Origin of the sequence: Duganella sp. Root198D2, from assembly GCF_001428585.1 — a bacterium.
In the GTDB taxonomy this organism is placed as follows: Bacteria; Pseudomonadota; Gammaproteobacteria; order Burkholderiales; family Burkholderiaceae_D; genus Rugamonas.
Map to the genome: position 1 here is coordinate 168,702 of NZ_LMIC01000004.1, position 53,588 is coordinate 222,289.

Genomic DNA, 53,588 nt, shown 5'->3' on the forward strand with positions numbered 1-53,588 from the left:
ACATCGCGTCGATCGCCATATCGCTGGCTTCCAGCGAGCCTTCGCTGCGCAGGTCCAGGCACAGGTTGCGCGCCACCTTGATCTTGTGGGCCAGCAGTTCCTTGAATTCCAGCTCCAGCTTGCGATTGCGCGACAGCAGGTCGTTCAGGTCGCGGTAGAAGAAGCGGTAGCGCCAGATCAGCTCAAACATCAGGTGCAGGTACAGCCACACGTCCTCGACATTCGAGCGGCGCCCGCTCGGCACCTGCAGCATGCGTTCCGCTTCGGCCTTGAACTGGACGAAGATGGAATTGACGATGTCGTCCTTGTTCCTGAAATGGTAATAGAGGTTCCCCGGGGAGATATTCATCTCCTCGGCGATAACGGTGGTCGTGATGTTTGGCTCGCCGAACTCGTTAAACAAGCGCAGCGAGAGTTCCAGGATGCGTTCGCGGGTTCGTCTTGGCGCTTTTTGTAGCATAACAGGGGGGGTCTATTGTTTCCCCTGCAAGGATATCACTATTAGAAGTTTTCCAGAAGTTACGCTTTTTTCGTTGTCGCCTTTTTGACTGGCTTTTTCACCAACGCTTTCAATTCTTCGACCTGCCGGCTTAGTTCCTCCATCCGCTCGATCAAAGCGTTGATGTCCTGCCGCATCGGCACGCCGATCGAGTCCAGCGCCCGGGTTACCCGCTCTTCGAACACTTTTTCCAGTGAATTGACCGTTTCACGCACATGGCCGGCGCGGTCGCCTTCGACAGCCCGGGCCCGTTTTTGCAGGTCGGTAAATGCCCCCAGGCCGGCTTTCCAGATTTCCTGCGCCGATTCGCGTACTGCCTTGGTCAGCCGTTCTTCGCTTTCTTCAAACGATTTCGTCTTCTTCCCCATGGCGGCGGCTCCTGTAATAATTCTGGGGCCATTGTACGGCGCGCACTCTAGAAAGGGGCTTCTAATACGGACTGCAATGCCCGCATGGAACGCATCGCTCGGCTACCGCACGGCCTTGCTGGAAGCGGGTTTGATGGGTGAAACGGATGCCCGGGCGCACGGGCAGGCCTGGCCGGCTAATTGAGATATTGCGGCGCCCGGAACTGCGAATGCAGCCGGAAGCCTTCGCGTATATTCTCCCGCAACACCGCCCCCTTCCACGGCTTGGTATAGAAGCGGTCAATCGCCCCGTGATTGATGGCCGCCATGATCGGCGTCAGGTCGGCATACGCCGACAGCATGATCCTGAAGGTATCCGGCGCCAGGTTCTTGACCCGCTCCATGAACTCCGTACCGGTCATCATCGGCATGCACTGGTCGCACAGGATCACCTGCACCCGGTGGCGCGCCAGCACATCGAAGCCTTCCGCCGCCGTCTGCGCGGTCAGGATCCGGTAGCCGTCCTGCGCCAGGAAGTCGCTCAGCACATCGAGCATGAAGGCGTCGTCATCGACAATCAGCAGGGTTTGCTGGTCGACGATGCTCTCTTCGCTCGGCGTTTGCAGGTGGCGCCCTTCGCGCAGCATCTGCACGAAGTCGGGCTCCGGCAAGGGGCGGCTGAAATAATAGCCCTGCATCTCATCGCAGTCGTGGCGCCGCAGGTAGGACAGCTGCGCGTCCTTTTCCACGCCCTCCGCAATCACCTTCAGCTTCAGGCTGTGCGCCATGTTGATAATCGCCAGCACGATCGCCGCATCATCCGGATTGCTGGTCACCTCGCGCACGAAGGCGATATCGATTTTCAGCTTGTCGATCGGGAAGCGCTTCAGGTAAGCCAGCGAAGAATAGCCGGTGCCGAAATCGTCAATCGAAATCTTCACCCCGAGCGCCTTCAGGTTCTGCAGCACGGTGATGGTTTCTTCTGCATTGGACATCAGCGAGCTTTCGGTCAGCTCCAGTTCCAGCAGTTCCGGCGAGATGTCGTTCTCCTTGATGGCGCGCATCACTTCCTCTTCCAGCCCGCCAACGAAGAACTGGATGCCCGACACGTTGACCGACAGGTGCACCGATCCCACATCGCCCTTGGCCCATTCCGCAATCTTGCGGCAGGACTCATGGATCACCCAGCTGCCAACCCGCACAATCAGCCCCGTTTCTTCCAGCAAGGGGATGAACAGCGCCGGCGACACCATGCCGTGGCCGGGGCGCTCCCAGCGCAGCAGCACCTCGGCGCCGCTAATGCGGCCGGAAGCGATATGCACTTTGGGCTGGTAGAACAGGCGGAATTCACTGTTGTCGATCGCGCGGCGCAGCGCGTTCTCCATGTCCAGCCGCGCCAGCGATTGCGCATTCATCTCCGCCGTGAAGAAGCGGAAGGCATCGCGTCCGGCTTCCTTGGCGCGGTACATTGCCGTATCGGCATACTGGATCAGGGTATCGGGATCGCTGCCATCCTCCGGGAACACGGAAATGCCGATGCTGGCCGTCACCGTCACCTCATGCCCCTTCAAGTCAAAGGGCTGGCGCATCGCGTCGCGGATCTTGTCGACCACCGCAATGGCGTTCTGTGCGCCTTCCGGCAGCATCAGGATCGCGGCGAATTCGTCGCCGCCGAAGCGCCCGATGGTATCGCGCACGCGCAGGCACTCCACCAGCCGGCTGGAAAACTGCCGCAGCAGCTCGTCGCCAATGGTATGGCCCAGCGTGTCGTTGATATTCTTGAAGCGGTCCATGTCGAGGAACAGCACCGCCAGCGCCCAGTTATGCTCGGCCGCCTGCTTCAGCGACAGCGTCAGCGAATCATAGAACTGGCTGCGGTTCGGCAACCCGGTCAGGGTGTCGAAGTGGGCCAGCTTGAGCAGGCGGCGCTCAGCCTCCTTGCGCTCCGTGATATCGCGCGCGACCGCCACCAGGATCCAGTTCTGGCCCGAACGCAGCGTGCGGCGCTGCACTTCCACCGACAGCGGCGAGCCGTCCTTGCACTCTAGCAGCAGCTCGGCCATCGCCCCGCTCTGGTCGCCCGCCAGCAGCTTGTCGTACAGGTCCTGCAACGGCTGCAGGCCAGGCTCGCGCTCCGGCCCCACTTTCAGGAATTCCTCGCGCGCGAAACCCAGCATGCGGCAGGCCGTGACGTTGACGTCGATGAAGCAGGAATTGGCGCGGTCGACCAGGAAGATCGCGTCTGCCGTTGCATCCATCGCCAGCCGGAAGCGGCGCAAATCTTCGTCGAGCCGGATGCGCGCATTCATGTCCAGCTGCAGCTGGGCGTGGTGGCGGCTGATTTCCTCGTACAGCAGCAGGTTTTCGTAGGCGACCGAAATCTGCGCCGCCACCGTCACCGCCACCCGCTCATCGACTTCATTGAATTCCTCGGCGCCCAGTTTGTCCACCAGGTACAGCCAGCCGTGCACGCGCTCGCGCGAAGCGATCGGCACGCCCAGGAAGGAATGCACCGGCGGGTGCCCGACCGGCAGGCCGATTTCGCGCGGGTCGCCGCCCAGGCGGCTCATGCGCACCGGCTGGCGCTGCTGCAACAGGCTGTCCAGGATGCCGGCGCGCGGCCGGGCCGCCACCACCCTGGCATGCTCGCCCACGCCGCAGGTCGCGAAATAGCTGGTTTCCTGCGCATCCTGTTCCAGCACGCCGATGCAGGCAAAACGCGACACGCAGATATTCTGCGCCACGCGCACCCCGATTTCGATCAGTCCCTGGGCATCGCGTTCGGCGCCAAGTTCGATGCCCAGCTCGATCAGCGCCGTCAGGCGCAGGCTGACGGCCTGCAGGCTGGAGAGCGAGCGCGACAGCCGCTCCGTCATCTGGCTCAGGTGTTCCGGCTCCTCATGCCCCTCGCCATTGTTGGCAATGCGCCTAATGTGCTGGCTGCTCGACTCCAGCTCATCGATGTATTCGGCGACCTTGTGCTCGATATCGAACAGGCGCCCCTGGTCGGGCGGCTCGGGCGCGAACGCCGGCAACGCATCGCCCTGCTCCACCATCCCCAGCGCCTGGTGCACCGTCTTCAGGATCACGTCCGGGTCGGACGGCTTGGGCAGCACCCAGCGCACGCCGCAGGCTTCGGCCACTGCCATGGCTTCGCGTTCGCGGTAGGTCGCGGTATAGAAAATGATCGGTACGTCCGCCAGCTCCGGCTTGCTGCGGATGCGGTTGACGAATTCATAGCCATCCATGTTCGGCATCAGGATGTCGGAAATGACCAGGTCCGGCCGTTCCGCCTCCATCACCTTCAGGCCCTCCATGCCGCTGGCCGCTTCCAGCAGCCGGTGGCCGCTGTAGCCGAGCAACGTCATCAGGAATTCGCGGTTCAGCACATGGTCGTCGACGATCAGGATCGTCGCGATGTCGTTCTCATCCCGGGGCGACATCTCCCCCGGTAAAAAAGACTCGATTTGCGTAACAAAGGTATCGGGTTCGATCGGTTTGCCGATATAGCCGTCAAACCCGGCAGCCAGCAGTTTTTCACGGTCGCCGACCATCGCCAGTGCGGTCACGGCCAGCGCGGGGATATCTTTCAGGTTGGGGTCTTGCTTCAGTTGCGCCACCACGCCGTAGCCATCGAGCTTGGGCAGGTGCACGTCGCAGATGATCAGGTCGGGTACTTCGCGGCGCGCCACCTCCACGCCTTCCTCGCCGTTGTGGGCCAGGAGCGGCTGGTAGCCGAAGGCGCGGAGCAGGTACACCATCAGCTCCATATTCGTAGGGTTATCTTCGATAATCAGGATGCGTGCTGACATTGGTACTCCTGTCAATGTATCGCCTCTAGTATCCGCTATTCCAGCGGCAAAGTGAGCACAAATATGCTGCCGTTGCCCGGTTTGTCGAAATGCCGTATCGATCCGTTCAGCAGCGCCGCCAATTTCTGGCTCAGGCGAATGCCCAGTTGCTGCATGATGTCTTCCGTGATCCCGACCCCGGTATCGCTGACACTGACTTGCACAACAGCCTTGCCCTCTGCCACGCTGCGTTCCAGCGCGATACTGACCTCGCCCCGTTCGGTAAATTTGATCGCGTTATTCAGCAGGTTGCCCAGGATTTGCTGCAAGGCGCGGCGGTCGGTGCGCAGCATCAGCGCCTGCGCCGGCGCGCGCAAATGCAGCACCAGCCCTTTCTGCCTGGCCTGCGGCCGCAGCGCCAGCACCAGTTCTTCGACGATGGCGCGGCAATTCAGCGGCTCGCGATGCAGCTCCACCTTGCCCGATCCGATCTTGGCAAAGTCCAGCAAATCGTTGATCAGGGAAAGCAGGTGGCGGGCACTGGCTTGCACGGTACGCAGTTGCTTGTCCTGGTCCGCGTTCAGGGGGCCCGGCAGCTGCATCAGCAAGGTGCCGGTAAAGCCGATGATGGCATTCAGCGGCGTGCGCAGCTCATGCGACATGCCGCCCAGGAAGCGCTCCTTGGCCTGGCTGGCTTTCGCCAGCTCGCTGATATCGCGTACGGAATGCACTTGCAGCTGGCGGTCGCCGTCACGCAGCTGGCTGCTGCGCAGGTCGGCCGGGAACCTGTCGCCGCCCTTGCGTACCCCGCAGGCCTCCGGCACTTTGGGCAGCAGGGTTTCGATGGCCATGCCGCGCAGTTCCCCCGGCAGGTAGTCGAACAGCTCTTCCGCGCGGCAGTTGGCCAGCACGATGCGGCCACTTGCATTGGCCACCAGGATGGCATCCGGCATGGATTCAAGCAGGCCGCCGAGATGCTCGCCGGCCGCCAAGGTGTCTTCGATCTTGCCGTAGTCTGTCGCCATCGTCCCGCTTTCTGATTGAAACCTACTCGGATCAAAAATTGCAGCGTTTCTTGCTTGGCCTCAAGACAGTCTAAGTGATACCTAAAATCTCCGCAAGAATGTGACTCGCAATGGCGGGATGGCGGCCCATGCCGACGTGGCCGATGCCATGCAAGGCGATATTGCGGGCACCAGGCAGATGGCAGGAATCCTGCGGCGCGATGATGTTGTCGTGCCAGGAGTAGATGGACGTGAAGAGCCCGCGCTGCCCGCGGTCGGCGGCATCGAGCTGCGCCAGCCATTCCGCATCGCGCCGCATCTGGCGCGCATTGTGGCCCGGCCCCATATGCGCCAGGTCGGTGCCATGGTGCGGCGTGGCCAGCGTGATGATGCGCGCCACGCGCCCCGCGCCAAAGCGGCGCAGCCAGGCGCGTGCCACCAGCCCGCCCATGCTGTGCGCCACGATGACGACTTTTTCGCTGCGGCTGGCGGCAAGCAGCGCCTGCACACCCTGCTCCAGCTGCAAGGCAAAGTCCTCGATATCGCCGAACACCGGCTCCAGGTCCACGGTAGCGTGGCTGTAGCCGCGCTGCTCCAGCTGGCCGGCAAGGTGGACCCAGAAGCCGCCGTTGGCGCCGTAACCGTGCACCAGCAGCACCGGCAAGCCGCGCGGCGCACTTGCAATATGCATGCGCGGCCGGTGGCGCAGCATATGCCAGGACGTCACCGCCATGGTGGACGCATACTCGTGAAAGAATAGCTGCGCGCGTTGCAGCATGCCGATTTGCGCGTGCTCCGGCACCGGCCGCAAGGTCATGCGGAAATTGTTGGCGGTGATCGCCAAGCGTACCAACAGTACAACGATCACCGCCAGCAGCAGTGCGACGTCGGCAGGAACCACGCGCGACAGCCCCCACGCGATGCCGCCCGCAACGGCCACCTGCATGGCCATGATCATCAGCAGCATGCGTTTTACCATTGGTCAGGCCTGGCGTGACAGGCGCTCGGCCAGGCCGCTTGCCAGGCGGGCCGTGACGCCGTAAATCGACAACTGCGGGTTGGCGCCGATCGAAGTCGGGAACAGCGAGCCGTCATGCACCGACAGGTTGGCGATGCCGCGATACAGGCCGTCCGGCGCCACGACGCCGCTGGCGGCATCGCCCGTCATGGCGCAGCCGCCCATCACGTGGGCCGACACCACGCGCGTCAACAGTTTTTGCATCGGCAGTGCGGCGATGGACCGGCGCGCCTCGTCCCAGTTCCTGTACGGCTGCGCCACCAGTTCGTGCACCGGGCTCACGCCGTCGGCGCCGGCGGCGAACTGGATTTCCGCCATCGTCAGCAGGGCGCGGCGGGCGCCTTCCCAGAAATAAGGGGTCAAGGGGTAATCCAGTTGCGGCGAGCCGTCGCTGCGCAGCGTGACGCGGCCGCCGGCGGCATCCTGGTGGAAGCCGTCGCGCAGCAGCGCCAGCATGCCTTGCACATGGGCGAAGCGCTTCATCAGCTTGGCATGGGCCGCGCCGTAGGCCGACAGCGTGGTGGCGCCAAGCACCGGATGCAGCGGAGCGACTTCCAGCTTGTAGCCCATCGGGCCGTCGAGCGCTTGCGTGTGCAGGAAGTGGTCGGAATACACGGTCTGTGGCGCACCGCTGAAAGCCTCCACTGCCTGCGGGTAAAGGCCCATCGAGATCACCACCGGGTGCAGGAAGGTGCGCTGGCCAAGCAGCTGGTGCGGATCGGGCGCGCCGGAGCGCAGCAGCAGCGCCGGCGAATTGATCGCGCCGCCCGCCACCACGAAGTGGCGCGCCTTGAGCGTGATTTTGCGCCCGGTCGGCTCCATGCCGTCGGCGGTCAGCGCCACGCATTCCAGCGCCGTGGCCTGCCCGCCGGCCAGCGTGAAGCGCTCGGCGCGGGCGCGCGTCAGCAGCACCGCGCCCTGTTCCAGCGCCGACGGAATGGTAGTCACCAGCATCGACTGCTTGGCGTTGGTCGGGCAGCCCATGCCGCAGTAGCCCAGGTTCCAGCAGCCGTTGACGTTGCGGCGGATCAGGGCGGTCTTGATGCCCAGCTTTTCGGCGCCGCTGCGCAGCAGGTCGTTGTTGGCGTTCGGCGGCGTCGGCCAGTCGTTGATGTGCAGGCGCTCTTCCATCTTCTGGAACCACGGCGCCATCTGTTCCACGCCGTAGTCGCGCAGCCCGTATTGCGACTGCCACCAGGCCAGCGTGTCGGCCGGGGTGCGGAAGCTGGAGGTCCAGTTGACCACCGTGGTGCCGCCCACGGTGCGGCCTTGCAGGATGTTGATCGCCTTGTCGGCGGTCTTGCGGGCGGCCGAATCCTGGTACAGCGAAGGATAGGCGTCGGCCTCGCGCATCTTGAAATCCTTCGACGATTTCAGCGCGCCCTCTTCCACCATCAGCACTTTCAGGCCGGCCTGCGCCAGGATTTCGGCCGTCACGCCGCCGCCGGCGCCGGTGCCGACCACCACTACGTCGGCATCGAAGCTGCGGTCCTGCTGCAAAGCGGAAGCGTCGATGACTTGCCAGCCGGCGGCGATGCCGGCCTGGATCGGATCCGGGATCGGGCTGCTCATGCGCTCAGCTCCTTCATCGGGCCGGAGTAGGCGATCGCCGCCCAGCTTGAAGGCTCGGCATACCAGCCGCCAAGCACCAGGTCATGCAGGCCGTGGTAAGCCGTCTGCAGCATCTCGGTACGGTGGGTGCGCCAGCTTTGCAGGAAGGCCGCCAGCTGCTCCGGTGTCGCCTCCGGCCAGGCCGGCACACCGGCCAGCAGGCGGCGCGTGGGCGCCATGGAGAGCAGGCCAAACAGGTCGCTGATCTCTTTTTGTACCCGCAGCGGCAGGCCGTTGACGGCCGCACCGACACGATCGATACCGGCCTCCAGCGCGGCCGCATCGGGGGTAAAGCCAATAATGGCCGGAAGCAGGACGGCCAGCATGGCGCGGCCCTCGGCGTCGAGCGCGAAACGCTGCGCCGGCGCCGGGCGCAATTGCCGGTACACCGCCCCGCCCGCGACGAGCGCCAGGCCGCCCAGCAGCCCAGCTTTCAAAAATGATCTGCGTTGCATTTAGTCCCCTGTTAATAGTTATACGGGGATTCTAAGGACGCCGCCGCGCCCCGACTAGAGAAAGGACTCTAATCCTTGCGGCTGCGGGCCTGCACCTGGCGCGCAATGCCGCGCAGGATGTTGACCTCTTCCGTTTCCAGGCCGGCGCGCGCAAACATGCGCTTCAGGCGCGGCATCAGCTTGCGCGGGTTGCTGGCATCGAGGAATCCAACCTCGACCAGCGCCTGTTCCAGGTGCTCATACATGCCCTCGATCTGCGTCGCGCTGGCCGCTTCACCCTGGAAACCGACCGGGCTGGCCGCGCGCTGGCCATCCAGCGCCGCCATGCGGCACTCGTACACCAGCACCTGGGCCGCCTGCGCCAGGTTCAGGGACGAATAATCGGGATTGGCCGGAATATTCACCAGCACATTGCAAGGTTCGACGATCTCGTTGGGCAGGCCGAAGCGCTCATTGCCGAAGATCAGGGCCGCGCGCAACTCGGCGCCGGCCGCCAGTTGCCCGGCGAATTCGCGCGGCGTCACCACCGGCGGCGAAAACTCGCGCAGCCGCGCCGACACGGCTGCCGTGAAATTGATGCCATCCAGCGCTGCGGCCATGCTGCCCACGATGCGCGCCGCGGCCAGGATGTCCTGCGCGCCGGAGGCAAAGGCCACCGCTTCCTCGTGTTGGCAGGCCCCTGCGAAGCGCGGATTGACCAGCACCAGGTCGGAAAACCCCATGGTTTTCATAGCGCGCGCCACCGATCCGATATTGCCCGGACGGCTGGTTTCCACCAAAACGACACGGAGGCGGTGGAAGGCGGAGGATGCGGTTTCGGTCTGCTTCATTTACAATAGCGGGATTCTGCGTTGGGCCGCATTTTACCTTGCCCGCACAACGCGCCGCTCTTTTTCAATCTTGTCATCATTTCCGCTGCCGGATGCGCGAAGCGTTTCCGTGGGCGGCAATGTCTATTTTACGGAAGCTAGTATGCACCCAATGCTGAATACGGCCATCAAGGCCGCGCGCCGTGGCGCCGCTGTGATCAACCGCGCATCGTTTGACCTGGATCGCGTCAACGTAACTGAAAAACAACACAATGACTTCGTCACTGATGTTGACCAGGCCGCCGAACAGGCCATTATCGAAGTGCTGCTGAAAGCCTACCCTGGCCATGCCATCTTCGCCGAAGAGTCCGGCATCACCGGCACCGTAAATGACGAGAGCGAATACGTGTGGATCATCGATCCACTGGACGGCACCACCAACTTCATGCACGGCTTCCCACAGTACTGCATCTCCATCGCCCTGCAGCAAAAAGGCGTGGTGACCCAGGCTGTGATCTACGACCCGGTACGCAACGACCTGTTTACCGCCTCCAAGGGCGCCGGCGCCTACCTCAACGAAAAGCGCATCCGCGTCAACAAACTCGACCGCATCAGCGGCGCCCTGCTCGCTTCCGGCTACAAGCCGGGCAGCCCGGCCGCCATTGCGGAATTCGCCAAGATGTTCACCATCATGGCTGAGCGCTCGCACGGCATCCGCCGTGCCGGTTCCGCTGCCCTGGACCTGGCTTACGTCGCTTGCGGCCGCCTCGATGGCTACTACGAGAAAAACCTGAAACCATGGGACATCGCGGCCGGCGCCCTGCTGGTCACCGAAGCCGGCGGCATCGCGGGCGAGTTCAACGGCGAATCCAACTATATGAACAGCGGCCACATCATTGCGGCCTCGCCAAAAGTGTTCGGCCAGATGGTTGGCTTGCTGGCAGAGTTTGCATAAAAACTAGCCCAAAATCGCCACACAATGGGGCCCTGCGGGGCCTCTTTTGTTATTGCTGTGCGTCAACGAATCTGACTTACTGTTATACTCCGTACAGCGCCGACGTTTCCGTATGGCAATAATTTCCACATAATTTATATAATAATCACACTATGTCTTTTTCCGATCTCGGCTTGTCCGATGCCATCGTGCGCGCGGTCGCCGAAACCGGCTATACAGCCCCTACCCCGATCCAGAGCCAGGCGATTCCAGCCGTGCTGAACGGCGGCGACCTGCTGGCAGGCGCCCAGACCGGCACCGGCAAGACCGCCGGCTTTACGCTGCCGATCCTGCATCGCCTGTCCACCGACGCCTTCGGCAGCAAGCTGGCGAACAATACCTCGCCGCGCCCGATCCGCGCCCTGATCCTGACCCCGACCCGCGAGCTGGCGGCCCAGGTTGAAGAAAGCGTCAAGACCTACGGCAAGTACACCAAGCTGAATTCGGCCGTGATCTTTGGCGGCGTCAGCATCAACCCGCAGATCAAGCTGCTCAAGCACGGCGTCGACATCCTGGTTGCCACCCCGGGCCGCCTGCTGGACCACATGGGCCAGGGCACCGTCAACCTGGACAAGGTGGAAATCCTGATCCTGGACGAAGCCGACCGCATGCTGGACATGGGCTTCATCCGCGACATCCGCAAAGTCCTGGCCGCCCTGCCGCCGAAGCGCCAGAACCTGCTGTTCTCGGCCACCTTCTCCGACGAGATCAAGGCGCTGGCCGACGGCCTGCTGGACCAGCCGAAAACCATCGAAGTGGCACGCCGCAATTCGACGGTGGAAATCATTTCGCAGAAAATCCACCCGGTCGACCGCGACAAGAAGCACCCGATGCTGTCGCACCTGATCCGCACCCACGCCTGGACGCAGGTGCTGGTGTTTACCCGCACCAAGCACGGCGCCAACAAGCTGGTCGAACAGCTGGGGCGCGATGGCGTGAAAGCCATGGCGATCCACGGCAACAAGAGCCAGACCGCGCGTACCCGTGCGCTGGCCGAGTTCAAGGATGGCACGCTGCAGTGCCTGGTCGCCACCGATATCGCCGCGCGCGGCATCGACATCGACCAGCTGCCGCACGTGGTCAACTACGACCTGCCGAATGTACCGGAAGATTATGTGCACCGTATCGGCCGCACCGGCCGCGCCGGCGCCAAGGGCGAAGCCGTGTCGCTGGTGTGCGTCGATGAACACAGCATGCTGCGTGACATCGAGCGCCTGATCAAGCAAACGCTGCCGCGCGAAGTGATCGAAGGCTTCGAACCGGATCCGAATGCCAAGGCACAGCCGATCCAGTTGCGCAGCGGCGTCGGCCACCACCAGAACCGCCCGCCGCGCGCCGGTGGCGGTGGCGGTAACGGCAACGGCGGCGGCAACCGCGGCCAGAACGGCCAGGGCAAGCCACGTGTCGCCGCCAACGGCAACGGCAGCGCCCCGCGCGGCGCCGCTCCAGCCGGCATCCGTCGCGACGCCCGTCCAGGCAGCAGCCCAAGCGGTTCCCGCCCATCCAACGCCCCGCGCAACCGCCCACCACGTTAAATGTCCGTCTTGGGGTCAGGAACGGAAGTGGACATTCCGAGAAAAAATGTCCACTTCTGTTCCTGACCCCATGGTGGACATTTATAATCTGCGGCATGCCTAAGTTCGCTGCCAACCTGTCCATGCTGTTCACCGAAGCGCCGTTCATCGAGCGCTTCGGGCTGGCGCATGCGGCGGGTTTCAAGGGCGTGGAATTCCTTTTCCCTTACGCCTTCGATTCCGACGAGATCAGGCAACGCTTGCAGCGCCACCAGCTGCAACTGGTGCTGCACAACCTGCCGCCGGGCGACTGGCAGGCGGGCGAACGCGGCATGGCTTGCGATCCACGCCGTTTCGAGGAATTCCAGGACAGCGTCGGCATGGCACTCGAATACGCCCGGGAGCTGGGCACGCCGCGCGTGCATTGCATGGCCGGCATCCTGCCCGGCGGACTGGCGCCCGAACGTGCGCGCGAGGCGTATATCCGTTCCCTGCAATACGCTGCCGACCAGTTCGCACCGCACGGCATTGAGGTGTTGATCGAGCCGATCAACCACTTCGATATTCCCGGCTACTTCCTGAACCATAGCCGGCAGGCGCTCGACATCATCGCCGACGCCGCGCGCCCGAACCTGTTCCTGCAGTACGACATCTACCACATGCAGCGCATGGAGGGCGAACTGGCCAACACCATCCGCGCCTGCCTGCCCAATATCCGCCACCTGCAGCTGGCCGACACGCCGGGCCGCCATGAACCGGGCACCGGTGAAATCAACTACCCTTTCCTGTTCGACCTGCTTGACGAACTGGGCTACCGGGGCTGGATCGGCTGCGAATACGTGCCGAGCGCGCGTACCGAAGACAGCCTGGCCTGGCTCGAACCGCACCTTCGCGCCTGACCTTTGCGCTGGCGCAAACGCGCCGCCAGCGCCGAGGTGCAAGATGGTCTCTGCCGCCCGAGGAGACCCATCATGAAACGCTGCCTGTGCATTCTGTTGTGCCTGCTTCTGGCGGCCTGCGCCAGCAATCCGCGCCTGCAGGAAGTGCGCGCCCTCGCCGCTGACGCGCCCAAGCTGGCGGGATTCAACGACCTCAGCCAACGCTTCCGCGACACTTACCAGCGCGAGCAGCCTTACCTTGGCGCCGCGGCCATCCAGCGCGAAGAGGCGCTCGACCGCAAGCGCCGCGACGCCTATCCCGATTTCATCGCCCTGCATACTGCGGCCACCACCTACCTGCGGGCGCTTGGCGCGCTGGCCGGTGGCGACACTTTCCAGTACGGCGACCAGGTCAAGCAAATGTCCGCCAGCATCAAGGCCTGGCCCGATACCGGCCTGAGCGACCGCCACGTCAACGCCTACTCGGGCCTGCTGCGCCTGCTGCTGCGCGCCGCCACCGCCCGCGCGCAGGACCAGGCCGTGCAAGCCATGCTGCGCGAAGGCTATGAGCCGCTGCAAGGCACGCTGGATGCGATGGACACCCTGCTGCGCTACTTCAATAAGAACCACGACAACGAGCAGCGCATCGTGCTCGGCATGCTGGAAGTGGAAATCCCCTACGCCGAGGCGCCGCGCGACCGCCTGCTGGCGGCACTGGCGCGCTCGCACCAGCAGGAGAAGTCGAAGGAATACCGCCTGCTCGGCCTGCGCCACACGCTGGCCTCGCAAAACATCGAGGCCATCCGCGAACGCCATGCGGCCCTGTATCGCGGCCTCGATCCGCTGCCGGCCGCCGCCATCCCATCCGCCATCGCCAAAGGAGCCCAGCCATGAGCCTTACTGCCGCCCTGCCGCACGACCTGGAAACGCTGGCCGACAGCCTGTCCGCCAGCGCCGACGAACTGCACGAGCGCATCATGCGCGGCATCCGCCAGCAGCAGCGGCTGGAGGGCGGCAATGGCGGCGCCGCGCCGCTCACGCAGGGCGCCGCCCAGGCCCTGTTCGAAAATGAAGTCGCGCTGCGCCAGCAAGCCAATAGCCTGTATGTCGACGCCGCCAGCCACTCGCTGGAAGGGATGGGCGTCACCTTGCCCGAGCTGCTGCGCCTGGCCGCCGAAACGCGCGCAACCATCCGCCGCATCGAGCGCGTCAAGGAGCTGGCCGGCATCAGCGCCGACTTGCTGGCCGTGGCAGCGGCGATTGCCGCGGCGCGCCCGGAACACTTGCTGGCGCCGCTGGAAAGCCTGAAAAAACAGCTCGCCGCACGGCATGCACGCGAGAGTGCGTAAATAACGCAGCAGGCATACAATGGTCTTCCGAACAATGAATTCGTGGAGACCGCCATGGGCCTGTCGCCGGATCAGCTTGCATCATTGCAAGCCGCGCTGGAGCAACGCAAGCTAGCACTTTTGCAGCAGCTTGCCGGCCGCATGGACGGCGAGCTGGCGCGTGTTCCGGCGGTCGAGGAAATCGAAACCTCGCCGGCAGACAGCGCCAGCAATCGCACCCTGAACCAGCTCGAACTGGAAGCCGACGAGCACAAACAGGCACAGCTCAGCAGTATTCGCCACGCCCTGGCCAAGATCGACGAAGGCAGCTACGGCCTGTGCGACAACTGCGGCAACGAGATCCCCTTCTCGCGCCTGAATGCGCGGCCCGAAGCGCCGCTGTGCATCGCCTGCCAGACGCGGCTGGAGAAAGCGACGGCGGCCCTGCGCTGAGAGCAAGCCATGGCCTACAAAACTATCCTGGTGCATGTTGACGATGCGCCCCACAGCGCAGCGCGCATCCTGCTGGCGGCCGAACTCGCGCTGCAGGAAGGGGCGCATGTGGTGGGCGTCGCCACCACCGGCATTTCGCGCTTCCTGTACCAGAACGAAACGGTGGACGACAACGACCCCAACCTGGCGCGCCACCTCGCCATCCTGCGCGAGCGCGCCAGCCATGCGCTGGCCGAATTCGCACCGCGCCTGCAGAAGCTGGGCGTGCAATCGTTCGAACAGCGCATCCTCGACGACGAAGCGGCCACCGGCCTGAGCCTGATGGCGCGCCATGCCGACCTGGTGATTCTCGGCCAGCTGGCGCCAAACGGGCGCGGCCCCGACGTGCCGGCCGAAGTCCTGGCCGGCAGCGGCAAGCCGGTACTGGTGCTGCCATTTGCCGCGCGCACCTCGTCTGCCATTGCCGTCACCAGCGACGGCGTGGCCAGCCCGGGCGGCCCGGCGCCGGCGCGCCACATCCTGGTCGCCTGGAATGCCAGCCGCGAAGCGGGCCGCGCGCTACAGGATGCGCTGCCGCTGCTGCGCCGCGCCGACAGCGTCACCGTGGCCATCTACGACGCCGATGCGCGGCCCGGCGTGTTCGGCGATCCGCCCGGCACCGACGTGCTGGCCTGGCTCGAGCGGCACGGCGTGCTGGCGAAACTGGTCCTGGGACAAAGCGAGCGCCACGGCCTGCTGAAGCGTCCCGGCAACGTCGGCGAACAATTGCTGGCCCTGGCAAGCGAGCGCGATTGCGATTTACTGGTGATGGGGGCGTACGGCCATTCGCGTTTCCGTGAAACGCTGTTGGGCGGCGTTACGCGCAGCGTGCTTGACACGATGACGCTGCCGCTGCTGATGTCGCATTGAACGCGCCGTCAGCCGCCGGACAGCCAGGCCTGGTTGCGGATCTTGGCCACCTGGCGCAAGGCCAGCCACTTCCAGATCTGCAGCGCATCTTCCTGCTTGCAGCTCATATGGCGCGGCGTGGCGAGGGCAAGCTCGCAATCGCGGTCCGACCACTCTTCGTAGCGCACACCGCCGTCCTGGCCGACCTCGACCTGGTACATCAAGCCATCGTCGTAGCCGAACTTCAGGGTGGCGCTGCCGGGAATGCCGTCGGGGCCGTGGATCTTGCCGCCGTACACGTCCGACAGTGCCGCCACCAGTTGGGCTTCGGTCGGCGCCGAAACATCGCGCCGGTCCGGCCGCGAAAGTACTACCCATGCCTGTGTCATTGGCCCTCTCCCCCTCAGAACAAAAGCGCTAGCTCTTGTGGCAGATGATGTACTGGACGGCACGGCGTGGTCATGATCCACGTCTAGTTCGCTGCTTTTATTGTAGCAACTATCATACCGAAAATTACTTTTCGCGCAGGGGGCGTTTGCATTCCGCAACAGGGCGCTTAAACAAATTGTGGGACTGACAAGGGATCGAAATCTTTCCAGTCGCCGTTCTCGATGAGGCCCTGGGCGCGCTCGATCTTTTCGGCGCCCTGCTGGCGCATCAGTTCAATCGCGCGCGCTTCCTGCCCCTCGTCCACGGCCACGGCCACGGCGACCATCATGCCGGAGTGGCGCGGTGGCGGACCCGATTCATTTTTTTCCTTCATTTCAGAAAAGCTGTACAGTGAGCCTACATGGGCGCCGACCAGCCCACCCAGCACCGGCCCCAGCGGCCCGGCCAGCGGAATGGCTGCCGCCCCGGCTGCCGCACCGATGGCGGCGCCGGTCACCTCCCCCTTGGCCACTGCTTGCGGGGTCTGCCTGGCGCCCGGCGACTCGGCGCGGTCGCCGCCGGTCGGGATCACATTGTGCTGCCCGGGTGGGTTGTTGAAGAAGTTGGTGACGCGACCGGCAGCGAAACCGGCCGCCTTGAATGCTTCGCATACGTCAAGCGCGGTTTCCTGCAACTGGAAATGTCCTGCAATGATGGTGGCCATGTTGTTTCCTCCAAAAGCCCTAGCCTGCCTAAGCTGCGCTTTTATGACTGTTAGCTATCGCACGCGCACCTTTTCTATTTCCCGCCGTATAATCAGTTCGTCCACATCAGATGCCACTTTGACATGAGTAGCTTCTACAACGAAAGGACTGCCGAACGCACGGCGATCGCACTGTCCGAACTGCTGGACGGTCACCCCGTTGCGACCTTCGTCATTGACGTCGACCACGTCATCACCCACTGGAACAAGGCCTGCGAACACCTGCTGGGCTGGGGCACGCATGAAATGGTGGGCACGCGCCAGCACTGGCAAGCCTTCTACACCAAGCCGCGTCCCTTGCTGGCCGACCTGATTGTGGACAATATCGACCCCGCCACCGACCGCAACTTCCGCGACAAGTACAAGTCCTCTTCGCTGATCGACGGCGCCTATGAGGAAGAGGACTTCTTTCCCAACCTGGGTGCGGCCGGGCATTGGCTGCAATCGACGGCGGCGCCGCTGCGCGGGCACGACGGCAAGCTGGTGGGCGCCATCCAGAGCCTGCGCGACGTCACCGAGCGGCGCGTTGCGGAAAATGCCCTGCGGCGCGCGCACGACAACCTGGAACAGACCGTGCGCCAGCGCACCGCCCAGCTGGCGGAAGACATCCGCCAGCGCCAGAGCGCCGAAGAAGAGCTGCGGCGGCGCAATATCGAACTGACCGAGCTCAATGAAACCCTAAGCCGCACGCAGCAGCAACTGGTGCAGTCCGACAAGCTGGCTTCGATCGGCCAGCTGGCTGCCGGCGTGGCGCACGAAATCAATAATCCGATCGGCTACATCTTCTCCAACTTCGGCACCCTGCAAAGCTACCTGGACAGTCTGTTCTCCATCCTCGACACCTACCAGCAGGCGGAGGCGGCGATTGTCGACCCGGCGGTGGCGGCACGCCTGCGCGCCATGCGCGAGCAGGTCGAACTGGATTTCCTGCGCACCGATATCCCGACCCTGATGCAGGAGTCGAAGGAAGGCATCGTGCGCGTGCGCCACATCGTGCAAGACTTGAAGGACTTCTCGCGCGTCGACAACCAGCAGGAATGGGTCTGGGCCGACCTGCGCCAGGGCATCGACTCCACCCTCAACATTGTCAGCAACGAAATCAAATACAAGGCCGACGTGGTGCGCGAGTACGGCGAAATCCCGGACATCGAATGCCTGCCGCTGCAAATCAACCAAGTGGCGATGAACCTGCTGGTCAACGCCGCCCACGCCATTGGCTCGATGCGCGGACGCATCGAAATCCGCACCGGCTGCGATGGCGAGCAAGTCTGGTTCAGCGTGTCCGACAACGGCAGCGGCATCGCGCCGGATAACCTGGGCCGCATTTTCGATCCCTTCTTCACCACCAAGGAAGTCGGCAAAGGCACCGGCCTTGGCCTGTCCCTGTCCTACGGCATCGTGCAAAAGCACCAGGGCCGGATCGAGGTCCAGTCCACCCTCGGCCAGGGCACGACATTCCGCGTCACCCTGCCCAAGAAACGTCCTCCCAACGAGCAGAAGGAAGCCCCCCAATGATGACCATCCTGTGTGTCGACGACGAGCCGAACATCCTCTCCTCCCTGCGCCGCCTGTTCCGCGGCAAAGGCTACGAGGTGCTGACGGCCATCAGCGGCGCGCAGGGACTGGAATTGCTGGAGCAGCAGCCGATCGACCTGGTGATCTCCGATATGCGCATGCCGGAAATGGACGGCGCACGCTTCCTGGCCCAGGTGCGCGAACGCTGGCCCAATACCGTGCGCCTGCTGCTGACCGGCTACTCCGATGTGCAGTCCATCCAGGACGCCATCAACTGCGGCGAGATTTACCGCTACATCACCAAACCCTGGGACGACAACGACATCCTGCTGATCGTGCGCCACGCGCTGGAACGCCACCAGCTCGAGCTGGAAAAGCAGCGCCTGGAAGCGCTGACGGTCAAGCAGAACGAAGAGCTGAAGTCGCTCAACGCCGGCCTGGAACATAAGGTCGAAGAGCGCACGCGCCAGCTCAAGGCCAATTTCCTGACCACCATCAAGATCCTGTCCAGCATCGCCGAAGCACGCGGCACGGGCCAGACCGGCCAGACGCGCCAGGTGGCCGACCTGGCGCGCAAGATGGCGACCCAGCTCAAGCTCGATATGAACGAGGTGCAGGATATCTTCATCGCCGCCCTGCTGCACGACCTTGGCCGCATCGGCTTTTCCGACGAGATGCTGCGCACCCCGATGACCATGCTGCAAGGCGCCGACCTGGCGCTGTTCCGCAAGCACCCGGTGTCGGGCGCGCAGTTGCTGATGCCGCTGACCGACATGGCCGGCGTCGCCGCCATCGTGCGCCACCAGATGGAGCGCTTCGACGGCCAGGGCTATCCGGACCGGCTGGCCGGCTTTGCGATCCCGATCGGCTCGCGCATCCTGACGCTGGCGATCGATTACTACAACCTGCAGCAGGGCGCCCTGGTGCAGCGCCACCTGAAGCAGGAAGAAGCCAAGTCGCTGGTGATGGACGGCAGCGGCAAGCGCTACGACCCGCAGGTGGTGCAGGCCTTCCGCCAGGTGGTTGACGGCGGCGCGCGCGGCGCACTGGAAAGCACCGATGTCGAACTGCTGTCCGGCGAACTGGTGCCGGGCATGGTGCTATCGCGCGACGTGGTCAGCCGCGACGGCCTGATGCTGCTCGCCTCCGACCATGTGCTCAATGAACGCATGATCCAGCAGCTGCAGGACTTCGAAAAAAAGAGCGGCCACCGCCTGCCTATCTGGGTTCAGCGGAGCGCAATGGCAAATACACGGTAAACGCCGAACCCTTGCCGGGCTCGGAAATAACATTGATGCGCCCGCCATGCTTGCTGACGATGCCGTAAGCCAGGTAGAGACCCAGGCCGGTGCCGCTGCCCACCGGCTTGGTGGTGAAGAAGGGGTCGAAAATGCGGCCCAGGTTCTCGGGCGGGATGCCGACGCCGTTATCCTGGATGCGCACATGCACGCCTTCGCGGTCGGCACCGGTCACGATGCGGATGATGCCCTGGGCCGGCAAGGCCTGGATCGCATTCAACAGGATGTTGCGGAACACCTGGTTCAACTGGCCAGGCAGGCCATGCACCGGCGGCAGCTTGCCATAGTGCTTGTCGACCTTGGCCTTGAAGCGCAGCTCGTTGGCCAGGCTGTGCAGCGTGCCGTCCAGCCCTTCGTGCACGTCGGTTTGCTGCCAATGGCTCTCGCCCAGCTCCGAGAAGTCCTTCAGCGCCTGCACGATGTCGCGTACGCGGTGCAAGCCATCCATCGATTCGCGCAGCAAGGCCGCGGTATCTTCTTTCATGAAGTCGAAATCGGCCTGGCTGCGCTGCTCCGCCGTAGCGCTGTGCTCGACCAGCTCGAACAGGGTATCGGCATAGCTTTTCAGGGTGCCGATATTGGAGGTAACGAAGCCTACCGGGTTGTTGATCTCGTGCGCCACGCCTGCGGCGAGCTGGCCGATCGAGGCCATGTTCTGCGCCTGCAGCAGGGTTTCTTCCATTTCCTTGCGGTCGGTGATATCGGTCAGGGAACCGATCACCTCGAGCGGCGCGCCCTGCTCGTCGCGGATCAGGCGCAGCTTGTCGTGCATCCACAGGTAGCGCCCGTCGGCCGTGCGGAAGCGGTACTCGTAGGCTTTCTCGCCTTCGGTGAAGATCTGCGCCAGGCTGGAAAAAATGTTCGGCGCGTCGTCGGGGTGGATATGGTCGAACCAGAAATTGGGGTCGGCCACCATTTCCGCCGGCCGGTAGCCCAGTACATTCAGCGCATTGGCGCTGACGAAGGTCATCTTGAAGTCGCCGCTCGGCACCGTGCTGTAGATGATGGCCGGGGTGTTGTCGACCAGGTATTTCAGGCGCTGCAGCGGATCGGCCGGTTCGCTGGCGCGGGCCGGCGCTTCGCTGGTGATGAAATCGAAGTCTTCGAATTCCATGGGCGCCTTCGCAGTCTCCTTACCAGTCGGCCCAGGCGAACGACCGCACGGGCATTGGCATCGCCAGGAAGGCCGGTTCCGGCGCCGGCGGCGGCGGCGCCGCCAGCCAGTCGCGCGGATCGACCCGGTAGTACTTTTGCAGCTCGCCGTACAAGGCCGCATGGCGCTCGGCCAACTGCCACGGCCGCGTGAAGAAGGTTTCGGTGACCACGGCAAAGAACTCGGCCGGGCTGGTGGCGCCGTAATGGTCCAGCACACTGTCCTGCCGGCCCAGCCAGGCTGCGTGGCGCAGGTTGGCGTAGTCGCGCGACAGCACCTCCGACCAGCTGCGGTAGCTGTCCGGGCTGCCCAGGTAGGGGGCGCCGTTATTGCTGCCCGATTCGCTGTCGAGCTGGTGGGCAAATTCGTGCAGCACCACGTTGTTGCCGCCCTGCCAGTCCAGCGTGCCGCGTTCGACATCGTCCCACGACAGCACGATACGGCCGTCGCTCCACGATTCGCCCAGCATCTGCCGGCGCCCGGGAGTCACCACGCCGCCCGCCTCCACCTCATCGCGCCGGGCGACAAAGGCGCCCGGGTAGACCAGGATCGTGTGCAGGGCGCGATAAACCCTGCTCGGCTTGTTCAGCAGCAGCAGGCAAGCCTGGGCCGCGATCGTGACGCGCATCACATCGCTGACCTCGAGCCCGGCGCAACCGACGAATTTTTTCTGGTGCAGGAACTGCACCACCATGCGTTGCAACTGGCGCTGCAGATCAGGCGCCAGCTGGCGGTAGAAGGGAATGCTGCGCTCGAGCGCAGCCTGCTCGGCGACAGCCAGCGGCCGGGCCAGCGCCCGTCGCAAACTCCAGCGTGGATATACGAGCGGCGCCGCGATACCCAGCGCCGTCAAAATAAGCAAAACCCAAGCGTCCATGATGCCGTCCATAACAGAACTCGTTCCGCCACAGATGGGGCTGGTTAATGGCATTTCAACATGCCATCAATGGAAGCTTATCACTGTTCCGGCTTAAGGCATGGCCTTTTGCATGGAGCTCGGGGCGCCAAACAGCGCTGCCACCAGCGGGTCGCGCTGAACCGGAGCCCGGTTGACGCGGATGGCGTAATGGGTGTCGTCGGCCAGGATATGGAAATGACGGCCATTGCCGGCCATGCTCTGCTCGCGCAGGCTGGGGCGCTCCTTGCGCGGTGGCGCACCTTCGCGCTTGGGCTGGGCGATCGCGGCCAGGAAGGCTTGCACGCGTTCGGCATCCGGGGTCAGCTGGTATACCGCCTTGCCCAGGTAGGTTGCCGTGCCTTCTATATAGCGAGCCAGTTCGATCACGCCTGCTTCGCGCAGGTCGCGGATGTACTTACGGGCGCCAGAGGGCGAAAATTTGAGGAACCAGGCGATCTCGTCGGCCAGCATTTCGTGGTTTTGTAGTTCCGCCACCAACTTTTGCATATTTTCAATGCGGCGCAGGGTTGCCGAGGTGGAGCGGACGCGCTCGATCGGGGCTAGCGACAGGGCTTTGCGCTCCGACACGGGACCGGGACGCTCGACAAGCGCCAGGCGTGGACGGGCAGGCACAGCCGGCAATGGTGCCGGCAGCTCCAGGGTAGCTTCGATTTCGAGGCCATGGGACGATTCTCTGATTGCGTGCATTTGAACACTCCTTGTAGAAGCCAGGGTGGATTCGCAGGCTCCAGAGTGCCTGCCTGCGACTCATCGGTCTGTGCGGCAACGAACATACAAACGCACAAACATTGGCTATTTGCCAATCTTGGGTGCGTCCTGGGTTTAGACAAGGCTTTCCTGTGTGTGTTCCCGAACAGAGTAGAAACCCGACAGCGACCTATGCTGGACCCGGCATCAACCAACCAGAGAGGAACGATCATGAAATATCCAGTCCTGCTCGCAGCCCTGGCCCTGGTGGGCCTGAGCGCCTGCGAAAAGACCGTGACCAACAACCCGCCGCCAGTCGTGGAGCCGGCGCCGCCGCCAGCTGTCGTGCCGGGGCCGCCGGGGCCATCGGGCCCGCAAGGTGATCCGGGAACGCCTGGGCCGCAAGGCGAGCCAGGCAAGCCGGGGGGCGACACGGTGATCGTGGCGCCGCAGACCCCGCCGCCGGAACCTGAAAAAAAATAGTCATTCAGTCAACCAACCGCCACCTATACCCGTTTAGGTGGCGGCTTGACGGGAATTTCAATAGTGAAATAAGGTATATGTTGTATAAATGCTACATACTTGCTATACTTCAAGCCAAATGTGCGCCAACGCACTGATACTCGCGGTTAACGCCGCCTAAACTGAACCCACAGCAATGCATCACCGCTGGGAAAGGGAGTCGCGCAACTTTTTTTTGCGACTTTGCTACTCAAACAACGGGAGTTTTCTAGTGAATAAGATTAAGAATATCGCCATCGCCGCTGCGATGTTGTCGGCTTCGTTCGCCGCTTCGGCGCAGGACACCCTGCTCAACCAAAACTGGTACGTCGGCGCTGGCGCTGGCGCGTTCCGCCCTGACGGTGACTGGGGCATCGACAAGTACGACGGCGCTTACGGCCTGAAGCTGGGCAAGGCCCTGAATGAACAGTGGGACCTGCAATTCAACGCCACCCACGCTGCCACCAAGAAGTTCGGCTCCCGCTACGGCCAGAAAACCCTGGGCGTTGACGGCCTGTATATGCTGACCCGCAAGTCGGTACGTCCATTCCTGCTGGTTGGTGCCGGCATGGAACGCGATGTGTTCACCGCAGCGAACAGCCTGGCTGAACCAAAGCGCAATTCCCCGTTCGTCTCCGTTGGTGTAGGCCTGCAGTCGAACATCACCGACCGCCTGTTCCTGCAAGCTGACCTGCGCAACGTGCACGGCTTCATCCGCGGCGACGAGTTCGCCCTCTCGAAGTCGAACAACAAATACCTGATGTTCTCGCTGAACTACCTGCTGGGCCCAGCACCACAGCCAGCCCCGGCTCCGGTACCGGTCGCGCCAGTTGTTGCCGAGCCAACCCCTGCGCCGGTCGTAGCGCCAGTGGTGACTCCGCCGCCAGCACCGAAGTTCGAAAAAGTGACCATGTCCGCCAATGAGCTGTTCGCCTTCGACAGCGCCAACCTGGCACCGGAACAGCCTAAGCTGGACGACATGGCCAAGCTGCTGAGCGAAGACAAATCGGTCAACAACGTGGTCATCACCGGCCACACCGACCGCCTGGGTTCCGACAAGTACAACCAGAAGCTGTCCGAGCGCCGCGCTGAAGCTGTCAAGACCTACCTGGTCAGCAAAGGTGTTGATTCTTCCCGCCTGACCGCGCAAGGCAAGGGCAAGTCCCAGCCAGTGGTTCAGTGCAACGACAAGAAGATGAAGCGCGCTGACCTGATCAAGTGCCTGGAACCAAACCGTCGCGTCGACATCGACAACGTGACCGCGGAACGCCGCGTCAAGTAATCACTGCCAAGGCAGTCTGGAAAGGGACCTTCAGGTCCCTTTTTTTGTGCCCCGGCGCACCGTCAGCTGGCCACTGCGCGCGTAAGCTTGCCCCATGAGCTGGAGACGCCTGCCCCACATCGCAAAAAAACTGCCTGCCGTCGGCTGGTGCGCCATCACCGAATGGCTCGAGCACCGCGCCAGCAGCAAGGGTGCCGCGCTCGCCTTCTACACCCTGTTTTCGCTGGCGCCGATCCTGGTGCTGGTGATTGCCATTGCCGGCCTGTTCTACGGCAAGGAGGCGGCGCAGGGCGAACTGTTCTTCCAGTTGCGCGGCCTGGTAGGCAGCCAGGGAGCGGAAGCGATCCAGCTGATCCTGTCGGGCGCCACCAATGAAACACAAGGCGTGATCGCCACCATCATCGCCGGCGCCCTGCTGCTGTTCGGCGCCACCAGTGTGTTCACCGAACTGAAAGGCAGCCTTGACGAAATCTGGCAATTGCCGCCCGCGCAAGGCAGCGGCATCTGGGATACCGTGCGCACCCGGCTGCTGTCCTTCGGCATGGTACTGGTGCTGGGCTTCCTGCTGCTGGTATCGCTGGTGGTCAGCGCCGCCCTCGCCTTCGCCGAGAAAAAAATGGGCGCCTACTGGCAGGATGCCGCGCTGCTGCTGACCGTCCTCAACCAGGTCATCAGCTTCTTCGTGATTTCCGCCCTGTTCGGCGTGATCTACAAGATGCTGCCGCGCGTGAAGCTGTCCTGGCGCGACGTGGTGATCGGCGCCCTCGGCACAGCTGCCATGTTCACGCTCGGCAAATACGCCATCGGCGTGTATATCGGCAACAGCGGCGTGACCGACAGCTTCGGCGCTGCCGGATCGCTGATCGCGGTACTGCTCTGGGTCTATTACTCGGCCCAGGTGTTCTTCCTTGGCGCCGAATTCGCGCGCCAGTATGCGCTCCAGCTTGGCAGCCTGCGGCACCGGCAATAAGCTCACTCGCCAAGCAGTTCGGCAACCACCTCCATGCCCTCGACTTTTTCCGCCACGACCTTGACGATCACCACCACCGGTACGCCCAGCAGCAAGCCCCATACGCCCCACAGCCAGCCCCAGAACAGCAGGCTGACGAACACGGCGGCGGCATTCATGCGCGCGATGCGGCCGGTCATCCAGGTGGCAATCACGGTACCGACCAGGGTCGCGATGGCAATCGACGCCAGTGCCACCAGCGCCACCATTTGCAGCGATTCCGTTTGCAGGTAGGAGGCGACGCTGAGCGCGCACACGATCAGCAAGGGGCCGAAATACGGCATCAGGTGCAGCAGGCCGGCCACGATGGCCCAGGCGCCGGCGTTTTCCAGGCCGATAAAGTGCAGGGCCAGCCACATCAGCAGCGCCAGCAGCACATTGGTCACCAGCAGCATGAACATATAGCCCTGGATCGAGCTGTTGATCTCGTCCAGGATCTGCAGCGTGACCTTCTTGCGCGTCAGCGAGGGCCCGGCCAGTTTGACCAGCTTGCGCTTGAAGGTGTCGCCGGACAGCAGCAGGAAAAACACCAGGAACACCACCATGGTGGCCTGGCTCAGGAAAGACAGCAGGCCGCGCGAGCCGGCCCAGACCCAGTCGATCACCTTGATATGGCCGCCGTCCTGCGTCACCACGGCTACCGCCTTGCGCGGCGGCGTGGCCGGTTTGCCGGACGTGGCTTGCTCGATCTGGGTGGCGACGTCCTGGATGCGTTTCAGCGTGCTGTCCTTGCCCGTGGTGGTCGACGCCACCAGGCGCGAAAACTTGCGGCCGGCATCCGGCAGTTCTTCGATGATGTTGGAAAATTCGACGTGCACCTTCTCCGCCGTCACCGCACCGCCAACCAGGATGGCGAAGGTGACCAGCGTGGTGCCAAGCGCACGCCGTACGCGCACGCGCTCCAGCCAGGCTACCAGCGGATTAAGCGTGTAGGCCAGCAGGATGCCGAGCAGCAGGGGCACGAGGAAGCCCCGGCCCCACTGCAAGGCGTACAGGAAGGCGACAGTGGCAAGGATGGTCTGCGCCAGGCGCATGAGCCATGCCACCCGCGTTTATTTGACGCGGATGTCGTTCTTGACTTCTTTGACACCTTTCACGCCGCGTGCGATTTCGCCGGCGCGGGTGATGTCGGCAGGCTGGGCCACAAAGCCGCTCAGCTGCACGGTGCCTTTGAAGGTTTCGACATTGATTTCCGTCGACTTCAGCGATGGCTCGTTGAAGATGCTGGCCTTGACCTTGGTCGTCAGTGCAGAGTCGTCGACATATTCGCCGACACTTTCCTGGGTTGGGGTCGAGGCGCAGCCAGCCAGGCCGAGGGTGGATGCAACGAACACGGCAGTAGCGAATTTATGTGCGAGTTTCATGGCGCTTCTCCTATGTGTGGTGGGTGTTCCGGGCACTAGTGTCCAGCTAACAGGGGCAGTTATCTGTTCGCCAGCGAACATTGTGCGGAATCGCACAGACGAGCACGCGCAGCGCGCCCTAAGCTGCGCCTAATCCCACCCACAGGAGGAGGCATCATGAAACCGACTGTATCCCTGGCAGCGATGATGGTGGCGGTGGCCGCACTGTCGGCCGGCTGCGCCAGTAATTCATCCTATCCCCAGTCCACCGACTATTCCTCGCAGGCTGATATCTCGACGTATGGCACGGTGGACTCGATCCGCGTGGTACGCGTTGACCCGGCCACCAGCGGGGCCGGCGCTGTTGCCGGCGGCTTGCTGGGCGCCCTGGCCGGCAGCCAGATCGGCTCCGGCTCCGGCCGTACCGCGGCCACCGCCGCCGGCGCCATTGGCGGTGCCGTGATCGGCAACCGTGTCGAAGAGAGCCGCAACATGCCGCGCGATGTGTACCAGATCAGCGTGCGCCTGGATAACGGCGACTACCGCACCATCAACCAGGACAGCGCCTACGACCTGCGGGTCGGCACGCGCGTGCGCATGGTCGATGGCCGGGTGTATCGTTATTAACGGGAGGTAGCCATGGCCACCATTCTGCTGATTGTGCTGGTGCTGCTTGTCATTGGCGCCCTGCCGACCTGGCCGCATAGCCGCAACTGGGGCTATGCCCCCAGCGGCGTTGCCGGCCTGATTGTAGTCGTCCTGCTCATCCTGCTGCTGACCGGCAGGCTCTAGCGAAGGAGCAACATCATGAAAAAGCTGATTGGCGTTGCGGCGCTGGCCCTGTGCGGGCTGGCCGGCGCCCAGGTCACGCCGCCTGAAGTTGCACGGCAGCAACAGCAAGAACTCAAGCGCGGCGACCCGCCGCGCTGGACCAGGCCGGACCGCACTGAAGCGGCCCAGCTTGCCACGCTGCGCAAGGAAATCAACGCGGCCCTGCGCGAAGCCCTGGAAGCCTGCAAGCAGCAAGGGGCTGGCGCAAACAGTGACTGCGTGAAGGAAGCGCGCACTATTGCCCAGGCGGATATGGCCAACGCACGCCAGATCCACCTGGCCTCGCGCGACCTGTCGCGTACTTTCGAGACTAGTGGTAAATAAGCAAGCGGACAACCAGCAGTTATGGTCGCAGCATAAAAAGTCATCCTGACCTTGCGCCAGGTCAGGTATGATGCGAGCATGCCACATGCATACCAATTACAAAGAGAGCAACACCGGGCCACAACCGTCCAGCGCTTGGGCATCGGTGTTGCACTCTACGACCGCTATACCGAGCTGAGCGCTCCGCACGTGACCCCGGTCCACGTGCGCAAGGGCACCATGCTGCAGGAGGCCGGCGCGCGCGCCACCCACTACTACTGGATTTCCAGTGGCGTGGCGCGGCGCGGCCATATTTCCGTTGCCGGCGAAGACCTGACCCTGGGCTTCATCACCGAAGGCGAGAACACCGGTTCGCACAGCGATATGATGGGCGGCCTGCAAGGGGAACCGGCGCTGGAATTCTTCGTCGCCGAGACCGCGGTCGAGGCCTGGCGCATCGACTGGATGGCCATGCAGCGCCACAAGGCCGAGCATGGCTTCGTGCACGAGTATTACCTGAAGATTATCGAATGCAGCATCCGCCGCTATGCGGCCAACCTGCAGATCCGCAGCCACAATTCGGCGGAAGCGCGGCTGGAAGCGTTCCGCAGCCAGTTCCCCGGCCTGGAACAGCGCATTACCCAGCGCGCGCTGGCCTCTTACCTCGGCATCACGACGCAGTACATGTCGCGCCTGCGCAAAACGCCTTAAGCCTCGGGCTTGCGCCGCATCAGCCACCAGGCGCCCACTGCCGCCAGTACCCCGGCCGCCGCAGCCGGTTTCCACAAGCGCTTGCGGGCAATCCACGAACCCACCGTCACCGCATACGGCAGCACGGTTTTGAAGCTGATGCCGGACAAGCCGCCGCCCTGGCCGATGAAAGCGCCAAGGCGCGACTGCAGCGTGCCGATGGCCTGGTCCACCGCCCCATGCAGCAAGGCTTGCGGCTGCAGGGCATGGATCACTTCATGCTTGGAGCGCAGCGTGCTGAGGCGGTACAACTCCCCTTCCCGCACCAGCCTTTCCTTGGCGACGGCAAGCGCCTGTAATTCCTGTCTGGACGCCATGTTTTCCCTTTCAAAGCAGCATGTCGCGGTCGGACTTGAGTTCCGCCATGGTCGCCGACAAGCCCAGTTTGCCTTGCCGCACCAGGCGGCGTCCCCACAGCACCAGGCCGATTGCCAACACTGAAAAGGCAAGCGCCAGTACCAGCAGGATTTTCCAGCCCATCGCCTCCCAGCACAGGTAGATCAGGGTAGCCGTGCCGAACGCAATGGCGAACCAGGCAGCCAGCAGGGCCACGGCAAACACGATGGACAATTGCAGCACCGTGTCGCGCACCTCGGTCAGCTCGAGGGCTGCGAGTTCCAGGCGCGACAGTAAAAGGTGCAGGCAGTTTTTGGCAAGCCCGGCCACTGAGGCGATCAGGCCGGGCGGTGGTGGTGGTGCCTGGTTCTCGGCCGACATCGCTTATTTGCGGCCGAGGATAACGCCGACCAGCAGGCCCACGCCGGCAGCCACGGCGATGGAACGCCATGGATTTTCCTTGACGTAGGCGTCGGTCGAAGCGGCCGCCTGCTTGGCGCCGGCCACTGCGCTGGCCTGGGCTTCATGCGCCTTGGCCAGGGCGCTATCGAGCGCTTTCATGCCGCGGCCACGCAACTCGTCGGCTTTTTCACCGGTCAGCGCGGTAGCGGCAGTAAACAGGGCTTGCGCATCCTTGACCAGCGTTTTTACATCGTTGTTGACGGTACTGATGTTCTGTTCCAGCATGATAGGACTCCTCTTTCGTCAGTGATTCAGGCCAATAGGTCTCGCATATCGTCGGCGTGTTCTTCCTCTACCGCCATGATTTGCGTCAAGAGTTGCTTGGTCGTCGGGTCGCTGTCGCCAATCAGTTCGATCATCTGGCGATAGCTCTCGATTGCCACCCGTTCTGCCACCAGGTTGGCCCGTACCATTGCTTGCACCTCCCTTGAGTCATCATACTCGGCATGGCTCCTGTCGAGCAACGTTGCTGGATTGAAATCGGGTTCGCCATTGAGCTGGACGATGCGCTCGGCCAGCCAGTCGGCATGCTCCTGCTCCTGCGTCGCATGCTCCAGGAACTCGGCCTTGATCGAAGCATTCGACAGGCCGGTCACCATGTAGTAGTGGCGCTTGTAGCGGTGGATGCAGACCAGCTCGGTGGCCAGCGCTTCGTTCAGCATCTGCAGCACCTGCGCGCGGTTGCCCTTATAGCCTTCGGTCACCGGACCGTCGGCCATATTGCGGGCTGCCGCGCGGATCGCATTTTTATCGATCATGGAAACTCCTCGTTAGCGGCGGTAAGTGATCGGGCGGCCCGCTTCGGACAACACGATCTCGACCCGGCGGTTCATCTGGCGTTCGCCGGCCGTGGCATTGCCGGCCACCGGGTAGGCTTCGCCGTAGCCGCGCGTTTCGATGCGCGCGCGCGCCACGCCCATCTGGCCCAGCGCCACGCGGATCGCCTCGGCGCGCCGCTGCGACAGCTGCAGGTTGTAGGCATCGCTGCCGGTGCTATCGGTAAAGCCTTCGACCAGCACGGTGCGGTCCGGGTTATCGCGCAGCACATCGGCCAGGCGCTGGGCCACTGCCATGCCCTGCGAAGTCAGGTTGGCCTGGTCGACATTGAACAGCACATCGCCAAAGGTGATGACGATGCCGCGTTCGGTCTGCTTGGCTTGCAGCTCGGACAGCGCGGCGGCCAGCGCAGCGGCGCGGGACTGGGCCTCGCGCGTGGCGGCTTCGGCGCTGGCGGCCTGGTTCTGCGCGTTCTCGGCATCCATGCGCGCCTGCTCGGCACGCCGCTGGGCCGCTTCGGCTTCCGCGGTGCGGGCCTGCAGGCGCACCTGGTCACGCTGGGTGGCGGCGTCCTTCACCTGGTCTTCGGCAGACTTGGCACGCGCGACTTCTTCGGCGCTGGCGGTCTTCTGCTTGGCGATATAGGCCAGCTTGTCGATCTCGGCCAAGCTTTCGTTGCGCGCGGCGGCGGTATTGGCCTGGTCCATGGCGCGGGTAGCGGCCGCCAGCTCGGCTATGGCGTACTTGGCCACGATCGGGTTGCCCTGCGCCTGGGCATAGTTGGCACGCGCGGTTTCCAGCTCACCAGTGGTGGTCGGGGTGGTGCTGCAGGCTGCCAGGGCCAAGGCCGCTGCCAGTGCAACAGGTTTGAAGTTTGGCTTGAACATGGTGGCTCCTTTCTCAGCGAGTCATGGTGCTGTTGGCGCGATCGAGTTCTTCGCGCAGCACACGGATATCGTCTTGCAGTTGATTGGCGGCCTCGGTGGCCTTGGCACTGCTGGCCTTGCTTTGCGCCAGCTTGGCGTCGGCCTGCGCCTGTTGTGCCAGGTCCTGGGCGGTGCGGTAATCCTTGGCTGCCAGCGCCTGGTTGGCGCGCAGCATCTTGTCGCGCGCTGCCGCCATCTCGGCCGGAGCCAGTTCCGGTGCGCCAGTCGAGGCTGCGGCTTCCACTGCCGTGCGCGACGATGCTACTTCGGCCGTGGCCGGGGTCTTCATGCTGCTGCAACCAGCCAACGCGATCACGCAAGCGGCGCAGGCGGTAGTCAACAGTGACAGGCGATTCAGCGAATCCATTGTTGTTCTCCTCAAAGCGATTGGGGTATTGCAGTTATATAAGCTGTCCCCGCTGGGTTCAGTACGGTGCCGCACATTGAAGTCGGGCTGCCCGGTGTAGCCTGTCGCTATGGCACATACAATTTCTCGCCGTGCAAAGATAAGCCTGGCTGTGCTGGGCTTTCTCGTGGCCATTCCGGCGGTGGCCCTGGTGATCCTGTTGAACTATGACTGGAACCGCGCCCGCCCCTGGCTGGGTGCGCGTGCCACGGAAGCGCTGCAAAGGCCCGTGCAGTTACGCGGCAATTTGTCGCTGACCTGGCAAAAACAGCCACTGCCGCAACAGGCGCGCAGCTGGCGCGACCATATCCCCTGGCCGCACCTGGTGGCGCAGGACGTCCACGTGGGTAACCCTGCCGGGCTGCCGCAGGGCGACACTGCTGCCGCGCAAAGCCTGGCATTCTCACTGAGCCCGTTTGCCCTGCTGGGCCGCAAGATCGCCATTCCCGAACTGCGTTTCGACCAGCCGCAACTGGCGCTGCTGCGCCAGGCTGACGGCAAGAACAACTGGACCCTGCCCAAGCGCCCGCCATCGGAGTGGCGCATGGAGCTGGACCGGGTAGTGTTCACGCGCGGCACCATCAAGCTTGACGATGCGCAGCAGGATATCGCTGCCACCGCCCACGTCGACACCCTCGACAACGATCCCCGCTACGGCGTGCAATGGACGCTGGCCGGCAAATGGAACAAGCAGGATATCCGCGGCAAGGGCAAGACCGGCGCCGTGCTGGCCTTGCGCGACACCGCCCTGCCCTTCCCGATCCAGGCCGATGCCAAGGTCGGCCTGGTCAGCGTGGCGGCGCAAGGCACGCTGACCAACCCGGCCCAGCTCGCCGCCATCGACTTGCAGCTCAAGGTTGGCGGCGCCTCGGCCGCGCGCCTGTATGCGCTGACCGGGCTGCTGTTGCCGGAAACCCCGCCCTTCACCACCGCCGGGCGCCTGAGCGGCCACCTGGCCGAAGGCGCCAGCCAGTGGACTTACGAGAAATTCACCGGCCGCGTCGGCGACAGCGATATCGCCGGCACCCTGTCGTTCCAGCAGCGCCAGCCGCGCGGGCTGCTGACCGGCTCGGTGCATTCGCGCCTGCTGCAATTCACCGACCTGGGTCCGCTGATCGGCGCCGACTCCAACGCCAGGAAAGAAGAGCGCGGCGTGGCAGCGGTGCAGCCGGCCGGCAAGCTATTGCCGGTGGAAACCTTCAAGACCGAACGCTGGACGGCCATCGATGCCGATGTCAGCTTCCGCGCCGAACGCATCGTGCGCACCAAGGAACTGCCGCTCAGCAAGCTGCAAACCGAATTCCACCTGAAGGATGGCGTGCTGCGCCTGACGCCGCTCAACTTCGAATTTGCCGGCGGCCAGGTCGCCTCCAAAGCCACCCTGGACGGCAGCAGCGGCCAGGCCGTGGCCGCCACGCTTGACGCCACCGCCCGCCATATCAAGCTCAGGCAACTGCTGCCCAAGCTGCCCGAACTCAAGCAGGCCACCATTGGCGAAATCAATGCCGCCGCCAAACTGACCGCCACAGGCAATTCGGTGTCGACCATGCTGGCCCATTCGAACGGCGAACTGAAAACCCTGGTCAACGACGGCACCGTCAGCAAACTGCTGCTGGAACAAATGGGCCTGAACATCGGCAATATCGTGCTGACCAAACTGTTTGGCGACAAGCCGGTACACCTGAACTGCCTGGCCGGCGACTTCGGCGTGCGCGACGGCCTGGCACAAACGCGCTATTTCATTGCCGACACGGAAGACGCGACCGTGCGCATCAATGGCGCAGTCAACCTGGCCAGTGAAAAAATCGACCTGACGCTGAAACCCGAAAGCAAGGGCCTGCGCATCATCTCGCTGCGCGCGCCGATCTATGTGCGCGGTTCGCTCAAGCAGCCCGACGTCGACATCGACAAGGGCGTGATTGCGATGCGGGCCGGCGGTGCGCTGGCGCTCGGCGCCCTCGCGGCACCGGTGGCGGCGCTGGCGCCGCTGATCAGCGCCGGCGGCGAAGGCGACAACCAGTGCGCCGCCCTGCTGGCAGCGGCCCGCGAAAAACCCAAGGCGCCGCCGCCCGGCAAGACGCAAAGGTAACAAGCCGTTACACCGTGAAATAGCGAACAGATCACATCCGGCCCGCGCCGTAAGCTGGAACCAGTATTCCAAGTTACGGAGGAAACATCATGAAAACCAAACAGATTGCTGCCCGCCTTGCCATCGCAAGCGCCCTGCTGGGCCTGGGCGCCTGCTCCTCGATGTCGCAACAGGATAAGAACACGGCCATTGGCGCCGGTGTCGGTGCGGTCGCCGGTTCCGTGCTGACTGGCGGCTCCACCACCGGTGCGGTGGGTGGCGCCGTGGTCGGTGGCGTGATCGGTAACCAGGTCGACAAACCACGCCGCTAAGCCGGCGTGCGGACCTGCTGGTAGCAATGGCAGGACACCGCTTCCAGGCCAGCCGGGTCCAATATTTCGATATTGCCCCGGCTGTAGCTGATCAAGCCCTGCCCTTGCAATGCACTCGCCGCCTTGGTCACGCCGACGCGGCGCACGCCCAGCGCATGGGCCAGGAACTCATGGGTCATGTGGAAGCGGTCCGACTGCAGGCGGTTGCGCGTGACGAGCAGCGAGCGCGCCAGGCGCGCCTCCAGCACGTGGAAGCGGCTGCATACCGCAATCTGGATCGCTTGCGCCAGCAGGCTGTCGGTATAGCGATGCAGCAGGCGCTGCAGCGAATCCATTTCCGCAAACTCGGCAATGAAATCTTCCGCTTCCATGCGCAGCGCATGGCCGCTGCGCTGGACCACGGCACGCACCTGGGCGCAGCGCTGGCCCAGCGCCACGGAGGCGCCGACCATGCCTTCGCGGCCGGCCGAGCCGACCTCCAGCGTCATGCGGCCTTCGGCCACAGCCAGCAGGGAGATCAGGGTGTCGAGCGGGAAGTAGATGTAGTCGATGGTTTGGCCGGCTTCGAACAGGATGTCGCCGGCGCCGAGGTCCACCAGTTCGCACAAGCCCTCGAGGTGCTCGAGGTCGTCTTCCGGCAAGGTTGCCAGCAGGCGGTTGCCGATGCGGGGTGGTGGCGATTCACTGCTTGGAACGGTATGAAGATTCAGGGTCATTGCCGTCAGCCTGGTGGAGTTTAGGCGGAGCGTATCGGCAATTAAAAAGACTGTATGTACGCTGACGCACGGAAGCAGGCCAGCCCGGCCACCACAATGCGTTTATCCAATAGGAAAGGAAGTACCGCATGGAACGAGAACCCAAGAGCATGAGTTACACCACCCACCCGCTGCTGCTGATCGCAGCCATTGCCGTGGTGCTGTTTTGCGGCGTCGGCATTGCCGCGGTCATGGGCTGGCTGCCGCAATCGGGCGCGAAGATGGGGCCTCCGGTGGCCGAAGCACCGCTGCAGGTAATGGGCGCGCGCGACATGGGGCCGCCACCGCCGCCAGCAGGTTACGCGCCGGTCGACCGGGTGGCCGACACGTCTGGCTACTCGGGCCACTCGGGCTACGCGGGCAGCGGCGGCGGCAGCTACGGCGGCGGCACTGCCCCGTCCGCACGCAATGCGGCGGACGCAGCTTATGCCGAAGCGCCCGCCGCGGCGCGGGCGCCGGCGCCCGCCGCCTGCCATAGCTGCGGTGTGGTGCAGTCGGTGCATGCCGTCACCCAGCGCGGCCAGGGCAGCGGCCTGGGCGCAGCCGGCGGCGCGATAGTCGGCGGCTTGCTGGGCAACCAGGTCGGCGGCGGTTCGGGCCGCAAGATCGCCACCGTGGCCGGTGCGGTCGGCGGCGCCGTGGTCGGCAACCAGGTGGAAGGCAATATGAAGTCCACCACGAGCTACCAGGTGCGCGTCCGCATGGAGGATGGCAAGCTGCGCACCATCGGCAGCAGCTCGGCCAACTGGCAGGCCGGCGACCATGTAAAAGTCGTCAAAGGACGTTTACAACGACGCTGATAGTTCGACAACGAACAGATGACGCGGTTGAACGCAGCAATAATGCACCCAGGATTACGGACTATGAGAGGAAAACATCATGCTCTATACGATCGCTGTTGTACTCATCATCTTGTGGCTGCTCGGCCTGGTGACCTCCTACACTGTGGGCGGTTTCATCCATATTTTGCTGGTCGTGGCAGTTATCATGATCCTGTTGCGCCTGATCAGTGGGCGCGGTATTTAGATAAGCCGGCCAAGCCGGCGTACACTAGCGGGGCGGGGACTGCGGCGCAGGACCCGTCCCGCTTTTTTTCGAGCATTTTTAACGAAGGAGAAGTTCATGCCCAATAAAACCCTTGCTGCCCTGCTGATTGCCGCGCTTGTCACGACCGGCTGCGCGGATATGAGCGCGACCCAGCGCGGCACTGCCACCGGTGCCGGGGTCGGCGCCGGCCTTGGCGCCGTGCTCGGCGCCGCGACCGGTCCTGGCGGCGGCAAACGGGCGGCCGGCGGCGCGGCAATTGGCGCGGCCATCGGCGCCGTGGTCGGCAACGTCTGGTCCAAGCGCATGGAAGCGCAGAAGCAGCAAATGGAACAGGCGACCCAGGGCACCGGCGTGCAAGTCACGCAAACCGGCGACAATCGCCTGAAGCTGGAGATCCCGAGCGATATCTCGTTCGACACCGGGCGCTCCGACATCAAGCCGGACTTCCGCCCTATCCTGGACCGCTTCGCCAGCACGCTCAATGAAAACCCGGCGACCTCGGTGAGCATTGTCGGCCACACCGACAGCACCGGCAGCACCGGCGTCAACCAGCCGCTGTCGGTCGAGCGCGCAGCCCATACCCGCGACTACCTGGCGACACGCGGCGTATCGCCAACCCGTATCGTGATCGAAGGGCGAGGCGAGCAGGAACCGATCGCCTCGAACGACGACGCAGCCGGCCGCGCGCGTAACCGCCGCGTGGAAATCTTCGTGGCCGAGCCACGCCAGCCACAAGGCTAAGCAATCCTGGACGGCCCGGGGCATGCTGTCCCGGGCCGCGCCTCACGCCCCTGGGAGCCCCCATGAAAATCCGATCCTTCTTCCTGCTTTGCCTGGCGGCCGCGCCAGCGATGGCGCAGACTTTGAAACCAGGTTTGTGGGAGCTGGATAACCGCATCGCCTCTGCCAGTCCGGAAATGATGGCGATGATGGCGGCAGCCCAGCAGCAGATGGCGAATATGGCGCCGGAACAGCGCAAGGCAATGGAACAAATGATGGCGCGCCACGGCGTCAACATGGGGCTGGGCGATAACGGCGGCGTCAAGCTGAGCTATTGCCTGACCAAGGACATGGCCGAGAAGCAGGACTTGCCGGCCGGCCAGCCCGGCCAGTGCAGCACCACCCGCACCCCGGTGCCGGGCGGTTTGAACGTGACCTTCAATTGCACCCGCCCGCCCTCAAGCGGCAATGGGCAGGTGATCTTCAACGGCAATACCGCTTACAGCATGCGCATGAACGTAAACAGTTCAGCGCAGGGCAAGCCGCAGAACATGGTGGTGGAAGGCAGCGGCCGCTGGCTCAGTGCGGACTGCGGCAGCGTGGCGGCGCCAGCGCCAGCCGCGCCGCCCAGCAAGCCAGGACCGGAAGTGCAGGCGCCTACTCGCCGCGCTCAATAAAGGCCCAGTACAGTTCGCGGGCCTTGGCAGCGACAGGACCGGCCGGCAGTTCGCGGCCGTTATAGCGCACGCAAGGCGTGACCTTGCCGAAGTTGCCGGTGTTGAAAATCTCGCTGGCGCGAGCCAGTTCTTCCGGCTTGACGCTGCGCTGCTCGACCTCAATGCCGGCCTCGGCCAGCAGCTTGATCACCCGGGCGCGGGTAATGCCCGCCAGGAAGGTGCCATTCAGTGCTGGCGTCACGACCTTGCCTTCAGCCGTCACGAAGAACAGGTTGGCGGTGGCGAACTCCGCCACATTACCCTGGCTGTCGCAAACGACCGCGTTGTCGCAGCCGCGTTCTTTTGCTTCACGCAGCACGCGGGTCGAATTGGCGTACAGCGCGGAGGCCTTGGCATCGGTCGGCGCCATGTCGGCATCCGGGCGGCGCATGGCCGACAGGCAGGCCGAGAAGCCGGTGAAGGGCGGCACCGGTGCATCGAACAGGGTCAACGCGAAGGCAGCCTTCTCGGAAACCGGGATCAGCAAGCCATCGGTAGCAAAGACCAGTGGGCGGATGTAGAGTTCAGCGTCGGCCGGGAAACGCGCCACGCCCTCTTTCACCAGCTGTTCCATTTCATTTACGCTGAGCGGACATTCCAGGCCCAGGCTGCGCGCCGAGCGGATGACACGCTCGAGGTGCGGACGCAGGTCCGGCAGCTTGCCGCGCATGGCACGCGCACCATCGAAAACTGACGAGCCAAGCCAGACGCTGTGGTCCATGGCACCAAACAGTGGCGCATTGCCTTCCGCCCAGTTTCCATTGAAGTAAGTCAGATACATAGTGTTCCCCGCTGAAAGTTCCAGCTTGGGAATGTAGCACATCAGAAAGCGTGGCGCAGGCCGAAGGTAATGGCGCGGCTGCCCTTGCCGGTTTCGCTGGCAGTGCCGGCGGTATAAGCCGCGCCGTTGCGGTTGCGGATGTGGGCGAAGGATGCGTGCAGCGCGGTGCGCCGGGACAGCGCATACACCACGCCAAGTGCGGCCTGGTCGGCATCGTGATTCGGCGGGCTGCGGTCGTCCTTGTGGATGAACGAGGCCATATAAGTGGCGCGGCCGCTGGTATAGGAAATGCCGGCCAGCATATCGTGGCTGTAGAGCGACGGCGTTGTCAGCGCCAGGGCGCCATACGGGTTGGCCGGGTCCCAAGGTGAACTGCCGAGGCCCCGATTGATGCCATACGCGGCGAATACCGTGGTGGCGCCAAATTCCAGGTTGGCTGCCACCAGGGTATTGCGTGCGGACAGGTCAACCGGCTGCGTGGTGCCGACCGCCTCGATCGGGTTGCGCTTGCGCTGGTGGGCAATGCGGACATTGAACATGCCGTTGGCAAAGCCCAGCGTGGCGCCATAGGCCCGATTGCGCGAGGTGCTGAATTCCGACTCGCCGAAACTGTAGATGGCGCCGGCGCTCCATTGATGGCCGGACGGCGTGCGGTATTTGACGGCATTGTCGTAACGCTTGGTGGTAAAGCCCATCAGGTTGGTCGCGGTACCGGCCAGTCCGCCATGGAAGGGATCGGCCACTTCGGCCAGCGCCTCATATTGCAGGTTGTACTGGCGCCCCAGGGTCAGCATGCCCCAAGTCCCGTCGAGCCCGACCCAGGCCTGGCGCCCCAGCAGGCGGCCCTCTTCAGAGCGGCCGGTGTCGTTTTCAACCCCGCCTTCCAGGGTGAACACGGCCGAGGTGCCATTGCCGCCCAGCGGTTCACGTCCAGTGATGCCGATGCGCGAACCTTCCGAGATGCCGGGCGAAACTTTGCTGCTGGCGCAATTGTCCTTGCAGCCGCGTTCGAGCACGACGCCGGCGTCGACCACGCCGTAGGGCTGGACGCCCTGTGCCGCCGGCGGTTCCCTGGTCTGCGCCAGCGCCAGTACAGGCATTGTGAGCAGGATGGCAAGTGCTTTCATGCTTGTCAGCTTAGGGTAAGCAGTGTGATGCAATCTGTGCGCACACAAACAAAACACCCTGGAGACCGAGTATGTCCAGCAAGCGTTGCAGCGCCGCCGACGCCGTCCGCCTCGTGCGTGATGGCGACATGATCATTGTCCCGACCGGCGCCGGCGAGCCGCCGGCCCTGTTGCGGGAACTGTCGGCACAGCGCCGCAGCTTCAAAGGCGTGCAGGTGGCGCAAATCCTCGCCATGCGCAAGTACGACTACTTCGATCCGGAAACTGCGCATCATGTGCGGCATTGCGCGCTATTCTTCGGCGGCGCATCGCGGACCGCGGGACAGGCGGGCTGGGCCGATTTCATCCCGGCCTATTTCTCGGAGATCCCATCCTTGATCGATCAGGGACAGATGCCCGCTGATGTGGTGTTTGCAATGGCCTCGGAAATGGATGCGCACGGCAACTTCGCGCTCAGCCTGGGCGCCGACTACACCATGGCGGCGCTGCAGAAAGCGCGCGTGATCGTGCTCGAATCCAATCCCAATGTGCCGTTCGCGCACGGCCAATGCCATATCCACATTTCGCAGGTCACGGCCGTGGTGGAAAGCGATGAGCCGGTGATCGAAGTCGGCCTGCCGAGGATCGGCCCGGTGCAGGAAGCGATCGCGGCGCATGTCGCACCCATGATCGACGACGGCTCGACCTTGCAGATCGGCTATGGCGGCATTCCCGATGCGGTGGTGATGCAGCTCACCAGCAAACAGGACCTGGGCATCCATACCGAAATGATTGGCGACGGCATCCTCAAGCTGGTGGAGTGCGGTGCTGTCACCAATCGCCGCAAAACCTTCATGCCGGGCCGCATGGTGGCGACGTTCGCGCTGGGTTCGCGCAAGCTGTACGACTTCATGCACCACAACCCGATGCTGGAAATGCACCCGGTCAGCTTTACCAATGATCCCTGCATCGCCGGGCAGAACGACAAGCTGGTTTCGATCAATGCCAGCCTGCAGGTCGACCTGCTGGGCCAATGCGGCTCGGAAAGCCTGGCCCACCTGCCCTATTCCGGCACTGGCGGCCAGGTCGACTTTGTGCGCGCCGCCAACCGTTCGCGCGGCGGCAAGTCGTTTATCGTGCTGCCATCAACCGCCAAGGAGGGCAGTATCTCGCGCATCGTCCCGACGCTTTGTGCCGGGACGCATGTGACTACCAGCAAGAACGACATCAATTACGTGGTCACGGAATATGGCGTGGCCCAGCTGCGCGGCAAATCGGCCAGGCAGCGGGCCGAAGCGCTGATCGGTATTGCCCATCCTGACTTCCGGGCCGAATTGCGGCGCGAGGCAGCCCGGCTGAACTACAGCTGATTATGTACGGTAGCGAACAATCAAACGTTCGCTGCTGTCTTAGACTTGCTTTCGGAGGTGATCCATGAGGGCAAGTCGCTGTATGGCGTTTTTCCTCGCAGGCTGGACACTGTTGGCCTGCGCACAATTGCCCGAAGTTGATTCGGACCAGGCCAAATCGCGTGCCAGCGCGGTACCGGAGATCGTCACCGCCAAAGGCAAGCTGCCACGCCAGACCACCGAGCAATTGCTGAAAAAGCGATGGGCCAAATCCACGCTGGACTTGAAGGGCCAGGCGGCGCTTGAAGAAGCGGCGACCGGCGTGCCCCTGATCGCCGGCAACAAGGTGCAATTGCTGTTCGATGGGCCGCAGACGATGGCGGAGATGATGAAGGCCATCGCGGCAGCCAAGGATCATATCAATTTCGAGACCTATATCTTCGACCAGGATGAGCTGGGCAAGCAGTTCGCCGACCTGCTGATCAAGAAGCAGCGCGAAGGGGTGGTGGTCAACGTGATCTACGACAGCGTCGGCACCATCGGTGTGCCGCAGGAATTCTTTGACCATATGAAGGATGGCGGCATCAAGCTGCTGGCTTTCAACCCAGTCAATCCGGCCAAGGCGCGCGGTAACGGTTGGAAGCTGAATAGCCGCGACCATCGCAAGATGCTGATCGTCGATGGCAAGGTTGGCTTTACTGGCGGCATCAATATCAGCGATACCTATTCCAAGAGTTCGCCATTCCGGGGCGGTATTGGCGGCAGCGGCCCTGGCAGCGGTCCCGGCGGCGGGTCTGGACTTGGCTCGGGCGCCGGCTCGCGCTCGGGCGCCGGCATCGGGTCGGGCGCAGGGTCCGGCGGCGCCAGGGCGCATCCCGCAAGCGATGATGATGTCGGCTGGCGCGATACCCATGTACGCATTGAAGGACCGGCCGTGCAGGCCATGCAGTGGCTGTTCGTGCAGGCATGGATTGAGCAGGATGCGGACGATCTGCGCGATGCAAAATACTTCTCGCAAGTGGCGCCGGCGGGCGACAAGGTGGTGCGGGTGCTGGGCTCCCGGCCCGAGGGCCGCTTTGAGATCTATAAAGCATTGCTGCTGGCGATGCAGGAGGCAAAGAAGTCGATCCATATCACCTGCGCCTATTTCGTGCCGGATGACCAGACCATGGAGGCGCTGACCAATGCCGCGAGGCGCGGTGTCGATGTACAGCTCGTCCTGCCCAGCGTGTCGGACAGCGGGCTGGTGTTCCATGCAGGGCGGGCGTTCTACCAGCCTTTGCTGGAAGCGGGTGTGAAGATTTATGAACTCAAGCTGTCGGTCTTGCATGCCAAAACGGTGGTGATCGACGGCGTCTGGTCTACCGTCGGCTCCACCAACCTTGACCGGCGCAGCTTCCTCCACAACAGCGAAGTCAACGTGATCGTCATGGGCGATCTGTTTGGACTCGAGATGGAGAAGGCGTTCAAGGAAGACCTGCACAATTCCAAGGAAGTGACGCTGGTGGATTGGAACAAGCGGCCCATCTCCAACCGCCTCAAAGAATGGCTTGCCCGCGTGTGGGACTACTGGCTCTGATCTTTGATATCCATCAAACCGCAGTGTGCCTTTCGGCCTAGGCTGAAAGCACCATGAATGACCGCAAACCGCCCACCTCGCTTGACAAGCCCCAGCCTGGCGATGAACATGCAGGTATCCCCATGCGCGTAATCAGGCTGGAGGGTGATGGTGGAAGAAGTCATTCTAAAGCTCGACAAGCTCGACCTGAAACTCAATAAGCTGGACAAAAAAGTCGACGATGGGCTGGAAAAGCTTAACGACAAGATCGATAGTGGACTGGAAAAACTTAACGACAAGATCGATAGCGGACTGGAAAAGCTTAACGACAAGATCGATAGCGGACTGGAAAAGCTTAACGACAAGATCGATAGCGGACTGGAAAAGCTTAACGACAAGTTCGATAGTGGACTGGAAAAGCTCAATGACAAGATCGATGCTGGGCAGGAAAAACTCTACGACCGGATCGACTCGAACCAGAAGGAGTGGCTTAACCAGTTCGCCAAGATCTATTACATGCTCGTTATGTTTTTGATTGCGCTGATTGGCGGCCTGCTCGCCTTGCTGGCGAAGGCTGTTGGTGTTTTTTAGCTCGCGGGACGCCAGATGTCGCCCTGGCGGCGGAAGATGTCGGTGGCGGCGAGGGTGAAACCGGTGCTCTCGTTCCAGCCGTAACGCTCGACCTGGATTTGGTCGTGCTGCACGCGCAGCACATTGAATGAATTTGTTTCGCCGCGACTGCGGGTCGACGTCGCTGTGCCAGCCTGGACTACCAACGCGGCGTAGCCGTCTATTTCATAGCGCTCGGAAGTATTGTGGCTGTGGCTGGTATGCAGGTGCCCTGCCAGCAGCAGGTCCACGCCGCAGCGCGCGAATGTCTCCATCGCCATTGGCGCACGGTCCACGATATCGTCATTGTCCTTATGCGGCGGCAGGTCGAAGGGATGGTGCGTCACCACCACCCGCGTGAGACTGCCCGACAGGCGCGAGAAGCGTTGCCGCAGGTATTCCACCTGGCGCCGGTTGACGCGGCCATCCTTGAAGGTCAGCGAACGTGCCGTGTTCAAGCCCAGCACGGCAATTTCATCGTCCACGAACTCCGGCGCCAGGTCGCGCGTGATATAGCGGCGGTATTTGACCAACGGCTGGAAGAAGCGTGCTGCCACGTTGTACAGGGGGATGTCGTGATTGCCCGGCACCACGATCTGCGGCGTGGGCAAGGTGTCGAGGTAATGCCGTGCCTGGCGGAACTGGGCGCTGCGGGCGCGCTGGGTCAGGTCGCCGGACACCACCACCACGTCCGGCCGCAGATCACCGATCAATTCGCGCAAGGGCGCCAACAACGCATTGTCGACGCGGCCGAAATGCAAATCGGAGATATGGACCAGGGTTCGCATTAATCCTCCTGAGGTCGCGGCACGATCACCGGCAAGGCGGCCGGGCGGATCCGGTAACGCAAAGGCGGCGCCATCACGGATACCTCACCGTCGGTCGCCACCCGCAGGCGGCGGTGGCGGGTTTCGATCATCATTTCGCCGGCCTGGAACACGTGAAACTCGCGCGACTGCCGCAGCCGTCCGAGCAAAGCCCGCAGGGCCAGCTTCAGCAAGCCAAAGCGGGTCGGCCGCTGGGCCACATACACACTCAGCATGCCGCCGTCGATGCGGGCCCGCTCGCCGATATTGAAGCCCTGCATATGGTATTCATTATTACCGATGAAGACGAAAGGCGTGCGCCGCGCATGGCCTTGCTCGCCCAAAGTCAGGCGCACGCTGAGGAAAGGATAACGCCGCAGCGCGGCCAGTGTCGCCCAACCGAATGCCGTCCACTTGCCCCGGCCGAGGCGGCGCTGCTGCCGCTGGCGATCGCGCACGATATCCGGATACAGCCCGAGGCTGGAGTTATTCAGGAAGACGCGGCCATTCACCTCCCCTACGTCCACGCGCGCCACATGGCCAGCCGCCAGCGTGGCAACTGCCGCGTCCAGCTGGGGCGGGATGCGCAGGTCGCGCGCAAAGTGGTTCAGCGTCCCCATGGGAAGCACGCCGAATACGGCGCCGCTATCCAGCACCACCGAGGCAACGGCGTTGATGGTGCCGTCGCCGCCGCCTGCCACTACGATCGGCGCGCCGGCAGCCAGTGCTGCGCGTGCCGCCTCCATCAGGTGATTGACGTCCGCCGCCAGGGTAATGTCGGCATCCAGCCCATGGCTGGCAAGCCGTGCGGCCAGCGACTCGCGCCATGCCTGGCCATATCCCAGGCCGGCGCCGGCGTTGATGATCACAGCCATGCGGCTCACAGGCGCTCCCGGTGCCGGCGCAGGCTGGATACCGCCGTCACGCAGATCGCCAGCCAGCCCAGTCCTTCAGCCACCGCCGCCAGGACATCGGTCAGGTAATGCACGCCAAGATAGACGCGGCTGAACGCCACCAGCGCAATCATCAGCAACGCGCCAACGGCCAGCGCGGCCCGCTGGGCGCCGCTGCGCGCATGCGTCCACAGGTAGCAAGCCAGCGCGCCATAGAACACGGTCGCTGCCAACGTATGGCCGCTGGGGAAGCTGTAGGTCGGCAACGTCAGCAGCGGCGCCTCAAAGCTGGGGCGCACGCGCTGGTAGCTGTGCTTGAGCAGCACATTCAGCACCATGCCCGGTGGCACGGATAACAGCACGGCCAGCAGCCAGTAATGCGCCTGCCGCCGCCAGAGGTGCCAGGCAAACAGCAGGGTCAGGAAAGCAATGCCCGCCACGCTGTGCAGGTGGCTGACTGCCAGCATCAGCGTCGTCCAGGGTTCAGTGGCGCGGGCGTGCAGCCATTGCGAGACACTGATATCGAAGGCAGCCAGGCGCGCCCCCGGCCCCACCGCGGCCCCGGCAATGGCGTGGAACACGGCAGAGGCCACGATCAGCAGGGCCAGCCCGGCCACAAGGTGCAAAGGAAGTCGGATCGTATCTCTCATACAACGCTTAATAAAAAAACCTGATCTTTCATCCAGTACTGTTGATTCATACAGTATTTGTGCTATTCTAATCACTCGTTAAACACACATCACAGCACAAGGAATTCGTCATGACCACTATGCACAGCACCTTCGGCTCCCGCTTTGGCCTGGAATATGCCCCTATGTCTTTCCTGGTTCGCTTCGGCAAACGCGAAGTGCTGGTGTGCCGTGACTTCCGCAAGCGCTTCTACGCTGTGAACCCGATCATCGAGTGCGACACCGGCGTTCAGCCTGGCCACCTGGAAGTTCTGCTGTTCAGCCGCTGGCTGCTGATCTTCTCCAAGGCCCACTAAGCTTCAGTCTCGCATAGCTGTTCATACCGAGCGCGCAAGTAGTCGCGCAAACGAATCACGACGGGCGTGACCTGCGAGCGGTGCATGCAAACCAGCTGTAATGGCACCTCTTCACCCATTACATCTGGTAGCAGCAAACGCAAGCGACCGGCTTCAAGGTCGGCGGTCACGTCCAGCCGTGATTTGTAGGCAATACCCAATCCCGCTACCGCCCAGCGGCGCACCAGGTCGGCATCATCGCTGCTGCGATTGCCCCTGACCTGCACCACTTTGTCCTGGGCGGGGAAAGCCCAGCGGTCATACAGCATGTCATCCAGGGCGAAGCGCAAGCAGTTGTGCTGTGCCAGCTCGTCCAGGTTGGACGGCGAACCGTTCCGGCGCAGGTAGTCCGGCGATGCCACCAGCGCACGCCGGTTGCCGGGTGCAATGGGCATGGCCACCAGGCTGGAATCATCGAGCTTGCCATAACGCAGGGCCAGGTCCACTGGCTGGCGATACATGTCCGCGACCCGGTCGCTGACAAACAGCTGCAGGCTGATGGCCGGATACTCGGCCTGGAACCCGTCCAGCCATGGCAACAGCACATTGCGGCCCACGTCCGATGGCATCGAAATCTTCAGCAGGCCAGCCAGTTCCTGCTGGCCCTGCCTGATCGCCTCATGCCCTTCGCGCAATTGACGCACCGCTTCACGTGCATGGCGCAGGTAATGCTCGCCTTCCGCCGTCAGGCGCAGCGAACGGGTGGTGCGGGCAAACAGGCGCAATTGCAATCCGTCTTCCAGCCGCTTCAGGGCCGCACTGGCCAGGGCCGGCGATATGTCCAGCGAACGTGCTGCCGCCGACAGGCTGCCACGATCGGCCGTATTGACGAAGACTTCCAGGTCATCCAGGCGCAACATTTTCAGCATTCCTTTGAAAGTGTTTCCATAATTTTAGTCTTTTTCTTGAAGCTGTGATGTTCGAAGATACCGACATCACCACTTCTTACGAAAGACGTCACCATGAAAGCTGTTGCCTACCGCGCCTCCCTGCCGATCGACCACGCCGATGCGCTGATCGATATCGAACTGCCTGCACCGGTTGCCAGCGGCCGCGACCTGCTGGTCGAGATCAAGGCTGTGTCCGTCAATCCGGTCGACACCAAAATCCGCCTCAATGTCGGCCCTGCCGAAGGCGAAAGCAAGGTGCTGGGCTGGGATGCCACCGGCATCGTGCGTGCGGTCGGTCCCGAAACCAGCCTGTTCAAGCCGGGCGATGAGGTCTGGTATGCCGGCGCCCTTGGCCGTCCTGGCACCAATGCCGAACTGCACCTGGTCGACGAACGCATTGTCGGCCATAAGCCATCCAGGCTCAGTTTCGCCGAAGCGGCCGCCCTGCCCCTGACTGCCATCACGGCCTGGGAATTGCTGTTCGACCGCCTGGGCGCCAGCCGCGACAAGGCGCGCGAAGCCGGCAAATCCCTGCTGGTAACAGGCGCCGCGGGCGGCGTCGGTTCCATCCTCATCCAGCTGGCGCGTCAATTGACGGGACTGACCGTGATCGGCACGGCCTCGCGCCCTGAAACTGCTGAATGGGTCGAGTCGCTGGGCGCGCACCACGTCATCGACCACAGCAAGCCACTGGATGAAGAAATCCGTCGCCTGGGCCTGCCGCCCGTCAATTACATCGCCAGCCTGAACGAAAGCGAACACCATTTCAGTGCCCTGGCCGAGCTGGTGGCGCCGCAAGGCAAACTGGCCCTGATCGACGATCCGGCCCATATCGACGTGCGCCTGCTGAAACGCAAAAGCGTGTCGCTGCATTGGGAATTCATGTTCACGCGCTCGATGTTCGAAACTGACGACATGGCGCAACAGCACGCCCTGCTGAACGACGTGTCGCGCCTGGTGGATAGCGGTGTGCTGAAAACCACACTGGGTGAGCGTTTCGGCGCCATCAATGCGGCTAATCTGAAACGCGCGCACGCCCTGCTCGAAAGCAATCGCGCACGCGGCAAGATTGTATTGGAAGGCTTCTAAGCTTCGGCTGCGGTGCGCACAGCGTGTGCCGCCGCGCTTGCCTCACCCGCCAATTCGATCGCATGCTGCTGCTGGCGAATCGCCAGTGCGCGGCGATCGTGCGTGTCGACCAGGTCGATCAAGGATTGCGAAACGCTGCATGCGTCTTCGACCGTTGCGTCGAAGCGGTCGCGGCCGCGTTTAAGCATGGGCGACTCGTAGCCCACCGCGCTGAACATGTCGCATATTTCCGCGCACAGGTCACAGAGCGTGCGCATCGAATCGCAGGCGCCTTCGATGTCGGCGCGCATTTTACGGTCGAGGTCGATAAACTCGGTGCGAGCACAATCATGGGCCGACAATTCCGAGACCGTGCTTTTCCAGCGCTGGATGCGCCCAATGATGCGGCTGATGTTGATATTTTTCTGGCGCAGGATCAAGGCGTACTGGCAGGCCAGCAGCGCCAGCGGCAGGCAGGCCAGGAAGGCCGGCATGCCCGCACGCCGCAAATTCGTTTCCATTTTTTTGCAGCGGCGCAGGATTGCACCGATATTGCTGCCAAGGGATTGGTTGCGCATGGCCGTCCTCCCGACGATCCGCCGTGCGAAGGCATGGCGCGACAAGCCAAGTATAGGCAGCGCTGCGCCGGAGCGACCGTGCCCAGGGTTGATGCAGATTAAAGGTGCAGCGATTAAGCGCCGTTGAGCCAGGTTTGCTCGTGGGCCCGTTCGCGGCGGCGGCGCTCGGCTGGGGAGTCGAAGTCGCGCAGGAACTGGACGTGCTTGCGTTCCAGCGCCAGCATCTCGCGCTCGAGCGAATCAATTTCGGCGCGATCGGTCGAGTGATTCATGTAAGTGGCGCGTTCGCGCTGGATACGCTCCTGCTCGTCCTGGATGGTTTGCAAACGCCCTTCGCAACGCTGCACGGTGCGGCGCAGCTTTTCCGGCGTCAGGCCCTGGTCGCGCAGGTCGGTCTGCACCGCCAGGTCGCCGCGCACGGCATGGGTGCGCTTTTGCAGTTCGGCGATTTCCGCGTTGACTTCATCGATGGCCTGGGTGTCCTTGGCCGCATAGGCGCTGCGGCGGCGCTCGCCCAGCAGGGCCATTTCCGCTTCCAGCACCTGGTATTCATCGCGGAATGGGCGTTCGAAATTGCCTAATTGGGTAAGGCAGGACTCGAGCTGCTTCTCCAGTGTCACCACCTCGAGCTGCAGCTTGGCGATCGGCATGTCAAAGCGGCGCTGGGCACGCTCCTCCATTGCCTTGTTGGCGGCCAGCAGGCGCGCCTCGAAGCGCACGGTCGAAAACTTCTTGCGCGCCTCCTCCTCATGGGCGGCACGCAGCCTGCGCTCGTAAGCGCGGTAAGCCGCGGGCATGCGCAGCTTGCGATACCAATTTCGAATCCAATTCCACATAGGCAGGAATATAGCCTAGGCTGCGCCGCGTGTCATGTCTGCCAGCGCCGGGACCAGCAAGGATGCGACAGCAATCGCGTTGCTGCTGTGCGGCACAGTGTCGCAGCTCGCGGTGCGCGCCACGCCGGCGGCTTGCAGGTCTTCGAAGGCAGTTGCGGCGAACAGCGGGTGGACCGCGACGCAAACGGGCGGCGGCAGGCCGGCCCGGCGTACATGGCCGACAGCGGCAATCATGGTGCGGGCGGTGGATGCGATATCGTCAACGATGACGGGAGTGTGGTGCTGCCAGCGTCCGGTGTCCGGCACCGAGACTTCCACATCGTGGTCGCCGCGGCGCACTTTTTCCAGCACGATGCAAGGGCAGCCGGCGCCGCGAGCCACCTCGGAGGCCCATTGCTCGCTCTCGGCATCCGGCCCGATCACCAGCGGCTGGGGCACATTGGCCGCGATCCATTGCGATATGGCCGGAGCGGCGCGCACCACGCGCGTTGGGATGGTATAGATTTCGGCCAGGTCGTGGTGGCGGTGCAAATGGGGGTCGATGGTCACCATCCAGTGGAACACGCCAGACAGCAGCCGCGCGAAATGGGCCGAGGTAATGCCTTCACCCGGATTGAAGATGGCATCGTGCCGCATATAAGCCAGGTAAGGGGCCGCCAGGCCGACGCTGGCGGCGCCCAGGTCGCGCGCGATGCTGGCGGCAAAGTACAGCGGCATGAAACGGTCGTCAGGCCGGTCAAGGGTGCAGACCAGGACTACCTGGCGCCCTTTCACTTCCGAGTGGTAGCGCACGTAGGATTCGCCGTCCGGGAAGCGCCGTACTTGCAAGCGCCCCTGCTCCCAGCCTGTCAATGCCGACAATTGCTCTGTCATTGCTTCATTGCCGGGCAGGGCGAACAGGATAGGCGTCATGGCGATCTCCTCAAAGTAGTGACTTTTATTCTAGCTCCCGGTCCGGGATTTGCGCAATTCAAGCATCATTTTTGACAACCTGTCGCAATCTTTGGGCGGCTAATGGTGGTAGCAGCCAGAATCGTCCCCGTTATCAAACTGGAGACATGCATGCCTTTGAACCGTTGCACCCTGCCTGCGCTGGCACTGGCGCTGGCAAGCGCCCAAGCGCATAGCGAAGCCGTGCTGCAGGATTTTTCCGGCCATAAGATTGAGGTCCTGAAGATCACCAAGCCCGGCGCCCCGGCCACCGTGGTCTTCGAAAATGGTTCGCGCATCACCCTCGACAAATGGGACAAGGTGATCCTGGAAGTGGCCAAAGAGGCGACCGTGTTCGCCTACAACCGCCCGGGCTACGGCAAGAGCGACAAACCATCCACGCCGCGCAACGGCAAAACCGTGGTTGAAGAACTACGCCAGCTGTTGCAGCAGCAAGGCTTGCAGCCGCCCTATGTCCTGGTTGGCCATTCCCTCGGCGGCCTGTACATGCAGTTGTATGCGCGCGCCTATCCGCAGGAAGTCCAGGGCGTGGTGCTGGTCGACGCGGTCTACCCCGGCATCATCAAAAAGCCGGAGGACTTTCCTTTCATGACGCGTATGGCCAAGTACCTGTTCCTGAATTCGGCGATGGAAGCGGAAGTCGACCAGATCCACAGCACCGGCCAGGCCGTGCTGGCGATGCCGTGGAACGACGAGATCCCGATCGTGCGCCTGTTCAACGTGCCCAAGTCAGCCGGCGCGGTAGCGGTCGACCTGGGCACTGTCAATGAGGACGAGCAGACCCGCACCATGGTCAAGAACATGTACCCGAAATCCTGCAAGGTGATCGTGGATTCCGATCACCAGATGCAGCAGGCTAATCCCGAAGTGGTGGTCAACGCTATCCACGACGTGATCAGCGCCCGCGACAGCAAGCGTCAGCCGGCCTTGCGCTGCACCTGATCCGGTTCAGCCGTGGTACGCGCTTCTTCATGATGGAAAGGCGCGTACCAGGTCACAACGAAGGATGGCACAGTCGCCGCCATCACCAGCCAGAAATAGCTGACATAGCCCATGGCCTCCTGCAGGTGGCCGCTGACCATGCCGGTCAACATGCCGCACATCCCCATCAAGCCGGTGCCGAAGGCGTAGTGGGTGGTGGTGTATTTGCCGGGGGCGAGCTGTTGCATCAGGTAGATCATGAAGCCCACAGAACCGAAGCCGAAGGAGAACTTCTCCACCACCACGCCGGCGCCGATCACCCACAGGTTCGATGGCTGGAAGATCGCCATCAGCAGGAAGGTGGCGATCGGGATGTTCAGCACGCAGCACAGCGTGAACAGCACCGGTTTCAGTCCGCGCTTTGCCACGTACCAGCCGCCGATCAGGGAACCTGCCAGTACAGCCAGCAGGCCGTATGTGCCATAGACGATGCCGAGCAGTTCGTTCGACATGCCAAGCCCGCCCTTCTCGACCGGGTCCACCATGAAGAAGGGACCGATCTTTTCCAGCAGGCCAATCGACACGCGATACAGCAGTGCGAAGGCCACCATGGTCCACACGCCGCGCTTTTCAAAGAAGGTCTTGAAGGCGTCGCGCAGGATGAAGCCCGCTTGCGCCAGGTTTTCCGGTGTATCGGCCGCACGCGCGCCATCCGGCATCGCGCGCCAGTGCCAGGCCGTAATCGCCAGCAGCAGGATCGCCACGGCAACGAAGACAATGCGCCAGGCGCCAAGCCAGTCCATGCCATAGTCGGAATGCAGGCGGCCGCTCAGGTAGACCAGCACGCCGGAAGCCACCACCGGACCAATGTTCCAGCTCAGGCTTTGCACGCCGCAGTACAGCGACTGGCTGCGCGAACTGAGCGAGGTGACGTAGACGCCGTCGCTGGCGATGTCCATGGTGGCCCCGATGAAGGACATGATCCAGAACAGCGCCATCATCAACGCCATCGAGCCCGGCATGCCCATCACCAGGGCCACTGCGCCGAAGCCCAGGCCAAGCAGCAACTGGGTGACCAGCACGAAGAACTTCTTGGTGCGGTACATTTCCACCACCGGAGCGAACAAGGGCTTGATGGTGTAGGCCAGGATCAGCATGCTCGAATACTGCGCCGCGCGGCCATTGTCCATGCCCAGGTTCTTGAACATGATGGACGTGACGCTGGTCAGCATCATATAGCCCATCGCCATTGCGAAGTAGCCGGTGGGCACCCACTGCAGCGGCGAGCGGTTCATGAGCGCTGCACCTTGACCAACTCGCGGTACCAATGCGCGCTGTCCTTCAGCGTGCGCTTTTGCGTGGCGTAATCGACATGGACGATGCCGAAGCGCTTGGCGTAGCCGGAATCCCATTCGAAGTTATCGAGCAGGCTCCACATGAAGTAGCCTTGCACATCGACGCCTTGCTCCATGGCGCTGGCCAATGCATCGAGGTGGCGCGAGATGAAGGAAATTCGCTCCTCGTCGTGGTCCGGCGTGCTGCTGGCCATGCCGTTCTCGGTGATGTAGATCGGCGGCAGCTCATACTCGCCCTTCAGCTTGAGCAGCAATTCGGTCAACCCCTGCGGATAAATTTCCCAGCCCATTTCGGTGCGGCCGTTTTCCAGCGGCGGCGTGCGCGGCGGATCTTCGGCGCTGCAGAAAGCGCGGAAGTAGTAGTTCACGCCAAGGAAGTCGATCGCCTGGTGGATGGCGGCCATGTCTCCCGCCTCGATTTGCGGGGCATTGGCGCCGTGGTGGCGCAGCGCCAGTTCCGGATAGCGGCCTTTGAAAATTGGGTCCATGAACCATTGTACCGAACGTGCGTATTCCACCTCGGCCAGCGCGCGGTCAGCATCGCTATCGGTGGCCGGGTCGGCGGTCCACTGGTTCAGCACAATGCCCAGCTTCGCCGTCGAACCGACGGCGCGCATGGCGCTCATTGCCAGGCCGTGCGACAGCAGCAGGTGGTGCGAAACCTGGACGGCGGCCTTGGCGTCGCGTACGCCCGGCGCAAACTGGCCGTTGCCGTAGCCAAGGTTAGCGGTGCACCATGGCTCGTTATGCGTCGCGATGCTGGCCACGCGATTACCGAAGCGGCGCGCCACTTCAGCCGCGTATTCGGCGAAATATTCGCAGGTGGCACGATTCAGCCAGCCGCCCTCTTCCTGCAGGGCCTGCGGCAGATCCCAGTGGTACAGCGTGACGTAGGCCTGCTTGCCTTTTTCCTGCAAGGCAGTGATCAGGCGGTCGTAGAAGGCGAAGCCGGCTTCATTCCAGGCGCCCTTGCCATCCGGCTGCACGCGCGACCAGGCGATGGAGAAGCGGTAGGCATCGACGCCGAGGGAGTCGATGATGTCGACGTCCTCGCGATAGCGATGGTAGTGATCGCAGGCGACGCTGCCGTCGCTGCCATCCTTGATCTTGCCGGGCGTATTGCAGAAAACGTCCCAGATAGAGAGGCCTTTGCCGTCCTCCTGGTTGGCGCCCTCGATCTGGAAGGCGCTGGTGGCTACGCCCCAGAGAAATTCGGGCGGCAGGCGTGTGTCTTTCATTCTTGATTTCGCAGGTAAAAGCTTAGGGATGGCCTGCCCCGGGGGACGAGGCAGGCCGCGTTGCGACGGGCTTAGAAGTCGATGCCCGCGTTAACACCGATGGTGCGTGGAGGCAGGTACTGAGCCACCCACACGTTGGCGCCGTTCATGGCGCTGGTCTTGATGCGTTTGTCGCCAACGTTACGTACGAAGGCATCCACCCAGAACTGCTTCGGTCCCTGGTAGCGCAGGCCGAGGTCAAACTTGGTGTAAGCAGCTTGCTGGTCTTCCGGACCCATATTGAAGATCGACAGCTCGGACTTGGTTTCGTAGTGCGCCGAGACGCGCGGGACCAGCGTGTCGCCGTTCGCCAGGCGGAAGGTGTGCTGGTAGTTCAGGTGGGCCGAGAACTTTGGCGCGTGCGGCATGATGTTGCCGGTGACGTTCAGGCAGTTCGAGTTCAGGTCCGGGCAGAACGGCAGCGAATAGTCGTTGGAACCGGCGATCAGGAAACCCAGCTTGGTATGGGTGTAAGCCAGCGCCAGCGCCAGCTTGTCGTCCGGCGACAGCTTGGCCTGGATTTCCGACTCGAAGCCCCACACCTTGGCGCCGTCCACATTGCTGGTGACGAAGGTATGCGACCCGTCCGGATTGGTGACCGGAGAGCTGAACTGGAAGTCCTTGAAGTCCTCGTAGTACAGCGCATTGTTGATGCGCAGTGCGCCGCCCAGGAAGGAGCTCTTGCTGCCGATCTCGTAGTTGGTCAGGGTCTCCGGATCGTAGGTACGG

The 53,588-nt window shown here is 63.2% G+C and carries 62 protein-coding genes (2 of these 62 cut by a window edge); 28 read left to right on the plus strand and 34 right to left on the minus strand.

The window, feature by feature from the left end; genetic code table 11:
* The 8 genes from ASE26_RS06975 to ASE26_RS07010 all read right to left on the minus strand — a co-directional run.
* Positions 1-460 carry the 5' portion of a TetR/AcrR family transcriptional regulator gene (locus tag ASE26_RS06975; RefSeq protein WP_055934831.1) on the minus strand. Its footprint begins 206 nt before the window's first position, so only the first 460 of its 666 coding nucleotides appear in the window; its start codon is at positions 458-460; the stop codon falls past the left edge of the window.
* A 59-nt stretch (positions 461-519) separates the two neighbouring features.
* On the minus strand, positions 520-867 hold the full coding sequence (locus tag ASE26_RS06980) for a phasin family protein (RefSeq protein ID WP_055934834.1): 348 nt from the start codon (positions 865-867) through the stop codon (positions 520-522).
* A 176-nt stretch (positions 868-1,043) separates the two neighbouring features.
* A complete protein-coding gene (locus tag ASE26_RS06985) occupies positions 1,044-4,658 on the minus strand; it encodes an EAL domain-containing protein (RefSeq protein ID WP_055934837.1) in 3,615 nt (1,204 codons plus the stop codon).
* Positions 4,659-4,693: 35 nt separating this feature from the next.
* Positions 4,694-5,662, minus strand: a complete 969-nt coding sequence (locus tag ASE26_RS06990; protein WP_055934840.1) for a PAS domain-containing sensor histidine kinase — start codon at positions 5,660-5,662, stop codon at positions 4,694-4,696.
* A 70-nt stretch (positions 5,663-5,732) separates the two neighbouring features.
* A complete protein-coding gene (locus tag ASE26_RS06995) occupies positions 5,733-6,608 on the minus strand; it encodes a triacylglycerol lipase (RefSeq protein ID WP_229207238.1) in 876 nt (291 codons plus the stop codon).
* Positions 6,609-6,623: 15 nt separating this feature from the next.
* The gene (locus tag ASE26_RS07000; RefSeq protein ID WP_055934845.1) at positions 6,624-8,231 is read right to left on the minus strand and encodes a GMC family oxidoreductase; all 1,608 of its coding nucleotides are present in this window, start codon (positions 8,229-8,231) and stop codon (positions 6,624-6,626) included.
* A complete protein-coding gene (locus ASE26_RS07005; RefSeq protein ID WP_057245837.1) occupies positions 8,228-8,725 on the minus strand; it encodes a hypothetical protein in 498 nt (165 codons plus the stop codon). The genes ASE26_RS07000 and ASE26_RS07005 overlap by 4 nt, the downstream gene beginning before the upstream one ends.
* A 68-nt stretch (positions 8,726-8,793) precedes the next feature.
* Complete coding sequence (locus tag ASE26_RS07010) at positions 8,794-9,555, minus strand: RNA methyltransferase (protein WP_057245839.1); 762 nt, start codon at positions 9,553-9,555, stop codon at positions 8,794-8,796.
* Between the two features lie 151 nt (positions 9,556-9,706).
* On the opposite strand from ASE26_RS07010, the gene ASE26_RS07015 reads away from it, so the two are divergent.
* From ASE26_RS07015 to ASE26_RS07045, 7 genes are all read left to right on the plus strand, one after another.
* Positions 9,707-10,489, plus strand: coding sequence for an inositol monophosphatase family protein (locus ASE26_RS07015; RefSeq protein ID WP_055934854.1), 783 nt, complete (start codon positions 9,707-9,709; stop codon positions 10,487-10,489).
* Between the two features lie 152 nt (positions 10,490-10,641).
* Positions 10,642-12,063: a DEAD/DEAH box helicase gene (locus ASE26_RS07020; protein ID WP_082507484.1), complete on the plus strand. Its 1,422-nt coding sequence runs from the start codon at positions 10,642-10,644 to the stop codon at positions 12,061-12,063.
* 95 nt (positions 12,064-12,158) lie between these two features.
* Positions 12,159-12,941 (plus strand): 2-oxo-tetronate isomerase, encoded by a 783-nt coding sequence (gene otnI / locus ASE26_RS07025; protein WP_055934856.1) that lies wholly within the window; start codon positions 12,159-12,161, stop codon positions 12,939-12,941.
* Positions 12,942-13,013: 72 nt separating this feature from the next.
* Positions 13,014-13,814 (plus strand): hypothetical protein, encoded by an 801-nt coding sequence (locus ASE26_RS07030; protein ID WP_057245841.1) that lies wholly within the window; start codon positions 13,014-13,016, stop codon positions 13,812-13,814.
* The gene (locus ASE26_RS07035; RefSeq protein ID WP_055934862.1) at positions 13,811-14,269 is read left to right on the plus strand and encodes a hypothetical protein; all 459 of its coding nucleotides are present in this window, start codon (positions 13,811-13,813) and stop codon (positions 14,267-14,269) included. Before ASE26_RS07030 ends, ASE26_RS07035 begins: the two co-directional genes overlap by 4 nt.
* Positions 14,270-14,323: 54 nt before the next feature.
* Entirely contained in the window at positions 14,324-14,701 is a 378-nt protein-coding gene (locus ASE26_RS07040) for a TraR/DksA family transcriptional regulator (RefSeq protein ID WP_055934865.1), read from the plus strand.
* Between the two features lie 9 nt (positions 14,702-14,710).
* Positions 14,711-15,610: a universal stress protein gene (locus ASE26_RS07045; protein ID WP_055934868.1), complete on the plus strand. Its 900-nt coding sequence runs from the start codon at positions 14,711-14,713 to the stop codon at positions 15,608-15,610.
* An 8-nt stretch (positions 15,611-15,618) separates the two neighbouring features.
* Here ASE26_RS07045 and ASE26_RS07050 read toward each other — a convergent pair whose 3' ends face one another.
* Positions 15,619-15,978, minus strand: a complete 360-nt coding sequence (locus ASE26_RS07050) for a hypothetical protein (protein ID WP_055934871.1) — start codon at positions 15,976-15,978, stop codon at positions 15,619-15,621.
* A 167-nt stretch (positions 15,979-16,145) separates the two neighbouring features.
* Positions 16,146-16,682 carry a hypothetical protein gene (locus tag ASE26_RS07055; RefSeq protein ID WP_057245843.1) on the minus strand — a complete coding sequence of 179 codons (537 nt, stop codon included), beginning with the start codon at positions 16,680-16,682 and terminating at the stop codon, positions 16,146-16,148.
* A gap of 123 nt (positions 16,683-16,805) precedes the next feature.
* Here ASE26_RS07055 and ASE26_RS07060 point away from each other — a divergent pair, with 123 nt between their 5' ends.
* Positions 16,806-18,236 (plus strand): ATP-binding protein, encoded by a 1,431-nt coding sequence (locus ASE26_RS07060; RefSeq protein WP_055934877.1) that lies wholly within the window; start codon positions 16,806-16,808, stop codon positions 18,234-18,236.
* The gene (locus ASE26_RS07065) at positions 18,233-19,495 is read left to right on the plus strand and encodes an HD domain-containing phosphohydrolase (protein ID WP_055934879.1); all 1,263 of its coding nucleotides are present in this window, start codon (positions 18,233-18,235) and stop codon (positions 19,493-19,495) included. Before ASE26_RS07060 ends, ASE26_RS07065 begins: the two co-directional genes overlap by 4 nt.
* On the opposite strand, the gene ASE26_RS07070 is transcribed toward ASE26_RS07065, so the two are convergent.
* The 3 genes from ASE26_RS07070 to ASE26_RS07080 all read right to left on the minus strand — a co-directional run bounded on the left by ASE26_RS07070 (position 19,455) and on the right by ASE26_RS07080 (position 22,293).
* On the minus strand, positions 19,455-20,648 hold the full coding sequence (locus ASE26_RS07070) for an ATP-binding protein (RefSeq protein WP_057245844.1): 1,194 nt from the start codon (positions 20,646-20,648) through the stop codon (positions 19,455-19,457). The genes ASE26_RS07065 and ASE26_RS07070 overlap by 41 nt on opposite strands.
* Before the next feature lie 19 nt (positions 20,649-20,667).
* On the minus strand, positions 20,668-21,564 hold the full coding sequence (locus ASE26_RS07075) for a zinc-dependent peptidase (protein ID WP_057245892.1): 897 nt from the start codon (positions 21,562-21,564) through the stop codon (positions 20,668-20,670).
* A gap of 93 nt (positions 21,565-21,657) precedes the next feature.
* Entirely contained in the window at positions 21,658-22,293 is a 636-nt protein-coding gene (locus tag ASE26_RS07080) for a winged helix-turn-helix domain-containing protein (protein WP_229207240.1), read from the minus strand.
* Positions 22,294-22,524: 231 nt separating this feature from the next.
* On the opposite strand from ASE26_RS07080, the gene ASE26_RS30485 reads away from it, so the two are divergent.
* The 3 genes from ASE26_RS30485 (at position 22,525) to ASE26_RS07095 (ending at position 25,046) form a co-directional block, all read left to right on the plus strand.
* Complete coding sequence (locus ASE26_RS30485) at positions 22,525-22,776, plus strand: hypothetical protein (RefSeq protein ID WP_057245846.1); 252 nt, start codon at positions 22,525-22,527, stop codon at positions 22,774-22,776.
* 250 nt (positions 22,777-23,026) lie between these two features.
* On the plus strand, positions 23,027-24,076 hold the full coding sequence (locus tag ASE26_RS07090; protein WP_055934887.1) for an OmpA family protein: 1,050 nt from the start codon (positions 23,027-23,029) through the stop codon (positions 24,074-24,076).
* 94 nt (positions 24,077-24,170) lie between these two features.
* Positions 24,171-25,046 carry a YihY/virulence factor BrkB family protein gene (locus tag ASE26_RS07095; protein WP_055934890.1) on the plus strand — a complete coding sequence of 292 codons (876 nt, stop codon included), beginning with the start codon at positions 24,171-24,173 and terminating at the stop codon, positions 25,044-25,046.
* Positions 25,047-25,048: 2 nt separating this feature from the next.
* Here ASE26_RS07095 and ASE26_RS07100 read toward each other — a convergent pair whose 3' ends face one another.
* Together ASE26_RS07100 and ASE26_RS07105 are read right to left on the minus strand one after the other, a co-directional pair.
* A complete protein-coding gene (locus ASE26_RS07100; RefSeq protein WP_055934894.1) occupies positions 25,049-26,119 on the minus strand; it encodes an AI-2E family transporter in 1,071 nt (356 codons plus the stop codon).
* A gap of 18 nt (positions 26,120-26,137) precedes the next feature.
* Positions 26,138-26,449, minus strand: a complete 312-nt coding sequence (locus ASE26_RS07105) for a BON domain-containing protein (RefSeq protein WP_055934896.1) — start codon at positions 26,447-26,449, stop codon at positions 26,138-26,140.
* 156 nt (positions 26,450-26,605) lie between these two features.
* Between ASE26_RS07105 and ASE26_RS07110 the strand changes: the two genes are divergently transcribed.
* From ASE26_RS07110 to ASE26_RS07120, 4 genes are all read left to right on the plus strand, one after another.
* On the plus strand, positions 26,606-27,055 hold the full coding sequence (locus tag ASE26_RS07110) for a glycine zipper 2TM domain-containing protein (RefSeq protein WP_055934899.1): 450 nt from the start codon (positions 26,606-26,608) through the stop codon (positions 27,053-27,055).
* A gap of 12 nt (positions 27,056-27,067) precedes the next feature.
* On the plus strand, positions 27,068-27,220 hold the full coding sequence (locus ASE26_RS29715) for a DUF3309 domain-containing protein (protein WP_082507486.1): 153 nt from the start codon (positions 27,068-27,070) through the stop codon (positions 27,218-27,220).
* 15 nt (positions 27,221-27,235) lie between these two features.
* Entirely contained in the window at positions 27,236-27,583 is a 348-nt protein-coding gene (locus ASE26_RS07115; protein ID WP_055934900.1) for a hypothetical protein, read from the plus strand.
* A gap of 78 nt (positions 27,584-27,661) precedes the next feature.
* Complete coding sequence (locus tag ASE26_RS07120) at positions 27,662-28,273, plus strand: Crp/Fnr family transcriptional regulator (protein ID WP_055934903.1); 612 nt, start codon at positions 27,662-27,664, stop codon at positions 28,271-28,273.
* Here ASE26_RS07120 and ASE26_RS07125 read toward each other — a convergent pair.
* The 6 genes from ASE26_RS07125 to ASE26_RS07150 are packed head-to-tail and all read right to left on the minus strand — an operon-like array spanning position 28,270 to position 31,180.
* On the minus strand, positions 28,270-28,629 hold the full coding sequence (locus ASE26_RS07125) for a hypothetical protein (RefSeq protein WP_055934907.1): 360 nt from the start codon (positions 28,627-28,629) through the stop codon (positions 28,270-28,272). The two genes, ASE26_RS07120 and ASE26_RS07125, sit on opposite strands and share 4 nt — an antisense overlap.
* Before the next feature lie 10 nt (positions 28,630-28,639).
* Positions 28,640-29,029, minus strand: coding sequence for a phage holin family protein (locus tag ASE26_RS07130; protein WP_055934910.1), 390 nt, complete (start codon positions 29,027-29,029; stop codon positions 28,640-28,642).
* A gap of 3 nt (positions 29,030-29,032) precedes the next feature.
* Positions 29,033-29,335, minus strand: coding sequence for a YqjD family protein (locus tag ASE26_RS07135; protein WP_055934914.1), 303 nt, complete (start codon positions 29,333-29,335; stop codon positions 29,033-29,035).
* 26 nt (positions 29,336-29,361) lie between these two features.
* Positions 29,362-29,868 (minus strand): bacterioferritin, encoded by a 507-nt coding sequence (locus tag ASE26_RS07140; RefSeq protein WP_055934917.1) that lies wholly within the window; start codon positions 29,866-29,868, stop codon positions 29,362-29,364.
* Between the two features lie 12 nt (positions 29,869-29,880).
* Entirely contained in the window at positions 29,881-30,774 is an 894-nt protein-coding gene (locus ASE26_RS07145; protein WP_055934920.1) for an OmpA family protein, read from the minus strand.
* 13 nt (positions 30,775-30,787) lie between these two features.
* Positions 30,788-31,180 (minus strand): DUF4398 domain-containing protein, encoded by a 393-nt coding sequence (locus ASE26_RS07150; protein ID WP_055934923.1) that lies wholly within the window; start codon positions 31,178-31,180, stop codon positions 30,788-30,790.
* A 109-nt stretch (positions 31,181-31,289) separates the two neighbouring features.
* Here ASE26_RS07150 and ASE26_RS07155 point away from each other — a divergent pair, with 109 nt between their 5' ends.
* Positions 31,290-33,308, plus strand: a complete 2,019-nt coding sequence (locus ASE26_RS07155) for an AsmA family protein (RefSeq protein WP_055934927.1) — start codon at positions 31,290-31,292, stop codon at positions 33,306-33,308.
* Positions 33,309-33,397: 89 nt separating this feature from the next.
* Positions 33,398-33,619, plus strand: coding sequence for a glycine zipper 2TM domain-containing protein (locus tag ASE26_RS07160; RefSeq protein ID WP_055934930.1), 222 nt, complete (start codon positions 33,398-33,400; stop codon positions 33,617-33,619).
* Here ASE26_RS07160 and ASE26_RS07165 read toward each other — a convergent pair.
* Positions 33,616-34,335, minus strand: coding sequence for a Crp/Fnr family transcriptional regulator (locus ASE26_RS07165; RefSeq protein ID WP_055934933.1), 720 nt, complete (start codon positions 34,333-34,335; stop codon positions 33,616-33,618). The two genes, ASE26_RS07160 and ASE26_RS07165, sit on opposite strands and share 4 nt — an antisense overlap.
* A 128-nt stretch (positions 34,336-34,463) precedes the next feature.
* Between ASE26_RS07165 and ASE26_RS07170 the strand changes: the two genes are divergently transcribed.
* From ASE26_RS07170 to ASE26_RS07180, 4 genes are all read left to right on the plus strand, one after another.
* The gene (locus tag ASE26_RS07170) at positions 34,464-35,174 is read left to right on the plus strand and encodes a glycine zipper 2TM domain-containing protein (protein ID WP_082507488.1); all 711 of its coding nucleotides are present in this window, start codon (positions 34,464-34,466) and stop codon (positions 35,172-35,174) included.
* A gap of 79 nt (positions 35,175-35,253) precedes the next feature.
* Entirely contained in the window at positions 35,254-35,400 is a 147-nt protein-coding gene (locus ASE26_RS30490) for a lmo0937 family membrane protein (RefSeq protein ID WP_139232699.1), read from the plus strand.
* A gap of 96 nt (positions 35,401-35,496) precedes the next feature.
* A complete protein-coding gene (locus ASE26_RS07175) occupies positions 35,497-36,162 on the plus strand; it encodes an OmpA family protein (RefSeq protein WP_055934939.1) in 666 nt (221 codons plus the stop codon).
* A gap of 62 nt (positions 36,163-36,224) precedes the next feature.
* Entirely contained in the window at positions 36,225-36,818 is a 594-nt protein-coding gene (locus tag ASE26_RS07180; RefSeq protein ID WP_082507489.1) for a DUF3617 domain-containing protein, read from the plus strand.
* On the opposite strand, the gene ASE26_RS07185 is transcribed toward ASE26_RS07180, so the two are convergent.
* Together ASE26_RS07185 and ASE26_RS07190 are read right to left on the minus strand one after the other, a co-directional pair.
* On the minus strand, positions 36,799-37,638 hold the full coding sequence (locus ASE26_RS07185; RefSeq protein WP_057245849.1) for a branched-chain amino acid aminotransferase: 840 nt from the start codon (positions 37,636-37,638) through the stop codon (positions 36,799-36,801). The genes ASE26_RS07180 and ASE26_RS07185 overlap by 20 nt on opposite strands.
* A gap of 41 nt (positions 37,639-37,679) precedes the next feature.
* Positions 37,680-38,765: a porin gene (locus tag ASE26_RS07190; RefSeq protein ID WP_057245850.1), complete on the minus strand. Its 1,086-nt coding sequence runs from the start codon at positions 38,763-38,765 to the stop codon at positions 37,680-37,682.
* Positions 38,766-38,836: 71 nt separating this feature from the next.
* Between ASE26_RS07190 and ASE26_RS07195 the strand changes: the two genes are divergently transcribed.
* From ASE26_RS07195 to ASE26_RS07205, 3 genes are all read left to right on the plus strand, one after another.
* Positions 38,837-40,114 carry an acetyl-CoA hydrolase/transferase family protein gene (locus ASE26_RS07195; protein ID WP_057245852.1) on the plus strand — a complete coding sequence of 426 codons (1,278 nt, stop codon included), beginning with the start codon at positions 38,837-38,839 and terminating at the stop codon, positions 40,112-40,114.
* Between the two features lie 82 nt (positions 40,115-40,196).
* The gene (locus ASE26_RS31390) at positions 40,197-41,672 is read left to right on the plus strand and encodes a phosphatidylserine/phosphatidylglycerophosphate/cardiolipin synthase family protein (RefSeq protein WP_229207241.1); all 1,476 of its coding nucleotides are present in this window, start codon (positions 40,197-40,199) and stop codon (positions 41,670-41,672) included.
* A gap of 147 nt (positions 41,673-41,819) precedes the next feature.
* Positions 41,820-42,242, plus strand: coding sequence for a hypothetical protein (locus tag ASE26_RS07205; protein WP_057245854.1), 423 nt, complete (start codon positions 41,820-41,822; stop codon positions 42,240-42,242).
* On the opposite strand, the gene ASE26_RS07210 is transcribed toward ASE26_RS07205, so the two are convergent.
* From ASE26_RS07210 to ASE26_RS07220, 3 genes are read right to left on the minus strand one after another with little or no spacing between them, the layout of a single operon-like run.
* Positions 42,239-43,048 carry a metallophosphoesterase gene (locus ASE26_RS07210; protein ID WP_057245856.1) on the minus strand — a complete coding sequence of 270 codons (810 nt, stop codon included), beginning with the start codon at positions 43,046-43,048 and terminating at the stop codon, positions 42,239-42,241. The genes ASE26_RS07205 and ASE26_RS07210 overlap by 4 nt on opposite strands.
* Positions 43,048-43,941: a diacylglycerol kinase family protein gene (locus tag ASE26_RS07215; protein ID WP_057245858.1), complete on the minus strand. Its 894-nt coding sequence runs from the start codon at positions 43,939-43,941 to the stop codon at positions 43,048-43,050. Before ASE26_RS07215 ends, ASE26_RS07210 begins: the two co-directional genes overlap by 1 nt.
* Before the next feature lie 5 nt (positions 43,942-43,946).
* Positions 43,947-44,609: a phosphatase PAP2 family protein gene (locus ASE26_RS07220; RefSeq protein WP_082591307.1), complete on the minus strand. Its 663-nt coding sequence runs from the start codon at positions 44,607-44,609 to the stop codon at positions 43,947-43,949.
* Between the two features lie 110 nt (positions 44,610-44,719).
* Here ASE26_RS07220 and ASE26_RS07225 point away from each other — a divergent pair, with 110 nt between their 5' ends.
* On the plus strand, positions 44,720-44,944 hold the full coding sequence (locus ASE26_RS07225) for a hypothetical protein (RefSeq protein ID WP_055934969.1): 225 nt from the start codon (positions 44,720-44,722) through the stop codon (positions 44,942-44,944).
* Here ASE26_RS07225 and ASE26_RS07230 read toward each other — a convergent pair.
* On the minus strand, positions 44,941-45,843 hold the full coding sequence (locus ASE26_RS07230; RefSeq protein ID WP_057245893.1) for a LysR family transcriptional regulator: 903 nt from the start codon (positions 45,841-45,843) through the stop codon (positions 44,941-44,943). The two genes, ASE26_RS07225 and ASE26_RS07230, sit on opposite strands and share 4 nt — an antisense overlap.
* 102 nt (positions 45,844-45,945) lie before the next feature.
* Between ASE26_RS07230 and ASE26_RS07235 the strand changes: the two genes are divergently transcribed.
* Complete coding sequence (locus ASE26_RS07235; RefSeq protein ID WP_055934972.1) at positions 45,946-46,962, plus strand: zinc-binding alcohol dehydrogenase family protein; 1,017 nt, start codon at positions 45,946-45,948, stop codon at positions 46,960-46,962.
* Here ASE26_RS07235 and ASE26_RS07240 read toward each other — a convergent pair.
* The 3 genes from ASE26_RS07240 to ASE26_RS07250 form a co-directional block, all read right to left on the minus strand.
* Positions 46,959-47,519 (minus strand): hypothetical protein, encoded by a 561-nt coding sequence (locus ASE26_RS07240; protein ID WP_055934975.1) that lies wholly within the window; start codon positions 47,517-47,519, stop codon positions 46,959-46,961. The two genes, ASE26_RS07235 and ASE26_RS07240, sit on opposite strands and share 4 nt — an antisense overlap.
* Before the next feature lie 113 nt (positions 47,520-47,632).
* Entirely contained in the window at positions 47,633-48,316 is a 684-nt protein-coding gene (locus ASE26_RS07245) for a hypothetical protein (protein ID WP_055934978.1), read from the minus strand.
* A 54-nt stretch (positions 48,317-48,370) separates the two neighbouring features.
* A complete protein-coding gene (locus tag ASE26_RS07250) occupies positions 48,371-49,267 on the minus strand; it encodes a ribose-phosphate pyrophosphokinase (protein ID WP_055934981.1) in 897 nt (298 codons plus the stop codon).
* A gap of 150 nt (positions 49,268-49,417) precedes the next feature.
* On the opposite strand from ASE26_RS07250, the gene ASE26_RS07255 reads away from it, so the two are divergent.
* Positions 49,418-50,248 carry an alpha/beta fold hydrolase gene (locus ASE26_RS07255; protein ID WP_055934984.1) on the plus strand — a complete coding sequence of 277 codons (831 nt, stop codon included), beginning with the start codon at positions 49,418-49,420 and terminating at the stop codon, positions 50,246-50,248.
* On the opposite strand, the gene ASE26_RS07260 is transcribed toward ASE26_RS07255, so the two are convergent.
* From ASE26_RS07260 to ASE26_RS07270, 3 genes are all read right to left on the minus strand, one after another.
* On the minus strand, positions 50,224-51,522 hold the full coding sequence (locus tag ASE26_RS07260) for an MFS transporter (protein WP_055934987.1): 1,299 nt from the start codon (positions 51,520-51,522) through the stop codon (positions 50,224-50,226). The genes ASE26_RS07255 and ASE26_RS07260 overlap by 25 nt on opposite strands.
* Positions 51,519-52,820 (minus strand): GH1 family beta-glucosidase, encoded by a 1,302-nt coding sequence (locus ASE26_RS07265; RefSeq protein WP_055934990.1) that lies wholly within the window; start codon positions 52,818-52,820, stop codon positions 51,519-51,521. Before ASE26_RS07265 ends, ASE26_RS07260 begins: the two co-directional genes overlap by 4 nt.
* A 71-nt stretch (positions 52,821-52,891) precedes the next feature.
* Positions 52,892-53,588, minus strand: partial view of a TonB-dependent receptor gene (locus ASE26_RS07270; protein ID WP_055934993.1) — the 3' portion only. It continues 1,664 nt past the right edge of the window; 697 of the gene's 2,361 nt are visible here — the last part of the coding sequence; the start codon falls outside the window, past its right edge; its stop codon occupies positions 52,892-52,894.

Excerpts from the sequence above, each read along its gene's own strand:
- ASE26_RS06980 (WP_055934834.1), bottom strand. The coding sequence starts at position 867 with ATGGGGAAGAAGACGAAATCGTTTGAAGAAAGCGAAGAACGGCTGACC.
- ASE26_RS06985 (WP_055934837.1), bottom strand. The coding sequence starts at position 4,658 with ATGTCAGCACGCATCCTGATTATCGAAGATAACCCTACGAATATGGAG.
- ASE26_RS06990 (WP_055934840.1), bottom strand. The coding sequence starts at position 5,662 with ATGGCGACAGACTACGGCAAGATCGAAGACACCTTGGCGGCCGGCGAG.
- ASE26_RS06995 (WP_229207238.1), bottom strand. The coding sequence starts at position 6,608 with ATGCTGCTGATGATCATGGCCATGCAGGTGGCCGTTGCGGGCGGCATC.
- ASE26_RS07000 (WP_055934845.1), bottom strand. The coding sequence starts at position 8,231 with ATGAGCAGCCCGATCCCGGATCCGATCCAGGCCGGCATCGCCGCCGGC.
- ASE26_RS07005 (WP_057245837.1), bottom strand. The coding sequence starts at position 8,725 with ATGCAACGCAGATCATTTTTGAAAGCTGGGCTGCTGGGCGGCCTGGCG.
- ASE26_RS07010 (WP_057245839.1), bottom strand. The coding sequence starts at position 9,555 with ATGAAGCAGACCGAAACCGCATCCTCCGCCTTCCACCGCCTCCGTGTC.
- ASE26_RS07015 (WP_055934854.1), top strand. The coding sequence starts at position 9,707 with ATGCTGAATACGGCCATCAAGGCCGCGCGCCGTGGCGCCGCTGTGATC.
- ASE26_RS07020 (WP_082507484.1), top strand. The coding sequence starts at position 10,642 with ATGTCTTTTTCCGATCTCGGCTTGTCCGATGCCATCGTGCGCGCGGTC.
- otnI (WP_055934856.1), top strand. The coding sequence starts at position 12,159 with ATGCCTAAGTTCGCTGCCAACCTGTCCATGCTGTTCACCGAAGCGCCG.
- ASE26_RS07030 (WP_057245841.1), top strand. The coding sequence starts at position 13,014 with ATGAAACGCTGCCTGTGCATTCTGTTGTGCCTGCTTCTGGCGGCCTGC.
- ASE26_RS07035 (WP_055934862.1), top strand. The coding sequence starts at position 13,811 with ATGAGCCTTACTGCCGCCCTGCCGCACGACCTGGAAACGCTGGCCGAC.
- ASE26_RS07040 (WP_055934865.1), top strand. The coding sequence starts at position 14,324 with ATGGGCCTGTCGCCGGATCAGCTTGCATCATTGCAAGCCGCGCTGGAG.
- ASE26_RS07045 (WP_055934868.1), top strand. The coding sequence starts at position 14,711 with ATGGCCTACAAAACTATCCTGGTGCATGTTGACGATGCGCCCCACAGC.
- ASE26_RS07050 (WP_055934871.1), bottom strand. The coding sequence starts at position 15,978 with ATGACACAGGCATGGGTAGTACTTTCGCGGCCGGACCGGCGCGATGTT.
- ASE26_RS07055 (WP_057245843.1), bottom strand. The coding sequence starts at position 16,682 with ATGGCCACCATCATTGCAGGACATTTCCAGTTGCAGGAAACCGCGCTT.
- ASE26_RS07060 (WP_055934877.1), top strand. The coding sequence starts at position 16,806 with ATGAGTAGCTTCTACAACGAAAGGACTGCCGAACGCACGGCGATCGCA.
- ASE26_RS07065 (WP_055934879.1), top strand. The coding sequence starts at position 18,233 with ATGATGACCATCCTGTGTGTCGACGACGAGCCGAACATCCTCTCCTCC.
- ASE26_RS07070 (WP_057245844.1), bottom strand. The coding sequence starts at position 20,648 with ATGGAATTCGAAGACTTCGATTTCATCACCAGCGAAGCGCCGGCCCGC.
- ASE26_RS07075 (WP_057245892.1), bottom strand. The coding sequence starts at position 21,564 with ATGGACGCTTGGGTTTTGCTTATTTTGACGGCGCTGGGTATCGCGGCG.
- ASE26_RS07080 (WP_229207240.1), bottom strand. The coding sequence starts at position 22,293 with ATGCACGCAATCAGAGAATCGTCCCATGGCCTCGAAATCGAAGCTACC.
- ASE26_RS30485 (WP_057245846.1), top strand. The coding sequence starts at position 22,525 with ATGAAATATCCAGTCCTGCTCGCAGCCCTGGCCCTGGTGGGCCTGAGC.
- ASE26_RS07095 (WP_055934890.1), top strand. The coding sequence starts at position 24,171 with ATGAGCTGGAGACGCCTGCCCCACATCGCAAAAAAACTGCCTGCCGTC.
- ASE26_RS07100 (WP_055934894.1), bottom strand. The coding sequence starts at position 26,119 with ATGCGCCTGGCGCAGACCATCCTTGCCACTGTCGCCTTCCTGTACGCC.
- ASE26_RS07105 (WP_055934896.1), bottom strand. The coding sequence starts at position 26,449 with ATGAAACTCGCACATAAATTCGCTACTGCCGTGTTCGTTGCATCCACC.
- ASE26_RS07110 (WP_055934899.1), top strand. The coding sequence starts at position 26,606 with ATGAAACCGACTGTATCCCTGGCAGCGATGATGGTGGCGGTGGCCGCA.
- ASE26_RS29715 (WP_082507486.1), top strand. The coding sequence starts at position 27,068 with ATGGCCACCATTCTGCTGATTGTGCTGGTGCTGCTTGTCATTGGCGCC.
- ASE26_RS07115 (WP_055934900.1), top strand. The coding sequence starts at position 27,236 with ATGAAAAAGCTGATTGGCGTTGCGGCGCTGGCCCTGTGCGGGCTGGCC.
- ASE26_RS07120 (WP_055934903.1), top strand. The coding sequence starts at position 27,662 with ATGCCACATGCATACCAATTACAAAGAGAGCAACACCGGGCCACAACC.
- ASE26_RS07125 (WP_055934907.1), bottom strand. The coding sequence starts at position 28,629 with ATGGCGTCCAGACAGGAATTACAGGCGCTTGCCGTCGCCAAGGAAAGG.
- ASE26_RS07130 (WP_055934910.1), bottom strand. The coding sequence starts at position 29,029 with ATGTCGGCCGAGAACCAGGCACCACCACCACCGCCCGGCCTGATCGCC.
- ASE26_RS07135 (WP_055934914.1), bottom strand. The coding sequence starts at position 29,335 with ATGCTGGAACAGAACATCAGTACCGTCAACAACGATGTAAAAACGCTG.
- ASE26_RS07140 (WP_055934917.1), bottom strand. The coding sequence starts at position 29,868 with ATGATCGATAAAAATGCGATCCGCGCGGCAGCCCGCAATATGGCCGAC.
- ASE26_RS07145 (WP_055934920.1), bottom strand. The coding sequence starts at position 30,774 with ATGTTCAAGCCAAACTTCAAACCTGTTGCACTGGCAGCGGCCTTGGCC.
- ASE26_RS07150 (WP_055934923.1), bottom strand. The coding sequence starts at position 31,180 with ATGGATTCGCTGAATCGCCTGTCACTGTTGACTACCGCCTGCGCCGCT.
- ASE26_RS07155 (WP_055934927.1), top strand. The coding sequence starts at position 31,290 with ATGGCACATACAATTTCTCGCCGTGCAAAGATAAGCCTGGCTGTGCTG.
- ASE26_RS07160 (WP_055934930.1), top strand. The coding sequence starts at position 33,398 with ATGAAAACCAAACAGATTGCTGCCCGCCTTGCCATCGCAAGCGCCCTG.
- ASE26_RS07165 (WP_055934933.1), bottom strand. The coding sequence starts at position 34,335 with ATGACCCTGAATCTTCATACCGTTCCAAGCAGTGAATCGCCACCACCC.
- ASE26_RS07170 (WP_082507488.1), top strand. The coding sequence starts at position 34,464 with ATGGAACGAGAACCCAAGAGCATGAGTTACACCACCCACCCGCTGCTG.
- ASE26_RS30490 (WP_139232699.1), top strand. The coding sequence starts at position 35,254 with ATGCTCTATACGATCGCTGTTGTACTCATCATCTTGTGGCTGCTCGGC.
- ASE26_RS07175 (WP_055934939.1), top strand. The coding sequence starts at position 35,497 with ATGCCCAATAAAACCCTTGCTGCCCTGCTGATTGCCGCGCTTGTCACG.
- ASE26_RS07180 (WP_082507489.1), top strand. The coding sequence starts at position 36,225 with ATGAAAATCCGATCCTTCTTCCTGCTTTGCCTGGCGGCCGCGCCAGCG.
- ASE26_RS07185 (WP_057245849.1), bottom strand. The coding sequence starts at position 37,638 with ATGTATCTGACTTACTTCAATGGAAACTGGGCGGAAGGCAATGCGCCA.
- ASE26_RS07190 (WP_057245850.1), bottom strand. The coding sequence starts at position 38,765 with ATGAAAGCACTTGCCATCCTGCTCACAATGCCTGTACTGGCGCTGGCG.
- ASE26_RS07195 (WP_057245852.1), top strand. The coding sequence starts at position 38,837 with ATGTCCAGCAAGCGTTGCAGCGCCGCCGACGCCGTCCGCCTCGTGCGT.
- ASE26_RS31390 (WP_229207241.1), top strand. The coding sequence starts at position 40,197 with ATGGCGTTTTTCCTCGCAGGCTGGACACTGTTGGCCTGCGCACAATTG.
- ASE26_RS07205 (WP_057245854.1), top strand. The coding sequence starts at position 41,820 with ATGGTGGAAGAAGTCATTCTAAAGCTCGACAAGCTCGACCTGAAACTC.
- ASE26_RS07210 (WP_057245856.1), bottom strand. The coding sequence starts at position 43,048 with ATGCGAACCCTGGTCCATATCTCCGATTTGCATTTCGGCCGCGTCGAC.
- ASE26_RS07215 (WP_057245858.1), bottom strand. The coding sequence starts at position 43,941 with ATGGCTGTGATCATCAACGCCGGCGCCGGCCTGGGATATGGCCAGGCA.
- ASE26_RS07220 (WP_082591307.1), bottom strand. The coding sequence starts at position 44,609 with ATGAGAGATACGATCCGACTTCCTTTGCACCTTGTGGCCGGGCTGGCC.
- ASE26_RS07225 (WP_055934969.1), top strand. The coding sequence starts at position 44,720 with ATGACCACTATGCACAGCACCTTCGGCTCCCGCTTTGGCCTGGAATAT.
- ASE26_RS07230 (WP_057245893.1), bottom strand. The coding sequence starts at position 45,843 with ATGTTGCGCCTGGATGACCTGGAAGTCTTCGTCAATACGGCCGATCGT.
- ASE26_RS07235 (WP_055934972.1), top strand. The coding sequence starts at position 45,946 with ATGAAAGCTGTTGCCTACCGCGCCTCCCTGCCGATCGACCACGCCGAT.
- ASE26_RS07240 (WP_055934975.1), bottom strand. The coding sequence starts at position 47,519 with ATGCGCAACCAATCCCTTGGCAGCAATATCGGTGCAATCCTGCGCCGC.
- ASE26_RS07245 (WP_055934978.1), bottom strand. The coding sequence starts at position 48,316 with ATGCCCGCGGCTTACCGCGCTTACGAGCGCAGGCTGCGTGCCGCCCAT.
- ASE26_RS07250 (WP_055934981.1), bottom strand. The coding sequence starts at position 49,267 with ATGACGCCTATCCTGTTCGCCCTGCCCGGCAATGAAGCAATGACAGAG.
- ASE26_RS07255 (WP_055934984.1), top strand. The coding sequence starts at position 49,418 with ATGCCTTTGAACCGTTGCACCCTGCCTGCGCTGGCACTGGCGCTGGCA.
- ASE26_RS07260 (WP_055934987.1), bottom strand. The coding sequence starts at position 51,522 with ATGAACCGCTCGCCGCTGCAGTGGGTGCCCACCGGCTACTTCGCAATG.
- ASE26_RS07265 (WP_055934990.1), bottom strand. The coding sequence starts at position 52,820 with ATGAAAGACACACGCCTGCCGCCCGAATTTCTCTGGGGCGTAGCCACC.